At 70.0% G+C, this 54285-nt stretch carries 60 protein-coding genes, 1 tRNA gene, 1 rRNA gene and 1 pseudogene (1 of these 63 only partly in view); 32 read left to right on the top strand and 31 right to left on the bottom strand.

Annotated features, from left to right (window positions below; translation table 11 throughout):
* The 5 genes in view from D8896_RS18110 to D8896_RS18090 are tightly spaced (at most 29 nt apart) and all read right to left on the bottom strand, a layout consistent with a single transcriptional unit that may run on beyond the window.
* Window positions 1–1132: the 5' portion of a molybdopterin oxidoreductase family protein gene (locus tag D8896_RS18110; RefSeq protein WP_121823515.1), read on the bottom strand. 821 nt of this gene lie to the left of the window's left edge; the window shows 1132 of its 1953 coding nt (coding positions 1–1132); it begins with the start codon at window positions 1130–1132; the stop codon falls past the left edge of the window.
* A 12-nt stretch (window positions 1133–1144) separates the two neighbouring features.
* Window positions 1145–1879 carry a DUF1641 domain-containing protein gene (locus tag D8896_RS18105; RefSeq protein WP_121823514.1) on the bottom strand — a complete coding sequence of 245 codons (735 nt, stop codon included), beginning with the start codon at window positions 1877–1879 and terminating at the stop codon, window positions 1145–1147.
* Between the two features lie 2 nt (window positions 1880–1881).
* Window positions 1882–4119, bottom strand: a complete 2238-nt coding sequence (gene fdhF / locus D8896_RS18100) for a formate dehydrogenase subunit alpha (RefSeq protein WP_205596886.1) — start codon at window positions 4117–4119, stop codon at window positions 1882–1884.
* A gap of 29 nt (window positions 4120–4148) precedes the next feature.
* Complete coding sequence (locus tag D8896_RS18095) at window positions 4149–5153, bottom strand: 2Fe-2S iron-sulfur cluster-binding protein (protein ID WP_205596885.1); 1005 nt, start codon at window positions 5151–5153, stop codon at window positions 4149–4151.
* A complete protein-coding gene (locus D8896_RS18090; RefSeq protein WP_121823512.1) occupies window positions 5150–6646 on the bottom strand; it encodes an NADH-ubiquinone oxidoreductase-F iron-sulfur binding region domain-containing protein in 1497 nt (498 codons plus the stop codon). Before D8896_RS18090 ends, D8896_RS18095 begins: the two co-directional genes overlap by 4 nt.
* Window positions 6647–6976: 330 nt before the next feature.
* On the opposite strand from D8896_RS18090, the gene D8896_RS18085 reads away from it, so the two are divergent.
* The 5 genes from D8896_RS18085 to D8896_RS18065 are packed head-to-tail and all read left to right on the top strand — an operon-like array spanning window position 6977 to window position 12886.
* Complete coding sequence (locus D8896_RS18085; protein WP_121823511.1) at window positions 6977–8128, top strand: PstS family phosphate ABC transporter substrate-binding protein; 1152 nt, start codon at window positions 6977–6979, stop codon at window positions 8126–8128.
* A 56-nt stretch (window positions 8129–8184) separates the two neighbouring features.
* The gene (gene pstC / locus D8896_RS18080; protein ID WP_121823510.1) at window positions 8185–9282 is read left to right on the top strand and encodes a phosphate ABC transporter permease subunit PstC; all 1098 of its coding nucleotides are present in this window, start codon (window positions 8185–8187) and stop codon (window positions 9280–9282) included.
* On the top strand, window positions 9279–10910 hold the full coding sequence (gene pstA / locus D8896_RS18075; RefSeq protein WP_121823509.1) for a phosphate ABC transporter permease PstA: 1632 nt from the start codon (window positions 9279–9281) through the stop codon (window positions 10908–10910). Before pstC ends, pstA begins: the two co-directional genes overlap by 4 nt.
* A complete protein-coding gene (pstB, locus tag D8896_RS18070; RefSeq protein WP_121823508.1) occupies window positions 10907–11806 on the top strand; it encodes a phosphate ABC transporter ATP-binding protein PstB in 900 nt (299 codons plus the stop codon). The genes pstA and pstB overlap by 4 nt, the downstream gene beginning before the upstream one ends.
* A 54-nt stretch (window positions 11807–11860) precedes the next feature.
* Entirely contained in the window at window positions 11861–12886 is a 1026-nt protein-coding gene (locus tag D8896_RS18065) for a phosphate signaling complex PhoU family protein (RefSeq protein ID WP_121823507.1), read from the top strand.
* 10 nt (window positions 12887–12896) lie between these two features.
* On the opposite strand, the pseudogene D8896_RS18060 reads toward D8896_RS18065, so the two are convergent.
* Window positions 12897–14042, bottom strand: a pseudogene (locus tag D8896_RS18060) (ATP-binding cassette domain-containing protein); the annotation flags it as partial.
* Window positions 14043–14134: 92 nt separating this feature from the next.
* Window positions 14135–15241, bottom strand: coding sequence for a vitamin B12 ABC transporter permease BtuC (btuC, locus tag D8896_RS18055; protein ID WP_121823505.1), 1107 nt, complete (start codon window positions 15239–15241; stop codon window positions 14135–14137).
* A gap of 61 nt (window positions 15242–15302) precedes the next feature.
* Between btuC and D8896_RS18050 the strand changes: the two genes are divergently transcribed.
* From D8896_RS18050 to D8896_RS18035, 4 genes are all read left to right on the top strand, one after another.
* Complete coding sequence (locus tag D8896_RS18050; RefSeq protein ID WP_121823504.1) at window positions 15303–16487, top strand: PGF-CTERM-anchored ABC transporter substrate-binding protein; 1185 nt, start codon at window positions 15303–15305, stop codon at window positions 16485–16487.
* A 39-nt stretch (window positions 16488–16526) separates the two neighbouring features.
* The gene (gene srp19, locus D8896_RS18045) at window positions 16527–16808 is read left to right on the top strand and encodes a signal recognition particle subunit SRP19 (protein WP_121823503.1); all 282 of its coding nucleotides are present in this window, start codon (window positions 16527–16529) and stop codon (window positions 16806–16808) included.
* Window positions 16808–17035, top strand: coding sequence for an H/ACA ribonucleoprotein complex subunit GAR1 (locus tag D8896_RS18040; protein WP_121823552.1), 228 nt, complete (start codon window positions 16808–16810; stop codon window positions 17033–17035). Before srp19 ends, D8896_RS18040 begins: the two co-directional genes overlap by 1 nt.
* Before the next feature lie 96 nt (window positions 17036–17131).
* Window positions 17132–18190: a presenilin family intramembrane aspartyl protease PSH gene (locus tag D8896_RS18035; RefSeq protein ID WP_121823502.1), complete on the top strand. Its 1059-nt coding sequence runs from the start codon at window positions 17132–17134 to the stop codon at window positions 18188–18190.
* Window positions 18191–18205: 15 nt separating this feature from the next.
* On the opposite strand, the gene D8896_RS18030 is transcribed toward D8896_RS18035, so the two are convergent.
* The 3 genes from D8896_RS18030 to D8896_RS18020 all read right to left on the bottom strand — a co-directional run bounded on the left by D8896_RS18030 (window position 18206) and on the right by D8896_RS18020 (window position 20416).
* Window positions 18206–19051, bottom strand: coding sequence for a formate/nitrite transporter family protein (locus tag D8896_RS18030; RefSeq protein ID WP_121823501.1), 846 nt, complete (start codon window positions 19049–19051; stop codon window positions 18206–18208).
* A gap of 47 nt (window positions 19052–19098) precedes the next feature.
* A complete protein-coding gene (locus D8896_RS18025; protein WP_121823500.1) occupies window positions 19099–20097 on the bottom strand; it encodes an ornithine cyclodeaminase family protein in 999 nt (332 codons plus the stop codon).
* Between the two features lie 100 nt (window positions 20098–20197).
* Window positions 20198–20416 (bottom strand): hypothetical protein, encoded by a 219-nt coding sequence (locus tag D8896_RS18020; RefSeq protein ID WP_121823499.1) that lies wholly within the window; start codon window positions 20414–20416, stop codon window positions 20198–20200.
* A gap of 405 nt (window positions 20417–20821) precedes the next feature.
* Here D8896_RS18020 and D8896_RS18015 point away from each other — a divergent pair, with 405 nt between their 5' ends.
* The gene (locus tag D8896_RS18015) at window positions 20822–22036 is read left to right on the top strand and encodes an MFS transporter (RefSeq protein ID WP_121823498.1); all 1215 of its coding nucleotides are present in this window, start codon (window positions 20822–20824) and stop codon (window positions 22034–22036) included.
* A 12-nt stretch (window positions 22037–22048) separates the two neighbouring features.
* Here D8896_RS18015 and D8896_RS18010 read toward each other — a convergent pair whose 3' ends face one another.
* Together D8896_RS18010 and D8896_RS18005 are read right to left on the bottom strand one after the other, a co-directional pair.
* A complete protein-coding gene (locus D8896_RS18010) occupies window positions 22049–22459 on the bottom strand; it encodes a DUF3054 domain-containing protein (protein WP_121823497.1) in 411 nt (136 codons plus the stop codon).
* A 23-nt stretch (window positions 22460–22482) separates the two neighbouring features.
* The gene (locus D8896_RS18005) at window positions 22483–23058 is read right to left on the bottom strand and encodes a class I SAM-dependent methyltransferase (protein ID WP_240452087.1); all 576 of its coding nucleotides are present in this window, start codon (window positions 23056–23058) and stop codon (window positions 22483–22485) included.
* A gap of 73 nt (window positions 23059–23131) precedes the next feature.
* Between D8896_RS18005 and D8896_RS18000 the strand changes: the two genes are divergently transcribed.
* From D8896_RS18000 to D8896_RS17990, 3 genes are all read left to right on the top strand, one after another.
* Entirely contained in the window at window positions 23132–23695 is a 564-nt protein-coding gene (locus tag D8896_RS18000) for a hypothetical protein (protein WP_121823496.1), read from the top strand.
* Window positions 23696–23795: 100 nt separating this feature from the next.
* Window positions 23796–24776, top strand: a complete 981-nt coding sequence (gene corA / locus D8896_RS17995; protein WP_121823495.1) for a magnesium/cobalt transporter CorA — start codon at window positions 23796–23798, stop codon at window positions 24774–24776.
* A gap of 98 nt (window positions 24777–24874) precedes the next feature.
* Window positions 24875–25174: a HalOD1 output domain-containing protein gene (locus D8896_RS17990; protein WP_121823494.1), complete on the top strand. Its 300-nt coding sequence runs from the start codon at window positions 24875–24877 to the stop codon at window positions 25172–25174.
* Window positions 25175–25200: 26 nt separating this feature from the next.
* On the opposite strand, the gene D8896_RS17985 is transcribed toward D8896_RS17990, so the two are convergent.
* Entirely contained in the window at window positions 25201–25905 is a 705-nt protein-coding gene (locus D8896_RS17985; protein WP_121823493.1) for a helix-turn-helix domain-containing protein, read from the bottom strand.
* A gap of 49 nt (window positions 25906–25954) precedes the next feature.
* Window positions 25955–28261: a heavy metal translocating P-type ATPase gene (locus tag D8896_RS17980; protein WP_121823492.1), complete on the bottom strand. Its 2307-nt coding sequence runs from the start codon at window positions 28259–28261 to the stop codon at window positions 25955–25957.
* A gap of 177 nt (window positions 28262–28438) precedes the next feature.
* Here D8896_RS17980 and D8896_RS17975 point away from each other — a divergent pair, with 177 nt between their 5' ends.
* Entirely contained in the window at window positions 28439–29173 is a 735-nt protein-coding gene (locus tag D8896_RS17975) for a J domain-containing protein (RefSeq protein WP_121823491.1), read from the top strand.
* A 12-nt stretch (window positions 29174–29185) separates the two neighbouring features.
* Here D8896_RS17975 and D8896_RS17970 read toward each other — a convergent pair whose 3' ends face one another.
* Window positions 29186–29800, bottom strand: a complete 615-nt coding sequence (locus D8896_RS17970; protein ID WP_121823490.1) for a toll/interleukin-1 receptor domain-containing protein — start codon at window positions 29798–29800, stop codon at window positions 29186–29188.
* A 124-nt stretch (window positions 29801–29924) separates the two neighbouring features.
* Between D8896_RS17970 and D8896_RS17965 the strand changes: the two genes are divergently transcribed.
* Both D8896_RS17965 and D8896_RS17960 read left to right on the top strand, forming a co-directional pair.
* Window positions 29925–30224, top strand: a complete 300-nt coding sequence (locus D8896_RS17965) for a PadR family transcriptional regulator (protein ID WP_121823550.1) — start codon at window positions 29925–29927, stop codon at window positions 30222–30224.
* 51 nt (window positions 30225–30275) lie between these two features.
* On the top strand, window positions 30276–30668 hold the full coding sequence (locus tag D8896_RS17960; RefSeq protein ID WP_121823489.1) for a hypothetical protein: 393 nt from the start codon (window positions 30276–30278) through the stop codon (window positions 30666–30668).
* 21 nt (window positions 30669–30689) lie between these two features.
* On the opposite strand, the gene tpiA is transcribed toward D8896_RS17960, so the two are convergent.
* The 5 genes from tpiA to hisC form a co-directional block, all read right to left on the bottom strand.
* Window positions 30690–31334 carry a triose-phosphate isomerase gene (gene tpiA / locus D8896_RS17955; RefSeq protein ID WP_121823488.1) on the bottom strand — a complete coding sequence of 215 codons (645 nt, stop codon included), beginning with the start codon at window positions 31332–31334 and terminating at the stop codon, window positions 30690–30692.
* 67 nt (window positions 31335–31401) lie between these two features.
* Entirely contained in the window at window positions 31402–31941 is a 540-nt protein-coding gene (locus D8896_RS17950; RefSeq protein ID WP_121823487.1) for a multiprotein bridging factor aMBF1, read from the bottom strand.
* Window positions 31942–31984: 43 nt separating this feature from the next.
* Entirely contained in the window at window positions 31985–32593 is a 609-nt protein-coding gene (locus tag D8896_RS17945; protein ID WP_121823486.1) for a CDP-alcohol phosphatidyltransferase family protein, read from the bottom strand.
* Entirely contained in the window at window positions 32590–33096 is a 507-nt protein-coding gene (locus D8896_RS17940) for an adenylate kinase family protein (RefSeq protein WP_121823485.1), read from the bottom strand. Before D8896_RS17940 ends, D8896_RS17945 begins: the two co-directional genes overlap by 4 nt.
* Complete coding sequence (hisC, locus tag D8896_RS17935; protein WP_121823484.1) at window positions 33093–34214, bottom strand: histidinol-phosphate transaminase; 1122 nt, start codon at window positions 34212–34214, stop codon at window positions 33093–33095. The genes D8896_RS17940 and hisC overlap by 4 nt, the downstream gene beginning before the upstream one ends.
* Window positions 34215–34405: 191 nt before the next feature.
* On the opposite strand from hisC, the gene D8896_RS17930 reads away from it, so the two are divergent.
* Window positions 34406–35098, top strand: a complete 693-nt coding sequence (locus D8896_RS17930) for a hypothetical protein (RefSeq protein ID WP_162991645.1) — start codon at window positions 34406–34408, stop codon at window positions 35096–35098.
* Window positions 35099–35197: 99 nt separating this feature from the next.
* On the opposite strand, the gene D8896_RS19660 is transcribed toward D8896_RS17930, so the two are convergent.
* Window positions 35198–35350: a hypothetical protein gene (locus D8896_RS19660; protein WP_162991644.1), complete on the bottom strand. Its 153-nt coding sequence runs from the start codon at window positions 35348–35350 to the stop codon at window positions 35198–35200.
* Between the two features lie 32 nt (window positions 35351–35382).
* Complete coding sequence (locus D8896_RS17925; protein ID WP_121823482.1) at window positions 35383–36114, bottom strand: fumarylacetoacetate hydrolase family protein; 732 nt, start codon at window positions 36112–36114, stop codon at window positions 35383–35385.
* A 127-nt stretch (window positions 36115–36241) separates the two neighbouring features.
* Here D8896_RS17925 and D8896_RS17920 point away from each other — a divergent pair.
* The 4 genes from D8896_RS17920 (at window position 36242) to D8896_RS17905 (ending at window position 38383) form a co-directional block, all read left to right on the top strand.
* Window positions 36242–36316: transfer RNA gene (locus D8896_RS17920), tRNA-Glu, on the top strand.
* A 198-nt stretch (window positions 36317–36514) separates the two neighbouring features.
* Window positions 36515–37054, top strand: a complete 540-nt coding sequence (locus tag D8896_RS17915) for a hypothetical protein (RefSeq protein ID WP_121823481.1) — start codon at window positions 36515–36517, stop codon at window positions 37052–37054.
* A 72-nt stretch (window positions 37055–37126) separates the two neighbouring features.
* Window positions 37127–37900, top strand: a complete 774-nt coding sequence (locus tag D8896_RS17910) for a hypothetical protein (protein WP_121823480.1) — start codon at window positions 37127–37129, stop codon at window positions 37898–37900.
* Between the two features lie 24 nt (window positions 37901–37924).
* A complete protein-coding gene (locus tag D8896_RS17905; RefSeq protein ID WP_121823479.1) occupies window positions 37925–38383 on the top strand; it encodes a phosphopantetheine adenylyltransferase in 459 nt (152 codons plus the stop codon).
* A 21-nt stretch (window positions 38384–38404) separates the two neighbouring features.
* Here D8896_RS17905 and D8896_RS17900 read toward each other — a convergent pair whose 3' ends face one another.
* Window positions 38405–39358 carry a TIGR03557 family F420-dependent LLM class oxidoreductase gene (locus tag D8896_RS17900; protein WP_121823478.1) on the bottom strand — a complete coding sequence of 318 codons (954 nt, stop codon included), beginning with the start codon at window positions 39356–39358 and terminating at the stop codon, window positions 38405–38407.
* Between the two features lie 102 nt (window positions 39359–39460).
* Between D8896_RS17900 and D8896_RS17895 the strand changes: the two genes are divergently transcribed.
* From D8896_RS17895 to D8896_RS17875, 5 genes are all read left to right on the top strand, one after another.
* Window positions 39461–39736, top strand: coding sequence for a hypothetical protein (locus tag D8896_RS17895; RefSeq protein WP_121823477.1), 276 nt, complete (start codon window positions 39461–39463; stop codon window positions 39734–39736).
* A gap of 92 nt (window positions 39737–39828) precedes the next feature.
* Window positions 39829–41487 carry a potassium channel family protein gene (locus D8896_RS17890; RefSeq protein WP_121823476.1) on the top strand — a complete coding sequence of 553 codons (1659 nt, stop codon included), beginning with the start codon at window positions 39829–39831 and terminating at the stop codon, window positions 41485–41487.
* Between the two features lie 111 nt (window positions 41488–41598).
* Window positions 41599–42744, top strand: coding sequence for an ADP-forming succinate--CoA ligase subunit beta (gene sucC, locus D8896_RS17885; RefSeq protein WP_121823475.1), 1146 nt, complete (start codon window positions 41599–41601; stop codon window positions 42742–42744).
* Window positions 42741–43610: a succinate--CoA ligase subunit alpha gene (sucD, locus tag D8896_RS17880; protein WP_121823474.1), complete on the top strand. Its 870-nt coding sequence runs from the start codon at window positions 42741–42743 to the stop codon at window positions 43608–43610. The genes sucC and sucD overlap by 4 nt, the downstream gene beginning before the upstream one ends.
* A gap of 59 nt (window positions 43611–43669) precedes the next feature.
* Window positions 43670–43981 carry a nucleoside triphosphate pyrophosphohydrolase gene (locus tag D8896_RS17875; RefSeq protein ID WP_121823473.1) on the top strand — a complete coding sequence of 104 codons (312 nt, stop codon included), beginning with the start codon at window positions 43670–43672 and terminating at the stop codon, window positions 43979–43981.
* Window positions 43982–44012: 31 nt separating this feature from the next.
* Here D8896_RS17875 and D8896_RS17870 read toward each other — a convergent pair whose 3' ends face one another.
* From D8896_RS17870 to D8896_RS17860, 3 genes are all read right to left on the bottom strand, one after another.
* Window positions 44013–44852, bottom strand: a complete 840-nt coding sequence (locus D8896_RS17870; RefSeq protein WP_121823472.1) for an aldo/keto reductase — start codon at window positions 44850–44852, stop codon at window positions 44013–44015.
* Between the two features lie 28 nt (window positions 44853–44880).
* Window positions 44881–45336, bottom strand: a complete 456-nt coding sequence (locus tag D8896_RS17865) for a hypothetical protein (RefSeq protein ID WP_121823471.1) — start codon at window positions 45334–45336, stop codon at window positions 44881–44883.
* 78 nt (window positions 45337–45414) lie between these two features.
* Window positions 45415–45891 carry a hypothetical protein gene (locus tag D8896_RS17860; protein ID WP_121823470.1) on the bottom strand — a complete coding sequence of 159 codons (477 nt, stop codon included), beginning with the start codon at window positions 45889–45891 and terminating at the stop codon, window positions 45415–45417.
* Between the two features lie 117 nt (window positions 45892–46008).
* Between D8896_RS17860 and D8896_RS17855 the strand changes: the two genes are divergently transcribed.
* Window positions 46009–46986, top strand: coding sequence for a Gfo/Idh/MocA family protein (locus tag D8896_RS17855; RefSeq protein ID WP_121823469.1), 978 nt, complete (start codon window positions 46009–46011; stop codon window positions 46984–46986).
* A gap of 42 nt (window positions 46987–47028) precedes the next feature.
* On the opposite strand, the gene D8896_RS17850 is transcribed toward D8896_RS17855, so the two are convergent.
* Together D8896_RS17850 and D8896_RS17845 are read right to left on the bottom strand one after the other, a co-directional pair.
* On the bottom strand, window positions 47029–47319 hold the full coding sequence (locus D8896_RS17850) for a DUF7577 domain-containing protein (protein WP_121823468.1): 291 nt from the start codon (window positions 47317–47319) through the stop codon (window positions 47029–47031).
* Between the two features lie 50 nt (window positions 47320–47369).
* Window positions 47370–47861 (bottom strand): metal-dependent hydrolase, encoded by a 492-nt coding sequence (locus tag D8896_RS17845; protein WP_121823467.1) that lies wholly within the window; start codon window positions 47859–47861, stop codon window positions 47370–47372.
* Window positions 47862–47946: 85 nt separating this feature from the next.
* Here D8896_RS17845 and D8896_RS17840 point away from each other — a divergent pair, with 85 nt between their 5' ends.
* The 5 genes from D8896_RS17840 (at window position 47947) to D8896_RS17820 (ending at window position 51566) form a co-directional block, all read left to right on the top strand.
* Window positions 47947–48519, top strand: coding sequence for a peroxidase-related enzyme (locus tag D8896_RS17840; protein WP_121823466.1), 573 nt, complete (start codon window positions 47947–47949; stop codon window positions 48517–48519).
* A gap of 92 nt (window positions 48520–48611) precedes the next feature.
* Window positions 48612–49202, top strand: a complete 591-nt coding sequence (locus D8896_RS17835) for an AsnC family transcriptional regulator (RefSeq protein ID WP_121823465.1) — start codon at window positions 48612–48614, stop codon at window positions 49200–49202.
* Window positions 49203–49289: 87 nt separating this feature from the next.
* Window positions 49290–49487, top strand: a complete 198-nt coding sequence (locus D8896_RS17830) for a heavy-metal-associated domain-containing protein (protein WP_121823464.1) — start codon at window positions 49290–49292, stop codon at window positions 49485–49487.
* Window positions 49488–49560: 73 nt separating this feature from the next.
* Window positions 49561–50220 carry a uracil-DNA glycosylase family protein gene (locus D8896_RS17825; protein ID WP_121823463.1) on the top strand — a complete coding sequence of 220 codons (660 nt, stop codon included), beginning with the start codon at window positions 49561–49563 and terminating at the stop codon, window positions 50218–50220.
* A gap of 95 nt (window positions 50221–50315) precedes the next feature.
* The gene (locus D8896_RS17820) at window positions 50316–51566 is read left to right on the top strand and encodes a glycosyltransferase family 87 protein (RefSeq protein ID WP_121823462.1); all 1251 of its coding nucleotides are present in this window, start codon (window positions 50316–50318) and stop codon (window positions 51564–51566) included.
* On the opposite strand, the gene D8896_RS17815 is transcribed toward D8896_RS17820, so the two are convergent.
* The 3 genes from D8896_RS17815 to rrf form a co-directional block, all read right to left on the bottom strand.
* On the bottom strand, window positions 51538–52704 hold the full coding sequence (locus D8896_RS17815) for a J domain-containing protein (protein WP_121823461.1): 1167 nt from the start codon (window positions 52702–52704) through the stop codon (window positions 51538–51540). The two genes, D8896_RS17820 and D8896_RS17815, sit on opposite strands and share 29 nt — an antisense overlap.
* 62 nt (window positions 52705–52766) lie before the next feature.
* Window positions 52767–54059: a DNA polymerase IV gene (dinB, locus tag D8896_RS17810; RefSeq protein ID WP_121823460.1), complete on the bottom strand. Its 1293-nt coding sequence runs from the start codon at window positions 54057–54059 to the stop codon at window positions 52767–52769.
* Window positions 54060–54188: 129 nt separating this feature from the next.
* A 5S ribosomal RNA gene (gene rrf, locus D8896_RS17805) occupies window positions 54189–54285 on the bottom strand; the annotation flags it as partial.

Raw genomic sequence — 54285 nt, 5'->3', positions numbered from 1 at the left:
CGAGCAGTTCCGTCGCCGTCAGCCCGGGGTCCGCAGGCGGTTCGACGCCCCACGACTCAGCGACCCGGCCGCGGGCGTCGGGGTCGGTAACCGGCTGGTGTCCGGGGAGCCGGTCCGGGACGCACCCGGCGTCGGTTGCGCCCTGCTCGTTGACCAGCCCGCGGAGCACGTGGACCCCGGTCCCGCGGCGGCCGAGGTTACCCGTCGCCGTCAGCAGGTTGAGCAGCGACGCCGGCGCGTCGCCGTCGCCGCCCTCGACGCCGGTGCCGACCATCGCGGCCACCCGGTCGGCCGACGCAACCTCGGCCGCGACGCGGTCGAGCGTGTCGGCGTCGACTCCGGTGGCGGCCAGCGCCGCGTCGCGGTCGAACGACTGTAGCGCCGCCGTGAACGCCGTGTCGTTCCGAGTGCGTTCGGCGACGAACGCCCGGTCGACGCCGCCGGCGTCGACGACGGCCGCACACAGCAGGTCGAACACCGTCGCGTCGGTGCCGGGTTTCGGGGCGAGGTGGTGGTCGGCGAGCCGCGTCGTCCGGTTGCCGACCGGGTCGACGTGGACGAGCGTCGTCCCGTCGGCGACCGCCGGCCGGACGAAGGAGTTGAACGCCACCGGCTGGCGCTCGGCCGGGTTCGCGCCCGCGACGACGATGACGTCCGCGTCTCCCAGGTCGTCCAGCCCGTTCGTGGTCGCCGGATAGCCGAGGCGGTCGGACAGCGTGCGTGCGGTCGAGTCGTGGCAGAGCCGGGCGCGGTTGTCGACGTTGTTCGTGCCGAGCGTGCGTGCCAGCTTGCCGAGGAGGTAGTTCTCCTCGTTCGTACAGTGGGGCGCGCCGAGAAACGCCAGCGCGTCGGGGCCGTGCTCGTCGACGATGGCCTTGAACTCCGCGACGACGCGGTCGATAGCTGTGTCCCAGTCGACGGCGACGGCCTCGCCGTCCCGACGGATTCGGGGGCGCGTGAGCCGGTCGTCTCGGGGTTCGAAGGCGGCGATACCGTCCGGACAGAGGCGGCCCTCGGGGTTCGCCGGGCCGGTTCGTCCCTTCGCCCGACTGCCGTCGTCCGCACGTTCGAGGTGACAGCCGACGGCACAGCGCGGGCAGACCGTTCCGGGCGACGGCGTGGGGTCAGTCACGGCGGTGCCACGCTACTCACGCTCCCGCCGGCCCTGTGCTTTCAGGAGCGAGACGAGGTAGCCGAGGCCGGCCCGGGCGTCCTTCGTCCGGAGCTGCTTGAGGAAGCCGAAGATCCCGACCGGCTCGGACTCGCGCTCGGCCTCCCCGACGGCGGCGAGGACGTTGTTCAGCCCCGTGACGGTGTCGTCGTCGACGTCCAGCGCCGAGAACGCCTGTGCCAGGTTCACGAGGTCGTCGAGCTGGTCCTCGCGCTGCAGCTTCAGTACCACGTCGAGTGCGCCGACGAGGTCGTTGCCGTTCTCCTCAAGCGTGGTCGCCAGCTCCTCGACCTCCTCGGGCGACAGCGACTCCGAAAACGCAGTCGCAAGCCGGACGAGGTCGTCGAGGTGGCCCGCCCGCTGGAGTTCCAGCACCGTGTCGAGCGTCAGCGACAGGTCGTCGGCGTCCTCGCCGAGGTCCTCGGCCAGGTCGGCCGCTTCGTCGGTCGACAGGCCGTCCGCGGCCCGGACCAGGTTGGCGGTCGAGTCGGTGATGTGCTGGACCTCCTCGTCGTCGGCGCTCGCGATCACCAGTATCGCAGTCGTGAGGAGGTCGTCCAGCTCGTCCGTCGTCTCGACGACGCCTGCGAGTTCCTCACCGTGTTCGGCCAGCGCCGCGCGGAGCGCGGCCTCGCCCTCGGCGCTTCCCTTGTCCTCCCGGCCGCCCTTCGTCGCGGTCTCCGGATAGGAGTTGCTCGGGTTCGCCATGGTCAGTCGTCCCCCGTTCCCGCTCCGGCGTCGGTCGCACCGACCGGCTCGGACTCGCCCTCGGCGGGCGCGATCCGGACGGCCGACACCTTGAATTCGGGCGTCGCCGCGGCCGGGTCGAGATGCTCCTCGTCGGTCAGGCGGTTCACCGCGCTCTCCGCGAAGTGGATCGGGACGAACACGTTGTCCGGGCCGACGCGGTCGGTGACCTGCGCCGGGACGGTGATCTCGCCGCGGCGCGAGGCGATCCGCACCATGTCGCCGCTCTCGATCCCGTGGTTGACGGCGGTGTCCGGGTGGATCTCCACGAAGTCGCTCGGCGTGTACTGCATGATCCCCTCCTCGCGGTGGGTCATCGTTCCCGTGTGGTACTGGTACAGCACCCGCCCGGTCGTCAGGGTGAAGGGGTACTCCTCGTCGGGCGTCTCGGCCGGTTCGCTGTAGCCGACGCCCTGCAGGTGAGCCTTCCCGTCGTCGGTGTTGAACTCCTCCGTGTACAGCCGCTCGGTGCCGGGATGGTCCATGTCCCAGCAGGGCCACTGGAGGCCGCCCTCTTCCTCCACGCGCTCGTGGGAGACGCCGCCGTACAGCGGCGTCAGCGAGTTCACCTCGTCCATGATCTCGGCGGTGGAGTCGTAGTCCCAGCCCCGACCCATCCGGTTCGCGAGGTCCTGCAGGATCTTCCAGTCCGGGCGCGAGTCGCCCTTCGGCTCCATCACCTGGTTGACCTTCTGGACGGTGCGGTCGGTGTTGGTGAACGTCCCGGTCTTCTCGACGAACGAGCAGGCCGGGAGCACCACGTCGGCGTACTGTGCGGTCTCGTTGACGAAGAGGTCCTGCACGACGAGGAAGTCAAGGTCCTCCAGCACCGCCTCGGCGTGGTTGACGCCGGGTTCGGACAGCGCGGCGTTCTCGCCGATGATGTACATCCCCCGGAGGTCGTCGTCGTCCGCGGCGAGGAACATCTGGGTCGTGTAGTAGCCGTACTCCGACGAGATGTCGCAGTCCCACGCGTCCTCGAACTTCGCGCGGATCTCGTCGTCGGCGATGTCCTGATAGCCGGGGAAGTTGTCCGGGAGCGGCCCCATGTCGCCGCCGCCGCCCTGGACGTTGTTCTGCCCGCGGAACGGCGAGACGCCGGTCCCGGGCTTGCCGAGGTTGCCGGTGACCGCCGCGAGGTTCGCCATCGCCAGCACGTTCTCGGTGCCGTGGGAGTGCTCGGTGAGGCCGAGCGTCCACCCGAACACGCAGCGGTCGGCCTCGGCGATCGTCTCGGCGGCCGAGACGATCTCCTCGTGCGGGATGCCGGTGACCTCCTTGACGCGCTCGGGCGTGAACTCCTGGACCGACTCCTTCACGTCCTCGAAGCCGGTCGTGCGTTCCTCGACGAACGCCTCGTCGTGGAGGTCGTTGTTGACGATGTGCCGGGTGACGGCGTTGATCCAGACGGCGTCGTAGCCGGGGTTGACCTGGCTGTACTGGGTGGCGTACTCGGCGATCTGGACCTCCCGCGGGTCGAAGACGAGCAGGTCCGCGCCGTCCCGGACGTTCTGCTTGATCCGGGTCGCCAGCACCGGGTGGGCCTCCGTGGTGTTCGACCCCGTCAGGAGGATGCAGTCGGCGAGTTCGAGGTCCTCCGTGCTGATCGACGCCGCGCCGTAGCCGTACGTCTGGGCCAGCCCGGCGACCGTCGAGGAGTGACAGAGCCGGTTGCAGTTGTCGACGCTGTTGGTGCCGAGCACCTGCCGGGCGAACTTGCCCATCAGGTAGTTCTCCTCGTTTGTCGCCTTCGAGGAGGCGATCACGGACAGCGCGTCGCCCCCGTGTTCCTCCTTGATCCCGCCGAGGCCCTCGACGACGCGCGAAAGCGCCTCGTCCCACGTCGCCTCGCGGAACTCGCCCGCCTCGTCGCGGACGAGCGGCGACGTGAGCCGGTCGTCGGAGTTGACGAAGTCGTAGCCGAACTTCCCCTTCACGCACGTCGAGATGCCGTTGACCGGCGCGTCCTCCTCGTCGGTCGGCCGCGCGGCGAGTATCTCCTCGCCGTCGGAGTACAGGTCGAAGCGACAGCCGACCGCGCAGTAGCCACACGTCGTGTCCGCGACGTTCAGCTCCTCCAGGCGCTTGTCGCCGATGGACTGGGCGATCTCGAACAGTTTGCCCTCCGGCAACGTCTCGGCGGCGACGCCCTCGGCGACGTTCTCGACGTTCTCAAGGGCCTGCTCCTTCGCCCCCGCCATGTAGCCGGCGACGCCGTCCAGGTCGTCGCTCACGGCCACTCACCCCCGTCGTCGCTCCAGACGCCACCGGGGTTGGTCTCGTCGTCCGAGGCCGTTCGGCCGCCCGGAGTTTCGCCGTCGGTCGCCGCGACCGGTTCGCCCCCGTCAGGCTGTGCGTCCTCGGTCGTATCCCGGTTTTCGGGACGTTTCTTTGCGGTCATCGGACCTTTCGTCTCCCCGGAGTTCTCGTAGGTCTTGCCGACGCTGTTCTTCTGGGTGAACCCCGGCAGCGGGATGGTCGTCGCGTCCTCGATCCCCTTCTCGACCAGCGAGCCGGTCGGACAGACCGTGACGCAGTGGCCACAGGAGACGCAGGTGGAGTCCTCCATCGTCTCGGCGTCGTTCTGGAAACCGATGCGAGTGTCCTGACCGGACCCCTCCATCCGGAGGACGCCCTCGACCTGCACGTCGTTGCACGCCTCGACGCAGCGGTTACAGAGGATGCACTTGTTGCGGTCGATCTGAATGAACGACGAGGAGTCGTCGATCGGTTCGTACTCGTCGCGGTCGTCCAGCACGCCGTACCGCGGCTCCTCGACCTCCTGCTCGATGGCGGCGTCCTGCAGTTCGCAGCGGCCGTTCTTCCCGCAGGTCGTACACCGCAGGTTGTGGTCCGAGAGGACCAGGTCCAGGTTCACGTCGCGCGCCTCCGCCGCGGCGCTGGCGTCGGTGCTGATCGTCATCCCGTCCTCTGCCGGGAAGCTACAGGCCGGGACGACGCCGTGCTCGTCGGTCTCGACCATGCAGGTCCGGCACTCGCTCCGCGGGCCGATCTCCTGCCGGTCGTAGTTACACAGCGCGGGCACGTAGTCGTCAGTCTCGACGGCCTCGACGGCGTCGATCAGCGTGTCGCCCGCGTCGAGCGACACCTCGATCCCGTCGACCGTCACGACGGCCGCTTCGTCGCCCCCGATCTCCGGGTCGTCCGCTGTCCCCGGTGCGATCCCCTCCGTCAGCGGCGGTACGTCCGCCCCGTCAGTGTGTTCCGAACTCATGGTGTCACCTCCTCCGCCGCGTCGAGACAGCTCCCCGCCGGGCACTGCCCGCGGGCGTGTGCCTCGAACTCCGATTCGAACGCCTGCATCGCGGTGCGAGCCGGCCGGCCGGCGTCGACGCCGAACGTACAGATACTCGACGACTCCATCACGCCGACCAGCTCCGCGATCCCCTCCGGGTCGTAGCTCCGGTCGTACACGGCCCGGAGCTTGTTCGCCAGCTGGGCCGTCCCCTCGCGGCAGGGGACACAGCGCCCGCAGTTCTCGTCGGCCGCGAACTGCGCGCGCTTCCCGACGAACTCGACGAGGCAGCGGTCCTCGGCGAGCAGTTCGACGACCCCCTCCGTGCCGAGGCCCGCCTCGGCGAGGGCGTCGGGCGAGAGCGCCGCGTCGAGCGATCGCGTGATCCCGCCGAACCGCCCGCCGACGCAGGCGGCCTTGACCTCGCCGTCGACGTCGACGGCGTCGGCCGCGTCGCCGAGCGTCGCAGTCTCGGGCAGTTCGACCGTCGCGGGCGCGGCCACGTCGCCGCGTACCGTGACCGCACGCGTGCCCGCGGAGCCGCCCTCGCGGAGCGCGACCGCGAGGTGGGCCAGCGTCCGCGGCGTGTGGACCAGCGTCGGCCGGCCGTGCAGCCCCGTCTCGTCGGGTCCGGGGGGCCGGAGCCGGGCTTCGAGCCGGTGGTTCCCCTCGATCGCTTCGAGCGCCATCGTCGGCTCGGCCGCCCGGTACTCCGGCGGCCCGGCGACCACGTCGACCGCGGGCGACGGCTCCGGGTAGTTCGCGGCGGCCTCGCGGACGGTCTCGACCGCGCGCTCGTCCGCGCTCGATGCGTATACGACGACCTGATCGCTCCCGACGGCGTCGGCCGTTGCCCGCGCGCCGTCGAGCACCTCGAACGGCGCGCTGGCGAGCAGGAGCGCGTCGACCGGGTTGCCGTGGCCGTTGACGACCACGCTCGGGTCGCCGTCCGCCTCGCGGGCGGTCTCCCACGCCGCCGCGACCGGCGTGTCCTGACACCAGTCCCCCCAGCCCCTGCCGTGGAGGTCCGAGGCGGCGTCGCGAGCGGCTTCCGGGTCGGTCTCGGCGAACCCGCCGGCGGCCTCGTGGTCCGCGGGGTGCGTCGGCCGTCGCCACCCGCACGCGCCGAGCGTCCGCCGCTGGTCACCGTCCAGCCCCGGCAGGCCGAGCGACGGGAGCGTCGCCCGGTCGGCGTCGTGTTCGACGACCGCGTCGGCGTCGTCGGCGACGTCGGCCGAGTCGTCGGTGAGTCGGGTGACGACCGCCTCGACACGCTCGGGCGTGCAGTTCGTGTGGACGGCCGTCGCTCCGTCCCGTGTCGCCAGCACGAGCGGCTCGACCGCCGGGACGCCGGTCGACCCGACCGCCGCGACCGTTGTGTCCGTGTTCGGTACGGTCTCACGTAGCGCCTCCGTCGGACCGCTGTCGGCGATCCGAACGACCGGGGTCTCTCCCGTTATGGTGTGTGTCATCTACTACCGTGTCCGTGTTGGACAACCCATTCCACATAATAAATTCCGGTGGTCGCGGCAGACCCGTGGCGTCGAGCCGTAACCGATTCCGGTTAGAACGCGTGGGTCGGCTGTAATTTCAACCCGACCTCCGGTTCGACGAACCGAACGCAGGGTTCTGCCGGGCTCCGGTCCGTGTCGCGCGCGAACGGATGGCGGGCCGCGAATTATCATGAGGAATACGTATCGGTATATATCGTACGTACCGCGTACGATCGCTCTATACCGGCGGGTAGCGGGTCGTACACCTCATATAAGACTACTTTATCTACTGCAACCCCGTCCCAGTTGATGACGCCCGACTCAGCGCGTCCGGTCGACTCGGTATCACGGCGGAAACTCCTGCTGGCGTCCGGTTCGGCGGCGGCGGTCGGACTCGCCGGCTGTACGAGCAGCAGCGACGACGGGAACAGCACCGACGGCGACGGTGGCGGCGGTGGCGGGAACGGGAACAGCGGTGGCGGCGGGTCATCGAACGTCCAGCCGCTGACGGCCGACGGCTCCTCGACGGTGTACCCGATCACGAGCCGCGGCGGCTCGCTATGGAACGGGAACGCCCCGGCTGACGACGGCGAGTACTGGGGCAGTACCGAGGAGAACACGGTCCCCGGATGGGAGGAGATCCAGACCGACAAGAACATGGCCGACTACTGGGCGGGCCTGTATGGCTTCGAGCCCAGCGGCGAGGAAGGGACGCCGCCGTTCTTCGTCAGCGTCGGCCTCAACCACACCGGCGTCGGCCTGAACAAGCTGGAGAACGGCCAGGTCGACATCGGCGACGCGTCCGCGCCCGTCTCAGCCGAGTTCCCGGACCGCAGCGAGTCCGAACTGGAGCCGTTCACGGACCACGTCGTCGGCGTCGACGCCCAGCCGATCGTCGTCTCCCGCGAGATCTACGACGCCGGCGTCACCGAACTGACGCTGACGGAAGTGCAGGACATCTACCAGGGTCGGATCACCAACTGGTCCGAACTGGGCGGTCCGAACCGCGAGATCCAGGCGGTCGGCCGCGCCGAGGGCTCCGGAACGGACACCTCGTTCCGCGCGAACGTCCTCGGTGACCCCGACGCGAGCATGTCGGGCACCGACGTCCGCCGCGGGCAGAACCAGCAGGTCCAGACGCTGGTCGCAAACTCCAACAACGCGATCGCGTACATCGCGCTCGCCTTCCTCCAGCCCGACGGCGCGGTGCCGCCGGTCTCCCTGACGATCGAGGGCACGACGTACACCTACGGCGAGAACCTCGGAACGCTCGACTACCCGCTCTCGCGCGCGCTGCACTGCTACACGTGGGATGGAACCTCCGACAAGGAGGCCGCGTTCATCAACATGCTCCTCAGCAAGTACGGGCAGGCGATGTTCGTCGAGACGGCGGACTACCTCCCACTGGAGGAGGAGTTCCGGCAGGAGCAGATCGACAAGCTCCCTGACCCGTCGAACTGACCCGGGCGAATCGCCCGCCGACGCACCGTTTTTCGAACGGACTGAACCACTGACAGATGTCAAATACGACATTAGTATCCGACACGAACGAGGGCGTGAACGCCGGGGCCGGGCTGACGCTCGCGGCGGGAGTAGGGTGCCTCGTCGCGACCTTCGTCGGCTTCGTCACGGGTGCCGAGCTAACGGCCGTGCCGGCGATCGGGTTTCTGGCCGTGACCGCGTATGGGTGGTACGAACATCAGGCTGCAACGGCGCGGGGCCTGACGCTTCTGGCGACCGTCTCGACGGTACTGATACTCTCGCTTATCACGTTCTACCTCTTCGCCGAGGCGTTCCCGGTCTTCCGGGCGATGGGGATCCGGATCGTCGCCTTCGACGACCCGCTGACGCTGTTCGGCGTGACGCTGATCCCGCCCGTCGAGTCGTACTGGGACACGAGCGCACACGTCTACTCGCTGACGCCGATGATCTGGGGAACGCTGACCACGACGCTGATCGCGATGTGCGTGGCCGCCCCGCTCGGCATCGCCGGCGCGCTGTTCATCAGTGAGATCGCGCCGGACGCCGTCCGGGAGGTCGTCAAGCCCGCGATCGAGATCCTGGCGGGTATCCCCTCCATCGTCTACGGCTACCTCGGCTTCGTGACGCTGAACAGCTACATGATGCAGAACCTCGGGCTGCCGTCGTTCGGGAGCCTGTTCCTGGTCGGGCTGATGATCGGGCTGATGGCGCTGCCGACGGTCGTCTCCGTCGCCGAGGACGCGCTGTCGACCGTCCCCGACCCGATGAAGGACGGGTCGCTGGCGATGGGCGTCACCGACTGGCAGACGATGAAAAGCATCACCATCCCCGCCGGCTTCTCCGGCGTGTCGGCCGCGGTGCTGCTCGGGGTCGGCCGGGCCATCGGCGAGACGATGGCCGCGACGGTGATCATCGGCCACAATCAGGAACTGCCCGAACCGCTGTACAACGTCTTTGGCAACACGGAGACGCTGACGAGCCTCATCGCCAGCCAGTACGGCAACGCCGACGGCACGCACCTGCAGGCGCTGTTCGCTGCCGGGGTGGTGCTGTTCATCACCGTGCTCGTCATCAGCATCGCCTCCCAGCGGATCGAGGAGCGCATGGAGCGGAAGCTCCGGGGTGAACGATGAGCGACCGGCAGGCACACGCGACGCCGCTTGCCTCCTCCGGGACCACCACGCTGGAACGGATTTCGGGGGTGGTCGCCGGTCTCGGCGTCGTCTGCGTGGCGCTCACCGCGACCACCTGGCTGCGCGAGACGACCGAAGCGCAGTCGTTCGCCGGAGTCGCCTTCTTCGACTGGCTCGCCGTGCTGTCGGCGGCGGTCGGGCTGGGCGTCGTCGCGGTCGGCGTCGGCTCCTGGACCGGCGCGTTCGAGACGACACCCGACGAGCGCGCCGGGACGCTGACCGGCGTCGGCTTCGGCCTGATCGCCTTCGTCGCCGCCGGACTGGTCGTCTCGCAGACGCTCGGGTTCGGCGCGACGTGGCAGTGGGGCGGCGCAGCGCTGTTCGCCGCCCTCGTGGTCGGGGGCGCGGTCGTCGTCGCGCCCGAGGACCTCGGGACGGCGATACCGGTCGGCATCCTCGGCGTCGGCGTCGCCTGGGTCATCGCCAGCGGGACGATAGACGCGGCCTGGACGTGGTCGCCGGTCGGGTTCGACGTGACGTTCCCCGGCTACCTCGTCGCGCCGGGACTGGTCGGGATAACCGGCCTCGTCGGTGCCTGGGCGTCGGCCCGGGCGTACGACGGGTTCGGGAGCCGCGGCCGGCAGACCGGGGCGTTCGTGCTCATCGGGCTCTGTGCCGCGCTGATGCTCGCGATCCTCGGCATCCTCATCGCCTTCATCGTCCGGCAGGGGTTCGAGCCCGCGACCCGCGGGTTCGAGGTGGGCATCGGCCCGGCGACGATCCCGATCCTGAGCGACCTGTACCCCTTCGCCGACGAGGTGTTCATCCCCTTCATCGACGTGGACTGGCCGTTCGTCGAGAACGGCTACTCGTTCCGACCGGACGTGATAAACGGCGTGTTCCCGGCCGTGATGGGGACGTTCTACGTGGTCGCGGGCGCGGTGGTCCTCGGCGTACCGCTGGCCGTCGCCGCGGCCGTCTTCCTCACGGAGTACGCCGAGCAGGGCCGGTTCGTCCAGGTCGTCGAGGTGGCGACCAACGGGCTGTGGTCGACGCCGAGCGTCGTGTTCGGCCTGTTCGGCTACGCCTTCCTCGTCCCGCGACTCGGCAACCAGTTCTCGCTGCTGGCGGGGATGATCACGCTCGGGTTCATGCTCATCCCGCTGGTGCTCATCACCAGTCGAGAGGCGATCCTGGCGGTCCCCGACGAGTACCGCGACGCCAGCGCCGCGCTCGGCGTCAGCCAGTGGGAGACGATAAAGAGCGTCGTCCTGCCCGCGGCGATGCCGGGCGTGATGACCGGCGTCATCCTCGGCGTCGGCCGGATCGCCGGCGAGACGGCACCGATCCTGCTGGTGATGGCCGGCGGCCTGCGCGACCCGGCCCCGGACGTGCTCGGGTCGTTCCAGTTCTCGGCGTCGCCGCCGTTCGTCACCAATCCCGAACTGCTTCAGGCTGCGCCGAACCTCCCCTACCAGCTCTACGCCGCCATCACGGCGGGCGTGACCGGCGAGAACGCGCAGGCGTTCGGCTGGGCGACGGCCTTCGTCCTGCTGCTCGTCGTCCTGTCGTTCTACGCGGTCGGCATCGGCACGCGGATCTACTTCCGGAGGCAACTACAGCAATGAGTCAGAACGTATCACCCACGAAGCGGACGCAGGAGGACAGCACGACGACCGGCGAGACCGAGGAGGCGGTCCGCGAGGAGTGGCGCGAGTACGAGTTCGAGGGCGAGCCACAGCTCTCGGTCTCCGACCTCGACGTGTATTACGGCGACGATCACGCGCTCCAGAGCGTTTCGATGGACATCCCCGAGGAGAGCGTCACCGCGCTCATCGGGCCGTCCGGCTGCGGGAAGTCGACGTTCCTGCGGTGTCTCAACCGGATGAACGACCGGATCAAGACGGCGAGCGTCGACGGCTCGGTCGAGCTCGACGGCGAGGAGATCTACCAGTCGGGCATCAACCTCGTCGAGCTGCGCAAGCGCGTCGGCATGGTGTTTCAGGCGCCGAACCCGTTCCCGAAGTCGATCCGCGACAACGTCTCCTACGGCCCGCGCAAGCACGGCGAGATCGACCGCGGTCTCGTCGCGCGCCTGCTGGGCGAGGACGACAGGGAACTGGAAGAGCAGATCGTCGAGGACTCACTCCGCCGCGCCGCGCTGTGGGACGAGGTCAAGGACCGGCTCGACGACAACGCAGTCGGCCTCTCCGGCGGGCAGCAGCAGCGGCTCTGCATCGCCCGCTGTCTCGCGACCGACCCCGAGGTCATCCTGATGGACGAGCCGGCGTCGGCGCTTGACCCCATCGCGACCGCGAAGATCGAGGACCTCATCGAGGACCTGGCCGAGGAGTACACCGTCGTCGTCGTCACCCACAACATGCAGCAGGCGTCGCGCATCTCCGACCAGACCGCCGTGTTCCTCACCGGCGGCCAGCTGGTCGAGTACGGCGACACCGACCAGATATTCGAGGACCCGCGGAGCCAGCGCGTCGAGGACTACATCACCGGCAAGTTCGGGTGAGCCGATGACGCCACACAGCGCGCCGGCACCTCGCCGGCACGGGGTGGTCGCGCCGTGACCAGTTCCACCGACGAGTCGCCGGTCACGCGAAAGGTCCAGCTCGCCGGCAGTTCGACGTTCACCGTGTCGCTCCCGAAGGAGTGGGCGACGGCTCACGGGCTGGAGACGGGGCGGGAGGTGAACCTCTACCCGAGCGACGACGGGTCGCTCGTCGTCCGCGTCGGGCCGCGGGAGGAGGACGGCGGCGAGCGCGTCGTCCCCGGGGACGACCTGTCCCCGACGAACCTGACCCGGACGGTCCGGCAACTGTACGCCGCGGGCGAGGACCGCTTCCGGGTCGTCGCGGACGAGACCGACGAACTCGACGCCGACCAGTGCCGGGCGCTGACGGACGCCGGCACGGACCTGACCGGGCTGGAGGTCGACGACAGATCGACCGACGAGGTCGGGTTCCGGAACGTCCTCAACCCGTCGAAGGTGTCGCTCTCCCAGACCGTGCTGAACCTCCAGCACGTCGCCCTGTCGATGCACCGGGACGCGGTCCGGGCGGTGACCGACGCGGACGCCGACCTCGCCACCGCCGTCCTGGACGGCCCCGGCGTGGACCGGCAGTTCCTGCTCGTCGCCCGGCAGTTCGAGCGCGCGCTGGACGGGTTCGACCGCCCGGACGCCAGCGAGGGCCCCCGGCCGGTCGCGTTCGACCACTACGCCGCCGCGAACCACCTGCGGCGCGTGGCGGACAACGCCGAGCGGATCGCCAGGGTCGCGTTCGATCTGGACGACCCGATCGACGACGACACCGCGGCGACGCTCGACGACCGGGCGCGGACGGCCGAACGGCTCGTCGAGGACGCCGTCGGCATCGCAGTCGACGAGGACCCGTCGGCGGACCGGCAGCGGGCGTACGAGGTGCTCGCCGAACACGACCGGTTCGAGGGAGCCGTCGACCCGCTGGCCGACGCCGACAGGAGCGACAACCCGGCCGCGGTCGCACTCGTCTCCGAGACGCTCCTGCGGACGGCGGCGGCCGGGAGCGCGCTCGCGGAGCGGGCCGTCCGCGCGGCTGCCCGGAGCGACTGACCGACCCCTTTTAGTCCGCCAGTTCGGCGGGCACCGTCCCGCGTAGCTCCCGGGCAGCGGCGGCCACGTCGTCGGCGACGACCGTCGCGCGTCGCCGCAGGCGCTCATAGCGGTCGCGCGCGCTGCCGGCCGCGCGATTCCGTTCCTCGAACGGCCGGGTCTCCACGACCACGAGGCGGTCGGCGTCGGCGACGGCGTCGAGGACCGCACGGTTCCCGGACGTCACCACCAGGTCCGCGAGCACCGTCACGTCCGCCGCCGCGACGCGGTCGCGGACCGTCTCGACCGTTCCGTCGTCGACGGGGGCGTGTGGCGGCGTCGTCACCACGTCGACGCCCTGCGACCGGGCGGTCTCGGCGGCGGCGTCGCCCTCGGGGAGCGGCCCGACGGTCCGGTCGAACCCCGCCGCACCGAGCGCGTCCACGGCGCGCGCGCCGGCCTCGCCGCCGCCGACGACGTGGACCGTCGCGTCGGTGCTGGGGCGGTCAGGGAGCGCAGTAACGGAGAGGCTCCCCGTCGCGCCGTCCCGCGAGACGACGGCGTTCGCGTCGAACGCGTCGGCGAGGTTCGCCTCGGAGACGACCTCGGCCGGCGGGCCGGCCGCGAGGACGCCGCCGTCCGACAGCATGACGAGTTCGTCGCAGTAGCGCGCCGCGAGGTCGAGGTCGTGGATGGCGGCGACGGCGGTCTTCCCGTCCGCGACCAGGTCCGCGACCAGTTCCAGGGTCTCCACCTGGTGGTTCACGTCGAGGCTGGCGGTCGGTTCGTCGAGCAGGAGCGCCGGCGCGTCCTGAGCGAGCGCGCGGGCCAGCAGGACGCGCTGGCGCTCGCCGCCGCTGACCGCGCCGACCGACCGGTCCGCGAAGCGGGCGACGCCGGCCCGCTCCATCGCGTCGGCGACGGCCTCGCGGTCGCGTTCCGAGGGGCCGCCGAACCGCGATCGGTGGGGATGGCGGCCCATCCCCACGACGGTCTCCACGTCGAAGTCGAAGGCGAGGTGGGTTTCCTGCGGAACGACCGCGACCCGGCGGCTGGCGGCCTTCGACGGGAGGTCGCCGACAGCGTCGCCGCCGATCCGGACCTCGCCCGCGTCGGGGGCGAGCGCGCCGCTCATCGTCCGGAGGAGCGTGGTCTTGCCCGCGCCGTTCGGCCCGACGAGCCCGACGAAGGAGCCGCGGTCGACGGTCGCGTCGACGCCGGAGAGGACCTCCGCCCCGCCGAGCGAGACGGCGACCCCATCGACCTCGATCACAACGCGGTCACCTCCCGGCGGCGGAGCAGGAAGAGGAAGAAGGGCGCGCCCAGCGCCGCGGTGACGATGCCGACCGGCACCTCGGCCGGGCCGGAGCGGGCGAGGGTGTCGGTGGCGACGAGGAAGGACGCCCCGGCGAGCGCGCTCGTCGGGAGCAGGATGCGGTGGTCCGGGCCGACGACCAGCCGCATCATGTGGGGGACGATGAGCCCGACGAAGCCGACGACGCCGGCGACGGCGACCGACGCGGCGGTGACGACGCTCGCCAGCGCGAGCAGCAGGCGCTTCGTGCGCTCGACCTCGACGCCGAGGTGGGTGGCGTCGGTCTCCCCGAGCAGGAGGACGTTGAGGTCCCGCGCGAAGGCGAGCAGGACGAGGAAGCCGAGCAGGGCGACGGGCAGGGCGAACTCGACCTCGCCCCACGTCGACGCGCGCAGGTTGCCCATCAGCCAGTACACCGCCTCGCGGAGCTGTTCGCCGCTCATGACGAGCAGGTAGGAGATGACCGCGCCGAGGAACGTCTGGACCGCGACGCCGGCGAGCAGCAGCGTCGCCACCGGCGTGCGCCCGCCCTCGGTGGCGATGGCGTACACGAGGAAGGCGGTCGCCAGCGCGCCGGAGAACGCCGCGGTGCGGGGACCGACGGGGAGAACGCCGGGCACGGCGATGGCGGCGACCGCGCCGACGGCCGCGCCCGAGGAGACGCCGATGATCGACGGGTCGGCCATCGGGTTCCGGAAGAAGCCCTGCATCACCGTGCCGGCCGCGCCGAGCGCGAAGCCGACGACCGCGCCGAGGGCGATCCGCGGCAGCCGCAACTGGCCGACGATCCGCTGGGACGTCTCGGGCACCGCGAACGAGAACGGGTGGACGTAGCTCACGTCGAGTCCCGGCACCGGGACCGACACCGGCAGGACGGGGAGGGCGGCCCACGAGACTGTCACGCCGAGCGAGGCGGGCACGGCTATCGCATTCGCCGCCGCCTTCGCCACGACGACGTGGTCGAGCGGCACCGGCCCGATAGCGGCGCTCACCACCACGACAACCCCGAGTAGCGCGGTGAGGGCGGCGGTCCAGACGGCCGTCCGAGCGCCGGTTCGCATACTGCACAATCTGAGTTGGGTTAGGTAAATATTTATTGACTCCGTCGGGAAGGGTTGCACGATGGCACGAGACGGAGTTCGATCGATGGTCGCACTGCTAGTCGTCGCGGCAAGCGTCGTCGCCCTCGCCACGCCGGCGGCCGCCGGCGCGGCGGTTGCCGCGCCGACGGGGACCGACGCGCCCGCGAGCGTCGACGGTGCCGCGGCCGCACAGGAGGACTGTTCGTTCCCAGTCACGCTGACCGACGCGAAGGGACACGAGATCACGCTGGAGGAACGGCCCGAGTCGGTCGTGACGCTCCAGCCCAGCGCCGCCCAGACGATGTGGGAGATCGGCGCACAGGGGCAGGTGACCGGCCTGCCGATCAGCCAGTACACCGACTACCTCGAGGGCCGCGAGGGCAAGACCGACATCAGCCAGGACGACGGCGTCTCCGTCAGCATCGAGACGACCGTCGCCACGCAGGCGGACCTCGTCCTCGCGCCCAACAGCACGCGCGACTCGACGATCAGCCAGCTCCGCGAGGTCGGGATGCCGGTGTACGAGTTCCGCATGGCGGAGTCGATCGAGGACATCTACGAGAAGACCAACACCACCGGTCGCCTCACCGGTAACTGCGAGGGCGCGGCCGAGGCGGTGAGCGAGATGCGGACCGACATCGAAGTCGTGCAGGCGGCCGTCAGCGGCGAGGAGCGCGGCACGGTGTACTACCAGATGACCGGCGGCTTCACCGCTGGCGAGGGGACGTTCATCAACCGCATCATCGAACTCGGCGGCGGCGAGAACATCGCCGTCGGGGCCAACGTCACCGGCTACGACCAGCTCTCGAACGAGATCATCGTCGCGCAGGACCCCGAGTGGATACTCGTTCAGGAGCAGTACGGACTCCAGGGGACCGAGGCGCTGTCCGAGACGACCGCGGTGCAGGAAGACCAGATCATCGAGGTGAACGCCAACTACCTCAACCAGCCGGGACCGCGCGTCGTGATCCCGATCAGTCAGGTCGCGCAGTCGATCCACCCCGAGGCGTACGCCGAGGCGAACGCGAGCGTCCGCGGCGACGCCGGGATGGAGTCCGGCACGACGGCCGCCGACGGCGGGTCGGACGGCGAGTCGGATAGCGACTCCGGCGGCGACGGCGACGACACCACCGAAAGCTCGGACAGCGGCGGCCAGCCCGGCATGGGCATCGGGGCCGCCGTCGCCGCACTGGTAGCGACGCTCGCCCTGCTGGCCCGTCGCTGACTGGAAAGGTTGTTAACCGGGGCGGAACGACCGGGGAGTATGGTCGAAAACGTCATCTGGCCCGCGTATCTCGACGCGGACCTGAGCCGCAACGAGGGCCGCCGGGTCCCGGCGGACGTGGCCGTCCCCGAGCCGACGGTCGACGAGATAGCCGAGGCCGCCGGACAGGTCGGCTACGACGCCGTGATCGAGCGCGACGTTGCGTACCCCCGCGAGGGGTACGAGGAACGCGGCCGGATCCTCATCAAGAACGCCGACGACGACGCGAAAAACGACATCGTTCAGGCGGTCGCCGCGTACGTCGCCGCCCTCCGGGAGTGATGGAGCGCCTCGGCGAAGTCGTCCGGACGGCACAGGGCCTCCTTATCCTGCGGGTCCCGGACGACGAGACGCCCGATATCGGCACCGAGGCGGTCGACGAGTCCCTCGACAGGGTCGGCCGCGTCGTGGACGTGTTCGGCCCGGTCTCCCGGCCGTACGTCGCCGTCTCCCCGGACGACGACCGGCGGCTGGCGCTCATGCTCGGCGAGAAGCTGTACGCGCGGTAGCACCGTTCGGCGGTGCGTCGGCGGCCGCCGAGCGAGCGACGCCGCGGGCGGCCGGAACGCAACTGCAATACCGCGGGCGTCCCAACCGGCGCGCACATGGAACAGCGACATCGCGCGTACGCCGCGGTCGCCGCGACCGTCGGCATCTTCCTCCTCGTACAGGTCGGCGCGCTCGCGCTGGTCGAACCGTTCCAGTCGGCCGGCTACCAGGCGACCGAGGACCCCGGCGACACGACCAACAGCTTCGCCTACCTCGGGGCGATCCTCGTCGCGACCGTGGTGATGCTGGGGGCGATCAAGTTCGACGTCCGGTGGTTCATCCGCGGGCTGATAATCTTCACCAGCGGCCTGCTGTCGTGGTACGTGCTGAACGTCGTCGTGCCGCCGGTGGTCACCGTTCCGGCGGGCGGCGTCGCCGTCAACGTCCTCGCCGCGGCCGGCGCGCTGGCCATCGTCGCCGGCCTGCTCGTCCACCCGGAGTGGTACGTCATCGACACGGCCGGGATCATCATGGGCGCTGGCGCGGCGGGCATCTTCGGGATCAGCTTCGGCATCCTCCCCGCCATCGTGCTCCTGTCGGCGCTGGCCGTCTACGACGCGATCAGCGTCTACGGCACCGAGCACATGCTGACGCTGGCGGAGGGCGTGATGGACCTGAACGTCCCCATCATGTTCGTGATCCCGACGACGCTGCCGTACTCCTTCCTCGACGCGCAGGAGCGCGCCGAGGGGGGTGACGACGCGGCCGACGCCGCGCCGAACGGCGGCGAACCGGCTGACGGCGACCCCAGCGAGGCCGCCGACGACTCGACGACCGACGACGGTGACGAGGAACCCGCCGTCACCGACGAGGGACCGATGGAGCGCGACGCGCTGTTCATCGGCCTCGGCGACGCCGTGATGCCGACGATCATCGTCGCCAGCGCCGCCTTCTTCGTCGACGCCGGGGCCATCGCGGTGCCCGGGATCGCGCTCAACCTCGCGGCGCTGTCGGCGATGGTCGGGACGACCATCGGCCTGCTCGCGCTGATGACGATGGTGCTGAAAGGTCGCGCCCACGCCGGCCTGCCGCTGCTCAACGGCGGCGCGATCGGCGGCTACCTCCTCGGCGCGATGGCGAGCGGGCTGACGCTCGTGCAGGCGCTCGGGCTGTAAGCGGTCGCCCGCAGTTCAGCCCTCGCGGTCCGTCGCCTCGAACTCCACGTCCTGTTTCTCGCCCGCGAGCGCGACGTGGCCGTAGTTCAGGAGGCCGACGAACACCCCGCCGCCGACGACGTTCCCCAGCGTCGTCCAGACGATGAAGACCCCGTAATCGCCGACCGTGACTCCCTGCCCGAGCGCCAGGGCGGTGAGCAGTTCTGTCGTGCCGAGGATGCAGTGGTGGAACGGCCCGAACCCGATGACGGCCGTCCCGACGATCACGAACACGATGCGGCCGATCGTGTCGCGACTCGCGGCCGACAGCCACGTCACCAGCCCCATCAGCCAGCCTGCGATCACACCGCTCGCCAGGATCACCCACCACGGGAGCGGGACGAGCGAGGACGCGAGCGTCCCGAACGCCGCCGGGTCGACCACGCCAAGCCGCGGTCCGACGGCCGCGATCAGCCCGGCGAACAGCGCACAGCCAAAGAGGTTCGAGGCGTACGTCACGCCCCACACGCGTCCCAGTTCCCGGAGGGACGCGCGGCCGTCGAGAACCGGGAGGACGGCCATCGTCGAGTGGGCGGTGAACAGTTCGGTCTGCCCGACGACGACGAAGAGGAAGGCGATGGAGGAGACGCCGCCCAGGGTGACCTGCTGGACGAGCTTCGAGCCGAAGCCGCCGGAGAACGTCAGGGCCATCGCCATGAACAGCGCCCCGAAGCTCAGGTTGAGTCCCGCCGTCAGCCCGGAGAGGAACACCCCCTCGGGCGGGCGATTGATCTCCTTGAGCGCGTTCTCCATCTCGCGTTCCAGAATGCGCCGGTAGGAGAGGGTCGCGCCCGACGGCTCGGAGTCGGTGGCGGAACTCATCGCGCGCTGTCGGTTGCTTCATCCCGTCGGGTGTTATAGCTACCCCACTACCGCCCCGTCAGCGCCTCGCTCGCGGGCGCGAAATCGATCTCGGTCCCCAGGTCGCGCTCGGCGGCGCGCTCGTACAGCATGTGGGCGGCGGCGACCGTCTCGATCCCGGTGCCGCCGCTGTCGAACACGGTCACCTCGTCGGGCGACTCGCGGCCCGGAGCCTCGCCCGCGACCACCTCGCCCAGTTCGGCGTGGACGTGGTCCTCGGTCACGACGCCCTCCTCGACCGCGTGGATGAACGAGCCGGCGTCCTGCGTGGCGCGCTCGCGCAGGTCCGGGACGTAGGTGGCGCGCTCGATGGTCGTCGCGTCGAGTTCGCGCTTCTCGGGGTCGTACTGCCCCATCGCCGTGACGTGCGCGCCGTCGGCCAGCAGGTCGCCGTCGAACACCGGCTCGCTGGCGGTCGTTGCGGTGATCACGACGTCGGCCTCCTCGACGGCGGCGGAACTACTGGCGACGGCGGCGACGGAGGCGTCGAGCGACTCGTTCATCTCCGCGGCGAACGACTCGCGGTGCTCCTTCGTCGGCGAGTACACGTCGACCGTCTCCACGTCCCGCACCGTCACCGTCGCCCGAAGCTGGCCGCGGGCCTGCGCGCCGCTGCCGATCAGTGCGACGTGGTTCGCGTCCGCCCGGGCGAGCGCGTCGACGCCGACCGCTCCGGCCGCGCCGGTCTTGAACGGGTTCATGCTCGCCCCGTCGAGGACCGCCAGCGGCTCGCCGCTCTCGGCGTCGAACAGCGGCGTGACGAACCACGCGTCCTCAGCGCCGAACCCGGCCGCGTACATGTAGCCGCCCATCGCCCCGGTTTCGGGGAGCACTGCGGAGTAGCCGGTCAGCATCCCCGGCGGGTCGGCGTTCAGGTGCTTCGTCCGCGGTTCGGCGGGCGCGCCCTCGCCGCGCTGTCGGTACCCGTCGCGGACCGCGTCGACGTAGTCGCCGGGCGTCGCAAGGTCCGCCACGTCGTCGCTCGTCAGAAACCGTGTGCTCGTCATGCGAGCACCAACGGTCAGGGTCGGCAAAAACGTTGGCAGGAACGGGAGGAGAAGGAAGCGGGAGAGAGGAAAGAAGACCGAAGCGTCGAACGGACCGCGTTCAGTCGGCGTTGACCGGGCCGACGTTCGTGTTCGTCGACGGTGCCGGCTCGTCGGTCGGGCCGTTGACGAACATCGCGTGGCCCATGAGCGCGACGGGGACGCTGGCTGCGATCGGGACGGCGGTGGTCAGGTTCAGGCCGGCGACGGTGAGCGCGCCAGTGAAACCGAGCAGTGCGACCGGGATGAGGCCGAGAACGAGGTCGTAGTATCCAGTCATGATTTCTATTACATAGTATGAAGGATACGCATATAAGTGTTCCCCATAGGCATCGAGTATTTCATAGGTTAGAAATCCATGGTCAGTGAGTAGAATTTCTATAAGTTATGCAGTGGTTCTGGACCCCAGAACGGCCCATAGAACCCTCGATCGCATCGATTACGCACGGAATCGATTTTGACGGCTCGGCAGTTACCCGTCTTTGAACAACAAACCCCGGAACCGTTCGATCGTTCGGCATTATTTGGGCCATCGAGCGCCTATTAGTGCCTGCATAGCATACGACATACTGCGCACGACGGGGACGTGGGGAACCGTCCGGGCGCACAGAGGGCCCGCCGGGGCCTGGCTGTCATCCCACCTTTCGACAGTATCAAACCGGGGGGAGCCGTACGCTCGGGGAGCGTGAACGGCAACGACAGGGCGATCGTCGGACTCGTGATGGTCGGCCACGCGATGGTGCACACGTACGAACTCTCGATCCCGATCCTCGTGTCGGTGTGGCTCGTCGAGTTCCCCGTCACCGAGGCGGCGATCGGACTGGTCGTCACCGCGGGCTACGCGCTGTTCGGCATCGGGGCGCTTCCCGGCGGCGTGCTGGCGGACGCCGTCGGCTCCAGACGGGTGATCGCCGCCTGCCTGCTCGGGATGAGCGGCTCCTTTCTCGTCCTGAGCGTCGCCCCCTCCATCCCGGTGATCACGGTCGCACTCCTGCTGTGGGGGACCGCAGCGAGCGTCTACCATCCCTCCGGCCTCTCGCTCATCAGCACCGGCGTCGACGAGCGCGGCAGCGCCTTCGCGTACCACGGGATGGCGGGCAACGCCGGCATCGCGCTCGGGCCGCTCGCCACCACGCTGCTGCTAATTCCGTTCGACTGGCGAACCGTCGTCGGCCTGCTCGCGATCCCCGCGGCGCTCGGCGGCGTGTACGCGCTCCGCACGGAGTTCGAGGAGGACGCCGCGGTGGCAGCCGACGGCGACGGGCGTGCGGACCCGGTCTCATCGCTCTCGGAGTTCCTGGCTGGGAGCAGGTCGCTGTTCGCCGGCGCGTTCGTCGGCGTGTTCGCCGTCGTCGTCATGTCGGGGCTGTACTACCGCGGCGTCCTCACCTTCCTGCCGGAACTGCTCGCGGACTTCGACGCCTTCGCCCCCGTCTCGCTCGCCGGCACCGACCTCGAACCGGCGCGCTACGCGTACGTCGGCCTCCTGACCGTCGGGATGGCCGGCCAGTACGTCGGCGGGCGGCTCACCGACCGGATCCGGACGGAGGCCGGCATCGCCGCCGCGTTCGCCGCGCTGGCGGTGCTTGCGGTCCTCTTCGTTCCGGCGGCGGACGCCGGACTGCTGCCGCTGCTCGCGCTCGGCGCGGCGCTCGGCTTCACGCTCTTTGCGGTCCAGCCGCTGTATCAGGCGACCGTCGCGGAGTACACGCCCGCCGGCACCCGGGGACTCTCCTACGGGTTCACGTACCTCGGCACGTTCGGCGTCGGCGCGTTCGGCGGCGCGCTCGCCGGGGCGGTGCTGACGTACGGCACGCCGACCGCGCTGTTCCTGGCGCTCGCCGGCGTGGCGACGCTCGCGGCGGTGACAGGAGCAGCCCTGTACGCCCGGGCGTACTGACCGAACGACGCCCTACAGGAACCGGCTGGCGGCGACCCGCCACGTCACGAGAAACAGCAGGCCGATCCCGGTGATCACCAGCGGGAACGGCCACGTCGTGCCGCCGACGAAGTACGGCGACCCGCGGAGCAGGAGGCCGACGTTCGCTGCGCCGAGCCACGCCGCGGCCGTCAGCCGCGCCGACAGGACCGGCGTCGCCAGCGCCCCCTCGTCGTACAGGCCGACGAGCGGCGCGGCGACGACCCAGCCGACGAGGAACGGCGCGATCGTTTCGAGGACGTGGAGCGGCTGGGCGACGGGGTCGATGCCGTGGCTCAACTCGCCGACGATCAGGAGGGCGAACACGACCGCGACGTCGCCCGCGACGATAGCGCCGGAGGGGTCGTCCCCGGCCGTCCGGGTTCCGGCGTCGTGTGAGGCCATACCCGACACTGTGGACTCGTCGGTTATCGTTCCGACGGTTTCACGCCGGCCACGACGTAGGCAAAGCCCGGCTCCGGGACCAGCGTCGAGAACCCGGCCCGGCGCAGGTCGGCCGAGAGGTCGGTCGGCCCGTGGAACGTCGACTCGAAGCCGACGAGGCGCTCGCCGGCGACGAGCGCGCGGCCCCGAACCGTCCCGGGGTCGAAGTCCGCCACGGCGAGCACGCCGCCGGGCCGCAGGACGCGGGACGCCTCGCGCACCGCCGCCGCCGGATCGCCGACGTGGTGGAGCGCGTCGACGATAACGACGGCGTCGACGGCCGCGTCGTCGACCGGGAGCCGAGCAGCGTCGCCCTGCACGGCCGCGGTCCCGGCGGCGCTCGCGCGGTCGAGCATCCCGCGGGCGGCGTCCACGACTGTCCACTCGATCCCCGGTAGCCCCCGGGACGCGCGGCCCGTGCCGCCCGCAACGTCCAGTCCACGGCGGACGGGGCGCTCCGCGAGGTCGAGCGCGCTCCGCAGCGCGTCGGCGTCGACGCCGGGCATCGCCAGGTCGTACCACCGTGCGAAGCGGTGGAACGGTCGCACGTCGCTCGGCACGGTTCCAACGTCTTCGCCCGGACGGTTGCCTTTTGCGGGCAGCTTTATCCGCCGGCGACCCGTCGGCCGACGTATGTCTCAGGCCGACGACGGACCGCCGGACCGTCCCGGCATCGACGACGCGATGGACGAACTGGAGGAGCTAGAGGGGATCGTCGACTCCGAGGACGAGCGCGAGCAGGTTCGCGAGACGATGCGGACGCTCCGCAAGGCCGAGAACCCGCGCCTGTTCGGCCGGATCCGGTCGAGCTTCGACGTTCGCGACGCCGGCGAGGCGCTGGTCGGCAGCCTCATCTTCGGCGTCCCGATGCTGGTCGAGGGCGGCACCCAGGAAGTCGGGGACCACCTCGCGGCCAATCCGGCGTCGTTCGTCGTGACCGTCGGGATCGGGCTGGTCGTCACGGTCGGCATCCTCCACGCCGTCGGCTTCGCGGACGTGGAGAGCGACCTCCTGTTCGGGGTGGTGCCGCGGCGGCTCCTCGGCATTCTGGTCGTTTCCGGCGGGGCGGCCCTCCTGCTGATGACCGCCTGGGGGCGCGTCGACTGGGCCGAGCCGTGGGTCGCGACGTGCCAGACCACCGTGACGGGCGTCGTGATGGCCATCGGGGCCGCGCTCGGCGACATCCTCCCGGAGTGACGGCGGGGTCGCCGCAGGGGTTTTTGTGTCGCTCCGCCGATGACGGGGGTATGAACCGGACGCGACTCGCGGCGCGCGGGCGGTCGGGGGGCGGGACCGCGTGACCGTCGAGACGATCGTCTACGACGAGGACGGCGCGTCGCCGTACGACGATATCGCGGCGGCGCGGGACGCCGCCGGGACGACGTGGGTTCGCGTCGTCGGCCCCACCGAGTCCGAACTGACGGCGATCCGGGACACCTTCGGGATCCACCCGCTGGAGACGGAGGACGTGGAGAACGGCGTCCGCCCGAAGGTGGAACTGTTCGACGACCACGCGTTCGTGCTGGTCAAGGAGGCCGAACTCGCCCGCGGGGAGACGACGTTCGAGGGGGAACTGGTCGAGGACCCGCTCGGGGTGTTCTTCGGCGACGGCTGGGTCGTCACGCTGGCACCGAATCGGACCGACGCCGTGGGGCGCGCCTGGGAGGCCGTCGGGCGCGGCGACGCGCGGCTGGTCGCCCGCGGCGCGGACTTCGCCGCCTACCGGATCCTGGACGGGATCATCGACGACTACTTCGCCCTCCTCGACGGGATCGAGGACGACATCGAACTCGTCGAGGACGCGGTGATCGACGACCCCGACGTTGGGCTGCTGGAGCGGATCCAGAGCATCCGCCGGGAACTGCTCGCGGTGCGCCGCCTCGTGTGGCCGCTCCGGGAGGCCGCCGGGATCCTCGCCCGGGGCGACCCGGATCAGGTGAGCGAGGACGCCGAGAAGTACTTCCGCGACGTGTACGACCACGTCGTCCAGCTGGTCGACCTCGTGGAGACGTACCGCGACCTGGCCAGCGGCGCGCGGGACATCTACCTGAACTCGCTGTCCGTCTCGACCAACGAGGTGATGAAGAAGCTCACCGTCGTCGCCACCATCGTTCTCCCGCTGACGTTCGTCGCCGGCGTGTACGGGATGAACTTCTCGGGCAGCCCGTACAACATGCCCGAACTGGAGTGGGCGTACGGCTACCCGGCGGTGCTCGTCGGGATGCTCCTGATGGCCCTCGCGATGGCGGCGTACTTCCGGCGCGAGGGGTGGCTGTAGACCCGTCGGATTCCGGCGTCCGTTCTCCCGTGTGGCCCTTGAGATGTAGGGACCCGAACTAAGCCCGCCGGATCCGACAGTCGTACCGAGGGACTCGTATGGATAACTCAGTTCGGTACGACCCGGAAGCCGGGACGTACACCGCACGGTGTGCCGGGGAGGGTCCCCGGAAGCCGGTCCACAGCGTCGTCGAGACGGTCGCCGCGGCGACCGATAGCGACCCCGTCGCACTGGACCCGCTCTACGAGGCGGTCGACCCACGCACGCTGGACCGACTGGTCGGCCCGGACCACGGAGGGGACCGTAGCACGGGGGCCGGTATCACCTTCCGGTTCGAGGGATGTACGGTAACCGTCCAGGGGGACGGCCGGACGGTCGTGTCGCCGGACGGGGAGTGAACGCCCGGCATCCATGGCTGCCCCGGTCAGCCGCTCCCGGCGCGATCGAACAGCGCCGCGAGGATCTTCCGCTCCGCCGCGTGGATGTGTTCCGAGAACGTCGCCGAGGAGATGCCGAGGGAGTCGGCCACGTCCGCGCCCGTGCAGTCGCGCGGCCAGTCGTAGTAGCCCGCGTCGTAGGCGGCGCGGAGAACGTCGCGCTGCCTGTCGGTGAGACGGTCGGCAAGCACCTCGGGCAGCGCTGATCGGGAGAACAGCGGCGTGACGGCTTCCTTCTCGCGTTTCCTGACAATATCGGTGTCCGCGTTCTCGTCGAGGAACCGGTCGATCACGTCGGGCGGGTCGTACCGGGGCGGTATCTCCGCGACGATCCGGCCCTCGCCGTCCGCGGCGTACACCTCGCGCGGGAGGGCACCCAGCTTCGCCAGCGAGAAGGCCGGACAGTCCCCGGAGACGAGGAACTCGAAGAGGCCGCCGTCCTCGTACTCCCTGAGCAGTGAGACGCCGACCGTCTCCCGCTCCGCCGCCAGCTCCAGTATCCGCCCGGGGTCGACGTCGGTGACGTTGAAGAACTCGGCGTATCGACCGCCGTCGCGGGGGACCATCTCGGCGAGTTCGAAGACGCAGTCCTCGGTGTCGGACACGTACACGAACGGGTACTCCGGGTCTCGGACCGTGAACTCGACCTCGACGACGGGGGCGGTCCGCTCGTCGGCGACGGTTCCGGGCATGTGAAAAACTACCACTGCCGGAGGTGTTAGGCTTATCGGCGGACGGCGGCTACGGGCGAACCCGCGAGAGCCGCATCGCGTTGCCGGTGACGGCCGTCGTCATCCCCACGTCGCCCGCCAGCACCGCGACGACCAGCGAGACGTAGCCGAGCGGGATGCCGACGGCGAGCAGCGCCTTCACGCCGAGGCTGGCCCAGATGTTCTGCCGGATGACGCCGTTCGCGGTCCGGGAGAGGTCGACGAGGTAGGGGAGCTTCGAGAGGTCGTCGGCCATCAGCGCCACGTCGGCCGTCTCGATTGCGGTGTCGGTGCCGGCCGCGCCCATGGCGATCCCCACGTCCGCGGCGGCGAGCGCGGGCGCGTCGTTGATCCCGTCACCGACCATCGCGACGGTCCCGAACTCCTCGCGGAGGTCCTCGACCGCCGCGACCTTCTCCTCGGGGAGCAGGCCCGCCTCGTAGCGGTCGATCCCCACCTCGGCGGCGATGGCCTCGGCGGTACCCGCGTTGTCACCGGTGAGCATGACCGGCTCGACGCCAGCCTCACGGAGGGCCGCGACGGCGGCTTTCGCGTCCGGCCGGACCGTGTCGGCGACGGCGATGACGCCCTCCAGGGCGTCCTCGGTGCCGACGAGGATGACGGTCTTCCCCTCGCCCCGAAGCCGCGGGATCGTCTCCTCCAGCAGGTCGAGACAGCCCTGTCGCTCGCACTGCGCCCGGAGGTCGCCGTCGACAGCGCCGGCCGCCGGCGTCGCCCCTGCACCGCCCGCGGCGACCGCCCCGCCGTCCGTCCGGACGTGGACGTGGTCCAGGTCGAAGCCCATGTCCTCGAAGAACGCCGGTTTGCCGGCGTAGTGGGTCGTCCCGTCGAGGTCCGCGCGGACGCCCTTGCCCGTGATCGCCTCGAAGTCGGACACGTCGGCCGCCTCGGCCCCCTCGGTCTCGGCGTGGTCGACGATGGCGTCGCCGATGGGGTGTTCGCTCCGGGACTCGACGCCGCGGGCGCAGGCCAGCACGTCGGCGGCGTCGTTGTCGTTCAGCGGCACCACGTCGGTGACCGACAGCTCGCCGGTCGTGAGCGTCCCCGTCTTGTCGAGTGCGACAGCGTCGACCTCGCCCGTCGTCTCCAGGTGGTTCCCGCCTTTGATCAGGACGCCGTTGCGCGCGGCGCTGGTGATCCCGGAGACCACCGAGACGGGCGTCGAGATGACGAACGCGCAGGGGCAGGCGATCACCAGCAGCGCGATCCCCCGGACCGCCCACGTCACCCAGTCGCCGACCAGCAGCGGCGGCACGGTCGCCGTCAGTATCGCCGCGGCCGTCACGACCGGGGTGTAGTAGCCGGCGAAGCGGTCGACGAACTGCTCGCGGTCGGTGCGGTTCTCCCCCGCGCTCTCCACGAGGTCGATGATCCGCGCGAGCGTGCTGTCGTCGGCCACCGACGTCACCTCCACCTCCAGATACCCCTGCTGGTTGATCGTCCCGGCGTACACCTCGTCGCCCTCGCGCTTGTCCACGGGGACGCTCTCGCCGGTGATCGGGGCCTCGTTGACCGCGCTCTCGCCGTCCGTGACCGTGCCGTCCATCGGCACCTTTTCGCCCGGCTCCACGATGACGGTCTCGCCCACGTCGACGGCGTCGACCGGCACCTCGAGGTGGTCGCCGTCACGCAGGACGACGGCGGTGTCGGGGGCCAGCGAGAACAGCTCCTCCAGGGACTCGCGCGCCTGCGTCACGGAGTAGCGTTCGAGCACCTCCGCGAGGTTGAACAGCACCGCCAGCGACGCCGCCTCGACGAGGAAGTTCTCACCGGGGACGGCGACAGACAGCCCCGTGGCAGCCAGTATCGCCACGGTCATCAGGAAGTCGATGTCGAGGCTCAGGTTCCGCGCGGAGTAGTAGCCGTTGCGGACGATCACCTCGCCGCCCACGACGACGGCCCCGAGGAGGAGGGCGTCGGCCAGCCCCCACTCGGTGCCGAGCGCCGTCACCAGCGTCGGGTTCCCGTTCGGCACGACGAGTTCCGAGAGAAGCGCGAGCACGAGGAACCCCCCGGCGGCCCACGTCTTCAGCGCCCGCCCGCTCCGCCACACCGACCCGGGGTCGTCCTCGGCGTCGGCGGGACCGCCCGCGGCGACCTCGTAGCCCGCCGCCTCGACGGCGGCCGTCACGTCGGTCGCGTCCGCCTTCGCCGGGTCGAACGTCACGTCCACCTTGCCGGTCGTCGGCGTCGGATCGACGGACGCGACGCCGTCGACCTCACTGACGCTCCCCTCGACCTTCGACGCACAGGACGAGCAGTCCATCTCGGGGACCGAGAGCGTCACCGACTCCCGGTTCGTGTCGCCGTGACTCATTACCGGAGGCTACGCGACAGCCCGTTATTAATTCTGCTGCTACATCCGGCGCGGGAATTCGCATTTTGTAATAAATGAATTCGGTGAGTCTATTAACTCGAGGCGGGGAGGCGGTCTCGCTCCCGAACACGTACCACGTGCAAGGCATATATACGGCGAGGAATAATACGGCCGACGATGGCAGTAACCGACAGGCGGGGCTGTGACGGCTGCGGGCGGACCCTGCCGGTCGAGGACCTCCACTCTGTCACGATGCCGGACGGCCACACCGCCGTCTGCTGTCCCGAGTGCCGCGAGTACGCCGAGACCGCCGCCGAGAAGCAGGCCGGCCTTGACCAGCGGCGGCGGGCCTGCGACGGCTGTGGCACCGAACATCGGGTCGCGGACCTGACGAGCGTCACGCTGTCGGACGGCACGTCGGTGCTTTGCTGTGACGACTGCGAGCGCCACGTCCCCGGTCGGGACGACGACGGGACGGCCGACTCCCGGGATCGGTCGTCCGGGGCCGCCGGGAGGACGGATTCCGGTGGACCCACCGACAGCGGAACCGCCGACCGCGAGTCCGGCGACGGGTCGACGGGTGCCGACGAGACGGCCGTCACCACCAACCGGTGCGACGACTGCCGCGAGACGTTCACCGTCGAACTGTACCGGGTCGAGACGGTCGACGGCCGGACGCAGTCGTTCTGCCCGGAGTGCAAGGAGGAAGGGCTGGAGGAAGGGGTCGTCAAGGCCGTCCGCATGCGGCGGTCCGAGGCCTACGCCACGCTGGAGGTCGACGGGGAGGCCGATCAGGAGACGATCCGGGACGCGTACCTGGAGAAGGTCAAGGAGGCCCATCCCGACCGCACCGACGGCGACCGGTCGGAGTTCAAGGCGGTCAAACGCGCATACGACCGGCTCGCCGAGTGACCTCGCCCGCGGTTACTCGGACCCTGTCTCTTCGCGGCGGATGAGTCCGAGCGTCGCCGGCTCGAAGTGGTAGCGGGTCGCACACGCCTCGCAGTCGGCGTGGATCGTCCGGCCGTGGTCGTGCAGCCGCCAGAGGTCCGACTGGTCGCGGTCGATCTTCAGGGTCACGGGCTCCGAGCAGCCGTCCGTCGTACAGCGGAAGGGGAGGTACCACTTCGGCGTGTCGAGGCCGCCAAGCGGCGTCAGCTCCCGTCGGAGCGCCGAGAACACTTCGAACACCGTGCGGTGGATCGCTTCGTCGTGGAGTTCCACCGGCGGCCGGTCCTCCAGATAGCCGCCGATGAGCTCCGTCCGGGGGGCGACCGGCACCACCGGAACGTCGCGCGCCACTGCGTAGCCGACCTCGCGGTTCACCCACTGGTTCGTCGCGCCATCCTCGGTTAGCATCGCCACGGCCGCGTCGCTCTCGTCGATCCGGCCGCGCAGCCCGGTCCGGTCGCGGCCGTCGTCGACCTCCTCGCCGGCGATGTGGACGTGGAGCGGGAGGTTTCGGACCGAGCGAAACACCCCCTCGACGAGCCCCCTGTCCCCCGGCGCGTGCGAGACGAACACTCGCTCGTCGCTCATACGCTACCACTGCGCCGGTCGAGGCTTAAACCCTCCCCAACTGCCGTCCGTGCTCGGGTGTGGAATGCAGGCTACCCCCATACGTTTATGCCGAACGTGATATTACAGTACGGTGGGGGGAACGATGCACGATCTAACAGGGTTCCAGCGGGACCTGCTGACGGTCATCGCCGGTCTCGACGACCCGCACGGACTCGCTATCAAGGACGAACTCGAGAAGTACTACGAGACGGAGATACACCACGGTCGGCTGTACCCGAACCTCGACACCCTCGTCGACAAGGGACTCGTCGAGAAGGGGGAGCTCGACCGACGGACCAACTACTACGCGCTCACCCAGCGGGGGAAACGCGAGATCGAGGCCCGCCGCGAGTGGGAGGAGCAGTACCTCGAAACGGACTCGGAGTCGGCGGCGGTCTCATAGGCCACCCGCCGAAGCGAACGATACGAGTTCGTCGAGCGCACAGGGATCTCCATGAGCGACAGCGCCGCATTGTTCGCGGACGGAGCGGTCGAGAGCGCTGCGGCCGACGCGGGCATCGGCCCGGACCGCCTCCGGACGCTCCTCGAAACGCACCAGCAAGGCATGCGTGACCTGCCCGGGGTCGACGGACTCGTCTACGAGTGGCGGACGTCGCTGCGCGACGACCCGCTCGTCTTCGCCGACGAAGCAGCGTACTACCTCGCGCTGCCGCGACGAATCTGGCGGCAGTTCGCCGACCACCACGACATGACCGACGACGAGTTCGAGGGGGTGCTGTCGGTCCACAACGACGTCGCCCGCCGCGCCGTTGCGGACCGCGACGACGCCGACGGCGGTCCCGTCACTCTCGACGACGGCCACGCGATGGTGTTGCTGAAGGAGTAGCCGACGGCTCCGCAGTCGGCGCTACAGCGGGGCGACGAGGTCGGCAAGCGCGGCGGCCGGGTCGTCGGCCTTCGCGACGCCGCTTGCCAGCAGGACGCCGTCGGCACCCAGGTCGCGGGCGGCGACGAGGTCCTCGCCGGTGCTGATCCCCGCGCCGCAGTACACGTCGACGCTCTCGTCGACCGCGGCCGCCGCATCGACGGCGTCGCGCACGATGTCGGGGTCGGCCTTGCTGACCGGCGTGCCGGTGCCGATCAGCTCCGGCGGTTCGACCGCGACGCTGTCCGGGCCGAGCGCGGCCGCGGCGGCGATCTGCTCGGCGTTGTTCGCACAGACGCAGGTGTCGAAGCCGACGCGCCCGGCCGCGTCGAGCGAGCCGTCGATGTCGGCGAGTTTCAGCCGGTTCTCCGAGTGGTTGAGCAGCGTGCCGGTCGCGCCGGCGTCGGCGGCCGCCTCCGCGAGCGTGCTCCCGGTGTGGCTGCCGTGTTCGACGGGACTGACGTGCTGTGCCCACGTTTCGACGCCGGTATCGGCCACCGCCGGCAGGTGGGCGGCCTGCGGCGCGATGACGATCTCCGCGTCGGTGTCGTCGTTTACCTCCGCCGCGGCCTCCGCGACGGCGACGGGGTCACACGGGTACGCCTTCAGGTTGACGAGAACGAACATACCAGTACCCCGGCGGCCGCGGGACAAATAGGTTGCGAGAACGGCAGGCGTCGCGCGAGTCGGCCGGTCAGTCCTTCCGCTTTACCACGTCGCCGAGCGTGTACTCGCCGGTCGAGGAGCCGCCCTCCCATTCGGTGTCCTCGCCGCCGCCGCTCCCGCTCAGGTCGATGTCGAGGTGGCCTTCAAGCGCGGCCTGCACGTCGTCGCTGGGGAGCGTCTCGCCGCGTTCGAGCTTCCGGATGAGGCTGGCCTTCTCGTTTAGCTCGTTCGCGAGGTCGGCCTGGGAGAGCCCGCGGTCCTCGCGGGCGTTCCGGATCCGGTCGTCGTAGTCCTGTGCGAGTTCGTCCATGTCGTCGAACATGTCCGACCGGCTCCGGGAGCCGCCGCCCGTGGAACTCGTCGTCGAGGTCCCGCCCGAGGCGCTGGACGACGAACTCGACCCGTCCGACGACGTGGAGTACTTTGTCGAGGTGTCGCCGGACGTGGACTGGGTCTTGACCTCCGTCCCGAAGTCGGCGCAGTCGCTACACACGTCCAGCTCAGCGCCTTCGACCTTCACTTTCTTCGGCGACGAAGTCTCCGCGCCGCACATCTCACACTGAACCATGCGTGAGGGTATATCGCGCCGCTGTATAAATGATGCGCCGCGGTCAGTCGAGCCGCCCCCACGCCTCGTGGAACCGCTGGACGGCGGTGAGGTGACCGACGACGGCGAGGAACACGAGCAGCCAGCCGGCGAGCGAGAGCCCGTACGCCGTCGGGTCGACGACGGCCGCGACGTAGCCGACGCCCGCGATGATGACGAGCCGGTCAGCGCGACCGACCAGCCCGGCGTAGAGGCGGTCGAGCCCGACTGCCTGTGCCTGCGTGCCGAGATAGGAGGTCATCAGGACGCCCGTGACGGCGGCGAGACCGAGGTCGTAGCGCCCGACGCCGGCCGCGACGCCGGCGATGATGACGATGTCGGCGTAGCGGTCCAGGACGTGGTCGAGCAGGTCGCCCGCCTCGGAGTCGACTTCCTGCCGGCGGGCGAGCGCGCCGTCGATCACGTCGAACCAGCCGTTGAGGACGACCAGCGTCGACCCGGCGGCGTACCAGACCGGGTCGGTGCCGGCGAGGTAGTAGGCGACGCCGGCGGCGACGGCGACGAGGCCGGCGACCGCGCTGACGCCGTTCGGCGTGAGGCCGACGCGGTCGGCCGCGCGCACCCACGGGTCGAGCAGCCCGTCGACGTAGGGGCGCAACTGGTCCAGCGTCATAGGTAGTCGACGAAGGAGACGGTGCCGGCGCTCGGTTCGCGCTCGCCCGCGACGACGGCCTCGATGGCGGCGGCCACCGCGTCGGGGTCGCGGTCGGTCGCGTCTATCTCGTAGACGTTCGCCTCGCCGTGGGCGTCGACCGCCTCGGCGAGTATCACGTCGAGTGCCTCGCTCTCGGCGTTCTCCTCGGCCTTCGCCGGCGGTTCGCCGCGGTCGCGGAGGCGGCGCTCCAGTTCCTCGGGGTGACAGCGCAGCACGACCACGCGGTCAGCGTCGAGGTGGTGTGCGAGGTGGGAGTCGACCACCACGTCGTCGCGGTCCCCGAGCCAGTCGGCGACGGCGTCGATGTCGACGATCACGCTGTCGCGCTCCTCGTCCACGTCGTCGTACAGCCCTTCCTCCCGAACCACGTCGTTGAGGTGGACCACGTCGAGGGCCGTGTCCAGCCGGTCGGTCGCGGTCGTCTTGCCCGTGCCGGGCGTGCCGGTGACGGCGACTCTCATGCGAGCACCTCGTTCAGTTCCTCGACCGCCCGGCGGGTTTCCTCGCGCGTGCCGCAGGTGACCCGGACGTACTCGAGCAGGCCGTAGCTCGACGTGTCCCGGACGATGACGCCGCGGCGCTTCAGCGCCTCGTACGTCTCCGTCCCGTCGCCGACCCGGACCAGCACGAAGTTCCCCGAACTCGGGAGCGTCGGGGCATCCACGTTCTCGTGGATGTACTCCCGGGCCCATGCCGCGGTCTCGACCGAGTCCTGAACGTGCTCGCGGTCACCCATCGCGGCGATCCCGGCGCGGCAGGCGATCTCGCTGGCCGCGAACGGCGTGTTCACTCGCGCGTACGCGTCGCCCCAGTCCGCCGGGACGACCGCGTAGCCCAGCCGAACGCCCGCGAGCCCGTACGCCTTCGAGAACGTCCGGAGGACGGCCACGTCGTCCCGTGTCTCGCGGTCCTCGGTCGCCTCCGAGAGTCCGGCATCCTTGCTCGCCGCGCCGCCGACGATCGAGACGGCCGAGGGCTCGTCGGCGTACTCGCCGTACGCCTCGTCGACGACGACGAGCGTCTCCTCGTCTGTCTCGCGGGCGACGCGCTCTACCTCGTCGAGCGCCATCACGCGGCCGGTCGGGTTGTGGGGCGAGGTGACGTAGACGACGCGCTCGCCGTCGTAGTGGTCGAGCACCGTGTCGGCGTCCATCGCGAAGTCGTCCGCCGCGGGAAGCGGGTACTCCGCCACCTCGCCGTGGTGGTACCGGGCGCTCATCGCGTAGTAGGAGAAGCCGGGGTCGGGCACCAGTACGTCGTCGCCCGGCGACAGCGTCGCACGGGCGAGATAGTCGAGCGCGCCGTCGCCGCCGTTGCCGAGCCACACCTGCTCGTCGTCGACGCGCCACGCGTCCGCCACGGCGGCGGTCAGGTCCGTGTGAGCCGCCGTCGGATACGAGTTGGCCCGCCCCGCCGCCTCGCGGATCGCCTCCGATGCGGCGGGACTCGGTCCTAACGGGTTCTCGTTCGACGCCAACTTGACGAACTCGTCGGGGTCCCGCCCGAGCTCGCGGGCGACCTCCTCTATCCCGCGGCCCGCCTCGTAGGGGACGTGGGCCGACAGGTCTCGCGGTTGCATGGTCGGAGGAAGTGGGTGGCGGGGCTTAAGGCTACTCAAGCCGCGTCGTGCGGTCGCGGCGGCCGCGACGGACGCGCCATGGTGCCGGCAGTAAGCCGTTGCTACGCTGGCGGTACAAACAGCTTATTCGAGTCGCACAGCCGTAATGACGGTCATTACGAAACGATCCGGGGTCGGACAGATCGGTAACGATGACAGATACAGTGACGCGGCGGGCGCTCCTCCGACGGACCGCCGCCGCGACCGGCGGGCTGGCGGTCGGTGCAGCCGGGCTGTCGGGCACCGCAGCGGCGACGCTGGACTGCCCGCGGCCGGTCCGGTGGTGGGAAAACCACCCGGCGGCGTTCAACGACACCCGAACGAGCTTCCGGCTCGACCGGAGCGAAGCGCGGTACGACAGGGAGACGACGTACGCGCTGCTCCGGGAGTCGCCGGGGGCCGACAGGGCGCTCCAGCTAGCCCAGCAGGCGGTCGCCGCGCAGGCGAACGTCGCCGCCATCCGGGTCGGCGACGGCGGCGCGTGTCACGAGGCGGCGACCGCGATCAAACCGCGGATCGGCGACGCGCTCACGTGGCTGGCCCGGTCGGACGGAACGGCTGACGACCGATGGGCCTACGCCGCCGCTCCCGATGAGTACGGCCTCACCTGGTCGTGGGAGGACGCCCGCGGCGTCGACGGCGAACCGGTCCGGGACGACCTGCGGGCGTTCAACGAGGGTCGCACCTGTGCGGCCTGTGGCGGGGGTGACGGGACCGACGGCGAGCAAGCCGAGGACGCGGACGACCCAGCCGAGAATGCCGCGGACGTGCTCGACGGCGCCGATATCGACTCGCCGTTTCCACCGTGGCGACGGTTCATCGAGAACAACTTCGGACAGGGGTAGGCGGACCCCGGGCGGGAGTTGGCCTGTCGTCTCGATGTCCGGTGCTCCGTCGCTCGTGCCCTGCCGGCAAAAGGGCCTCTACCTGCCCGGGACGGCTGATCACAGCGCCGCGTCGACGTGGTCAACCGCCTTCAGCGCGAGCGCCGCGATGCTGAGCCTCGGGTTCAGCGCGCCGCCGGTGACGAACACGGAGTCGCCATCAGGATCGTAGTGACTGCTCTCACTGTTCACCGGGTATCGCCAGTACTGCACCGGCGATCACCGGTAGGCGAGAGCAAACACTATCAGTCCTGCACCGCGGTGTGGGCGAGCGTGCCGACGCCCTCGACCTCGACCTCGACGCGGTCGCCGTCGGTCAGCGGACCGACGCCGGCCGGCGTTCCGGTGGCGACCACGTCGCCGGGTTCCAGCGTCATGTACGTCGTGATCTCGGCGATCAGCTCCGGGACGGAGAAGATGAGGTGTTCCAGCGAGGAGTCCTGCCGCGTCTCGCCGTTGACGCGCAGTTCGATGCTTGCGTCCTCTGGCACCGACTCGGGCGGCGCGACGACAGGACCGAGCGGGGCGGCCCCGTCGAACGCCTTCCCGCGGACCCAGTTTTGCTCCCGCGACTGGTCGTCGCGGTTCGACACGTCGTTCATGCAGGTGTAGCCCGCCACCACGGCCATCGCCTCGCTTTCGGGGACGTTCCGGCACTGCTCGCCGATCACGACGGCGAGTTCGGCCTCGTGCTCGATCCGGTCTTTCCCCGCCGGGAGTCGGATCTCGTCCCCGTGGCCCGCGACGGCGTTCGGCGGCTTCAGGAACAGCAGCGGGCGGTCCGGTACCTCCTCGTCGCGCTCCTCGGCGTGTTTCGCGTAGTTGCGGCCGATACAGACGACCTTGGACGGCTCGGACGGCGGGAGCACGTCGACGGCGTCCGGGTCGTACGTTTCGCCGCCGAACTCGATCCCGTCGTCGGTCCACTCGCCCGTTCGAACCGCGCCGGCCGGGTCGCGAAAGCGTACACGTCGCATGTGCGTGGGGTCGCTCGTCCCCGGCTAAGCCTTTGTGAAAGCGGTAGCCGGCTACGGTACGGCGGCGGCCGTCGAGACTGATCCGATGGGCATTTAAGCAAAAACCCGGTACGCTTCGATGCAGTCAGCTCCGTTGGTGTAGTCCGGCCAATCATTTCGGCCTTTCGAGCCGATGACCTGGGTTCAAATCCCAGACGGAGCACTACAGCGAACGCAGTGAGCGAAGCGCGCAGGGGCGGGATTCGAACCACGGAAATCCGAGCCAAGCGAGAATTCGCATCGGGTTCAAACCCCGGACGGTGCACTCTTCTGGGCGAACATCGTGACGAGACCCACGACTACGCGGAGCGGTCGTACGATGCAGTTAAGAAAAGCGAAATAAAACCCCTACGGGAACACGATGCACCGACGACAGTTTATCGCGAGCGCGACGGGGACGGCTGTGGCGGCGAGTATCGCGGGCTGTTCGGGGAACGGTGACGACAGTTCGGATGGCGGGGGCAACCCGACCGACAGCAACGAGGACGACGGGGACGAAACTGACACCAGCACCGGGACGAGCGCCCCCGAGACCGACACTACCGGGACAGCGCAGCCCACCAGCGAGGGAAGCAGCGGCGGTGCGGCGAGTCCGCAGGCCGCCGTCGAGACGTACGTCGAGGCCGGGCAGGAGAACGACGCCGAAACCATGGCTGCGATCGTCCATCCGGACGGCTCCGCGACCACGTCGCCGGAGAGCGGTGGCGGTTCGGATACGGAGATAACTGTACTGTCCATGACCACGAGCAACGAGTCCGACACGCAGGCCTCAGTCACCGTGGAGTTCGAGGTGACGAGAACGCAGGACGGCGAGGAGCAGACGAGGACCGTCGAAACGGTGTATCAGGTCCGCACGTACCAGGGCGGCTGGTACGTCTACGCCATCAGCAGCGGTTCGTAGTCGACCAGCATATGTCAACCGGGCGTTTGAGCTACCCGAAAGGATTCATCCCGAAGGGTCGACCGGTCGGCTATGGAACTGAACCGCAGGCGAGCGCTGCTGGCGGGGGTCTCCGCCGCCGGAACGGCACTGACCGGCTGTCTGTCGGAAGGGAACCCACAGCCCGGGACGGCGCGGGAGGAGACGACCGACGACGACAGCGACAACGGCACGACTGACGACGACGGGACGGACGAAGGAAGCGGCGACGACAGCGACGGCAGCGCTCTACCCGACAGTCTTGAACGTGTGGACAAGCCGCCGTACGAGATAACCGAACCCGAGTGCGACCCGCCCGAGGACGGCCGCGACCCGCTCTGGCTGTGCGAGAACATGCCAGCCGAGCCGTCGCTGTCCTTCGAGCAGGCAAACGAGCGCGGCCCCGCCCTCGCGGACGAGGGGCTCCGGCTGGACGACGCCGACGAGGGCGACCAGTACTACGCGACGCTGTTGACCGACGAGTCGGACCTGGAACGGGTCCGCGACGACGCCGCAGGGTCGGAGTTCGTCGAGGGCACGGATTTCGACAGCGAGGCGGTGCTGGTCGTCCAGACCGGGTGGGGATCCGGGTCGATCACGCCCCACGTCAAACGCGTCGAGGAAACCGACGACGGGATCCGTGCTTTCGGCTGTCACACTCGCCCCTGCGTGTTCACGGCCGATCTCACGTCCCGGACGGTCGCTGTGCGCTTCGACCGCCCGGAAACCCTGGACGGGGCGACGGTGAGCCTGACCGTCGGGACGGAAAAGCGGGTCAACTTCGCGGCCGGCGAGGGCGTCATGACGCTCGACGACCAGTCCGACTAAGCGAGTCCGCGTCAAACGGCCAGTATGCGCGTCGTCGTCGCCGGCACGTTCGGCCCGGTCCACGACGGCCACCGCGCCCTGTTCGAGGCGGCGCTGGAGCGGGGCGATGAGGGGGTCGTCGTCGGCCTCACGAGCGACGAGTTGGCCCGGTCCTCGCGGGACCGCCCGGTGCCGCCGTTCGAACAGCGCCGCGAACGGGTGGCGACCGAGGTCGACCGCCTCGACGAACACGGCCGCGACATCGAGATCCGGCGGATCGAGGACGAGTACGGCTTCGCGGACGACGACCCGACGCTCGACGCCATCGTCGTCTCGCCCGAGACGGACGACCGGGTGGCCGAGATCAACCGGCGGCGGACGGACCGCGGGTTCGAGCCGCTGGAGCAGGTCGTGGTCCCGCATGTACTGGCCGACGACGGGGAACGGATCTCGTCGACACGGGTCGTCCGCGGGGAGATAGACGAACACGGGAACGCCCTGTGAGGCCGGTGTCGGCGAGGACGGTCAGAACGACGGCATCACTTCCTCGGCGTAGAACTCCAGCAGCCCCTCCACGTCCGGCGCGACCTGATGGAGGGTGACGTGGTCGTAGCCCGCGTCCACGAACTGCTCGACGGTCTCGATATGCGCGTCCGGGTCCGGGTCCGTGACGGTGCTCCCCTCGGCGATGTCCCCAGGGGCGACCATCTCGCAGGCCTGGTCGAAGTGGACCGGCGTGGGAAGCAGGGAGCTTAGCTCGCCGGCGAGCGCGGTGTTCGGCCAGCGTTCGTACGCGGCGTCGACGGCCTCGTCCTCGGTTTCGGCGTAGGAGAGCGTCAGCTGTGCGTACTTCGGCCCCTCGCCCCCGGCGTCCGCGAAGGCGTCGGCGACGGTCGCCTGCGGGCCGACCGAGACGAGCCCGTCGCCGATCGCAGCGGCCGTCCGGGCGGCGCGTTCGCCGTACGCCGAGACGTGGATCGCCGGCTCCGACTCCGGGAGCGTGAACAGGCGCGCGTTCTGCACGTCGAAGTGGGTCCCGTGGTGGCTCACCTGCTCGCCGGACCAGAGCTTCCGGATCACCGCGACGGCCTCCTCCAGCATCTCCAGACGGACTGGCTGTTCGGGCCAGTGCTCCCCGGTGACGTGCTCGTTCAGCGCCTCGCCGGTGCCGACGCCCAGCGAGAACGTTCCCGGATGCATCGTCGCCGCCGTCGCTGCGGCCTGTGCGACGATCGCCGGGTGGATCCGCATGATCGGGCACGTGACGCCGGTGTCGATCGGGATCCCATCGACCGCGCGGGCGACGCCGCCGAGCGTCGTCCAGACGAACGGACTCTCGCCCTGGGCGGGGATCCACGGGTGGTAGTGGTCCGAGACGGTCAGGTAGTCGAACCCCAGCTCCTCGGCGCGGACGGCGTGGTCGACGAGTTCGTTCGGACCGTGCAGTTCGCTCGACAGCGCGAAGCCGAACTCGGGCATGGTCGCCCTCCCACGACGACGCGGTTAAGCATCGGTGTGGTGCCGACGACCTGTCACCGGCGGGGCGAAAGGGTCACGACGCCGGGCCGCCTGGAGCCGCGCATGGACGACGCCGAGCGCGACCGACGCCTCGCGGCCCTCCACGACGCGCTGGCTGCGACCGCCGAACTGCCCGTCGAGCGCAATGCGGCGCGGTGGATCGGGGAGGCGGAGGCCGTCGCGGCTGACCTCGCCGAGAGTGATCTGCCGGTGTCGACCGTCGAGGAGCGCGTCGGTCACGTCCGGGACCTGCTCGCCGAAGTCGACGGGAGCGGCCACCCCGAGGCCGACGATCGGATCCAGCGGGCTCGGGAACTGGCCGACCGCATCCTGGCGTAGGCGCGTCACACTGCTCCGGCCCCGGAGCCGCGCCGACGGGATGGCGTGACAGAGTTTATACCCGGAGCGCAGTCATATCGACTGACACCAGAATGCGCGAACTCCGGGACATCAGGGGGCTTCGGCCACGGGACCTCTCACAGCGCCAGCGGCTGCTGCTCAAGTTCGTCGTCGGGCTCGGCACCGTCGTTCTCCTGTTCACGTTCGTCTACAACTGGGGGATGTTGGCGCTCGAACGTCGCCCGCAGTCGGTCTTCCGGTCGTTCCAGACGGTCGTCGAGACGATGACGACGACCGGATACGGCGCGGACGCGCCGTGGGACACGCCGGCGATGAACGTGCTGATGGTGACGATCCAGCTCACCGGCGTCATCATCGGCTTCGTCACCCTGCGCGTGCTGGTCATTCCGCTGTTCGAACGGACGCCGCTGAACCTCGACGACCGGCTCACGACGAAAGACGAGCACGTCGTCGTCGCGGAGTACCAGCGCAACGCCGAACTCCTGCTGGAGGAACTCGAAGCGCTCGACGTGGACTACGTCCTCATCGAGTCCGACCGGGAGGATGCAAAGCGGCTCTCCGATGACGGGTACCAGGCGATACACGGCGACCCCGAGACCCGGGCGGACCTCGACCGCGCCACCGTCGAGCGGGCGAACCTCCTCATCACCGACGCCGGCGAGGGCACCGCAAGCATCGTGCTGACGGCGCTGGAGGCAAACGATGAGCTTCGGGTGATCAGCTTCCTCCCCTCGACGCGGCGGAAGGCGGCGCTCACCGAGGTCGGCGTGGACCGGGGGATCGCGCCGAACGCCCTCATCGGCCAGCGACTCGCCGAGAAGGCGACGACGCCGGTCGCGCGAAACGGGGTGAACGACGACGACGCCGTGGCGATCCGGGAGATACTCGTCCGCCGGAACAGCCCGCTCCACGGCGTGGAGGTGCGGAACTCGCCGCTGGCGGGGCACCCGAACCTGACGCTCGTCGCGGGGTGGTTCGACGGGGAGTTCCGCCTGCCGCCCTCGCCCGACGAGCGGCTCACGCCGAACGCGGTGCTGGTCGTCGCGGGGCCCGTCGACGAGATCGACGACGTGGTGAACGACCTGGGCGGCGTGCGCGTCTCGCGGGTCGCCGACCACTCCCGGGTCGTCGTCGCGGGCTGTGGGGAGGGCGGGGAAGCGGCTGTCGACGCGCTCCCGGCGGACGTGTCGGCGACGACCGTCGACGAGTCGGCGGCGACGAACCCGGACGTGGTGGGCGACGTGACGGAACCCGAGACGCTCCGGGAAGCCGGCATCGAGGACGCGACGGCGCTGGTCGTCACCGTCGACGACGACGCGACGGCGCTGCTGACCGTCGCGATGGCCCGCTCGCTGTCCGACGACGTGGAGATACTGGCCCGGGTGACCGACGACGAGAAGGCGTCGGCGGCGTTCCGGGCGGGCGCGGACTACGTGCTGTCGATCCAGCGCGTCTGCGCCCGGCTCGTGGCCTCGGAGGTCCACGGCGAGCGCGTCGTCGACCCGGCGAGCCAGATCCGCGTCGTCCGGGCCGACGGGGACCCGTTCGCCGGCGAGTCGATCCGGGCTGTCAGGCAGAACGCGGAACGGGGCTGGACCGTCGCCGGCGTCCTGCGTGACGGGGTCGTCCACACCGGCGAGCGGGAGACGGTCCGGGCCGACGACGAGGTGTTCGTCGCGGGCAGTGACGCGGGGATCGCGGAGTTCGAGCGGACCGTCGACGCGGCGTGAGCGTGTCAGTCTCGGGCCGCGTCAGGACGACCGTCGGCCGCGGCTGCGGCCGCGCCTGTGACTTTCGACACAACTAACTCGCCGTCCTCGGAAGTACCGACCGAGCCAATAATGAAACTGCACGAGTACCAGGCGAAGGGAGTCTTCGCCGACGCCGGGATCCCGACGCCCGCCTCCGAACTGGCGGACAGCGTCGACGGGGTCCTGGCAGCGGCGGGGGAGATCGGCTACCCGGTGGCCGTCAAGGCGCAGGTACAGGTCGGCGGACGCGGCAAAGCAGGCGGGATCAAGCTGGTCGAGAGCGACGAGGAGGCCCGCGAGGCCGCCGAGTCGATCCTCGGAATGGACCTCAAAGGGATCCACGTCGACCAGGTGCTCGTCGAGGAAGCCGTCGACTTCGTCAACGAGCTGTACGTCGGCGTCACGATGGACCGCGGCGAGGGCAAGCCCGTGGCCATGGTGTCGACCCGCGGCGGCGTCAACATCGAGGAGGTCGCCGAGGAGGACCCCGACGCCATCGTGCGCGAGCACGTCGACCCCGCGTTCGGGATGCACCCCTACCAGGCCCGGAAGGCCGTCTACGAGGCCGGCGTCGACCGCGCCGTCGCCAACGACGTGGCGAGCGTCCTCCGGACGCTGTACCAGCTGTGGGACGACAAGGACGGCGCTGACGCCGAGATCAACCCGCTGATGGTCACGAGCGACGACGAGGTCATCGCGGCCGACGCGGTCATGAACATCGACGAGGACGCCCTGTTCCGTCAGCCCGAGATCGCGGAGATGGAGGACGAGTCCGCGAGCGGCGACGAACTGGAGGAGAAGGCCGACGAGTACGGCTTCGACTACGTCCGGCTCGACGGCAACGTCGGCATCATCGGCAACGGCGCGGGCCTCGTGATGACGACGCTCGACCTCGTGGACTACTACGGCGGCGCGCCCGCCAACTTCCTCGACGTGGGCGGCGGCGCGAAGGCCGAGCGCATCGCGAACGCGCTGGACATGGTGTTCTCCGACGACAACGTCGACAGCGTCGTGTTCAACATCTTCGGCGGCATCACCCGCGGCGACGAGGTCGCACGCGGCATCAACGAGGCCCTGGAGCAGTTCGACGAGATCCCGAAGCCCGTCGTCGTGCGCCTCGCGGGCACCAACTGGGAGGAGGGACTCGAGATCCTGAACGAGGATCTGGTCACCGTCGAACAGACGCTGGAGGACGCGGTCCAGCGTGCGGTCGACTACGCGGAGGTGGAAGCATGAGTGTTCTAGTCGACGACGACACCCGAGTCATCGTGCAGGGTATCACCGGCGGGGAGGGCAACTTCCACGCCGAGCAGATGATCGAGTACGGCACCAACGTCGTGGCCGGCGCGGTGCCGGGCAAGGGCGGTCAGGAGGTCCACGGCGTCCCCGTCTACGACACCGTCGAGGGCGCGGCCCGCGAGGAGGACGCCGACGCATCGGTGATCTTCGTCCCGCCGGCCTTCGCCGGCGACGCCGTCTTCGAGGCGCTCGACGCGCCGATCGACCTCGCGGTCGCCATCACGGAGGGCATCCCGACGCAGGACATGGCCCGCGTGAACAAGCGTCTGCAGGAGGTCGACACCCGCCTCATCGGGCCGAACTGCCCCGGCATCATCACGCCCGGCGAGGCGAAACTGGGCATCCTGCCCGGCAACATCTTCTCCTCGGGCAACGTCGGACTCGTCTCCCGGTCGGGCACGCTGACCTACCAGGTCGTCGACAACCTCACCGACCGCGGGCTCGGCCAGACGACCGCCATCGGCATCGGCGGCGACCCGATCATCGGCACGGACTTCGTCGACGCCCTCGAGCTGTTCGAGGCCGACGAGGACACCGAGGCCGTCGTCATGTGCGGCGAGATCGGCGGCGAGGACGAGGAGCAGGCCGCCAAGTACATCGCCGAGTACATGGACACGCCGGTCGCCGGCTTCATCGCCGGCCGCACCGCGCCGCCGGGCAAGCGCATGGGCCACGCGGGGGCCATCGTCTCCGGCAGCGGCACCGGCACCGCCGAGTCGAAGATCAACGCCCTGAACGACGCGGGCGTCCCCGTCGGCGACACCCCCGAGGAGGTCGCCGACGCCGTCGAGGACCTGCTGTAGGCCGTCACCGACCGCGTCACTCACCGCTTTTTTGCCGCGCCTCCCTGCAAGCCACGGGCATGACACGCGAGTACGACAAGCTCGTCCGGGACCGGATCCCCGCGGTGATCGAGGAAACCGGCGAGCGCCCCGTTACCCACGTCGCGGACGACGCGGAGTACGCGCGCCGCCTCCGCGAGAAACTCGACGAGGAGGTCCGGGAGTATCGCGAGGACAGCGACCCCGGGGAACTGGCGGACGTGCTCGAAGTAGTCCACGCCCTCCGGGAACTGGAAGGGCTGACGGCGGACGAACTCGACGCGATCCGCGCGGAGAAAGCCGAGCGGCGTGGGCGGTTCGAGGACCGGATCGTGCTGGAGCGCGTGGAGTAGCGCGGCCGGCACCGACGCCTCGCCGACGGCGCTACTCCGAGATGCCGTACACGTCGCCGGTCCAGTCCCGCGAGGGGTAGTCGTACACCGGCTCGTCGCGGTCGGCCGCGTCGAGGCGCTGCCGGTCCGCGTCGTCGAGTTCCCAGTCGAACAGTTCGAGGTTCTCGCGGACGTGCTCGGGGGAGGAGGACTTCGGCAGCGGCACCACGTCGTTCTCGACGGCCCACCGGAGGACCACCTGCGCGGGCGATTTGTCGTAGGTTTCGGCGAGGTCCTGCACGACCTCGCTCCCGAAGATATCCGTGCGGGCGAGCGGCGCGGCGGCCTCGATAACGGTGTCCGTCTCGCGGCAGTACTCCACGAGATCCGGCCGCTGGAACCACGGGTGGAACTCGATCTGGTTGACGGCGATCGGCACGTCCGAGACGTGCTGTGCACAGGAGAGCTGGTAGGCGCTGAAGTTCGAGACGCCGACGTTTCGCACCTTCCCCTCGTCGTGGAGCGTCGCCATCGCGTCCAGCGTCTCGCGGAGCGAGATCGCCGGGTTCGGCCAGTGGATCAGATAGAGGTCGAGGTAGTCGGTACCGAGCCGCTCCAGCGACGCCTCGCAGGACTGGAGCACGGACTCGTAGCCGAGGTTCTTCGGGAGCACCTTCGAGGTGAGGAACACGTCCTCGCGGTCGTAGTCGGCGATGGCGTCGCCGACCGCGTCCTCGTTTCTGTACCCCTCGGCGGTGTCGACGTGTGCGTAGCCGGCGTCCAGCCCGGCGCGGACGGCCTCGCGGACGGTGTCGCCGGAGATGTTCCACGTGCCGACGCCGACCGCGGGCAGTTCGTCGCCACTGGGGAGCGTCCTTGTCGGGACAGTCATACCGGGTGGAAGGCGGCAGCCGACGCCGTTAACTGTAGCGGATCCCCCGGGAGCCTGCCGTCTTCGTCGCCGCGGCGGCGACCGCCCCGCCCGCCGCGTAGGCGAGCGCGGCGGCGGCCCCGACGCCCGCGAGGACGTAGTACCCGTACGCGGCGACCACGTCCGGCGGCGTGCTCGTGGCGACGGCGTAGTGGAGCCACCAGTACAGCGTCTCCCGCGGCGCGGCGCTCTCGTGGATGGCGTACGCGAGCGTCCCGCCGAACAGCAGGCCGGCAACGCCGCCGCTCAGGAAGCCATGGCGGACGCGCCGCCGTCGGCTACCGCCGGCGAACGTGCCGGCGACGTAGCCACCGGCTGCGCCGGCCAGCAGGAGCACGACGGCTGCCGGGACCTGAACCGACCCCGGCACGCGTACGGAGACGGCGAGCAACAGACACGCAAGCGGGGGCACCAGTCCGAGAAGCAGCGCCTCGCGGTCGACCATGTCGGCGCTACGGTCGCGCGGGAGTAGGGACTTTCGGGACTCGGGCGGGTCGGCTCCCCCCACCGAGCAGTCGAGTGGTCAGCGCCCGCCGAACAGCGACCGCACCTTGCCGAGAAGTCCGCCCGACTCGTCGGCCCCCTCCGTCTCGGAGTCGGGTGACCCCTTCGCGTCGCCGGTGGCTGTCTCGTCGTCGACCGCCGTCGCGGTCCGGGCCGACTCGTCGCCGTCCCCGTCGCCGGTGTTCACCCAGTGGAACTCGTCGCCCTCCTCGCGGTCGGGGATCAGGAGGTTCTCGACCTCCTTCCCGGCCGCGATGGCCTGGCCGCCGTCGGTGAACCGCTCGTGGCTGTGGCCCTCGGCCCCGTCGACGATCGCCTCGGCCGAGTCCCCGAACTCGGCGTCCGGGCCGTCGGTTCCGTTCTCCGCCTGTAGTTCAGCGAACAGTTCGCCCGCCGTCGTGTCCTGCACCTCGTCCCGGTCGTCACGGAACACGCCGCCGTCGCTTATCGTCGTTACCCCCGTTCCCCGGTCGACCGTTCCCCCGTCTGTCGTCATGAGCTGATTGGTCTTACTTACCACCCGTCTCGGCTTAAATCTTGGTGAGGGACCGTTGCCGTGGCTGACAGGTCGATTTGTCACGGCTTTTTACCGGGCGCTGCCGAACCGTGGATCATGAACTTCGGCGTTCTCAGCACGGCACACATCGCTCGCACCGCGTTCATCCCCGCGCTCGACGACACCGACCACGACGTGGTCGCGGTCGCGTCACGGGACGGGGACCGGGCGGCCGACGCCGCGGCGGACCACGGGATCCCGCGGTCGTACGCGAGCTACGAGGCCCTGCTGGAAGACAAGGATGTGGACGCGGTGTACAACCCGCTCCCGAACGCGCTGCACGCGGAGTGGACGAAGCGGGCGGCCGACGCGGGCCTGCACGTCCTCTGCGAGAAACCCCTCGGCGTCGACGCCGCGGAGGCCCGCGCGATGGGCGAGTACTGCGACGACCGCGGCGTGACGCTGATGGAGGCGTTCATGTACCGGTACAACCCCCGAACCGAGCGCGCGATCGAAATCGTCGAGACGGAGCTAGGGGAGGTTCGGTCGGTCCAGTCCCGGTTCTCGTTCCGCATGGGCGATACGCCCGACGACATCCGCCTTTCGCCGGACTTGGCGGGCGGGAGTCTGATGGACGTGGGCTGTTACGCGATCCACGCCACCCGACAGTTCCTCGGGGAACCAGACCGCGTGCTCGGAACGACGAACGACGCGCGCGGCGTGGGCGTCGAGACCGAGGCCGCGGCGACCCTGGCGTACGACGACGGGGCGACCGCGCAGGTCTCCTCCGGGTTCGAGACGCCCGAATCACAGTACTACCGCGTCGAGACGACCGACGGCTGGCTGGAGGTCCCCGACGCGTTCAACACCTCCGGCGTGTCGACGCCCACGCTCTCCTACGAGGTCGACGGCCGGACCGTCACCGAGACGTTCGACCCGGTCGACCAGTACGCGCTGGAGGCCGACCACTTCGCGGACTGCGTCGCCGAGGGGCGGACGCCCCTGACCGACGCCGCGGACGCCGCGGCGACGCTCGCCGTCATCGACGCGATCAGGGAGAGCGCGGCGACCGATGCGCCCGTGGCGCTCGACTGAAGCCCCCGGCGACGAACGAGCCGACCGCGTCAGTCGCGAGCCTCAGCGGCCGGCGAGGGGTTCAGCGCACTCGCGACAGAACGTGTAGTCGGCACCGTTGAGTTCCCCGCAGGTGCGGCAGGCGACGGCGTCCGACGCTTCGGACTCCCCGTGGTCCGAGCCGTTCGAACGGTCGTCAGCCCCTCCCCGGAACACCGCCCCCGACGAGGTGTCCGTGAGTCCCGCACCGCCGTCCTCCCGACGGCGCTCCAGCAGGAGGATGGGGAGTACGACGAGCAGCGGGACGAGGACGACGACCCCCGCGTACAGGACCGCGGTGACGATCGCGCTCATGGTAAACAGTAACACACGACGGTACTTAGTCGGTACGGCCCCGGCCCGCGTCAGACCACGCGAGCGAGACCGACCAGCGTCACCGCCGTGGCCAGCACGCCCAGCGCGAACAGCCCGTAGTTCGCGAGCGGGTTCTTCGCGTGCGTCAGGTTCAGCGTGTAGCGCCGGTCCGACACCGGCCACAGCGGCCGGATCCCCATCGGCGTCAGCACGTCGCCGAGCAGGTGTGTCGCCACCGAGAGACACCCGATCGCGAAGCCGAACGCCGCGGGGTCGACGCCGAGCGCGCCGTCGACGGCCGGCGCGACGACCGATCCGACGACGCCGAACCCCGCACCGACCAGCAGCGCGAACGGCACCGAGTGGGTCGGGCCGCGGTGCTCGACCAGTGGGAGACGGTGGTCGCAGTCGGGGAGCGTCGCCGTGGCGACCATCACCGCGCCGCCGACGTACGCCGCGAAGCCGTGCCCGGCGAGGACGAGCGCCGCCCCTATCGGCGCGTAGACGAGCAGGGCGATCCCGCAGTGGCCGAGCTGGTACACGGCCCCAGTTCGAGGCGGACGCTCCCAACCCTTTCGGTCCCCGCGGAGCACAACCGTCATAATCGATAGCCGTGAACGGCCAGCCATGGCAGACGATGTGGAAGCCATGACGCGGTTCCCCGTACCGGACGTCGAGGACCTGCCCGAGGACCTGCAGGAGCGCATCGAGGCGGAGACGGAACGCACCGGATTCACGCCGAACGTGTTCCTGGCGTACGCCTACCGACCGTCACAGTTCCGGGCGTTCTTCCAGTACTACGACGCGCTGGTCGAGGAGAGCGACCTGACCCGCGAGGAGATAGAGATGATCATCGTCGCCGTCAGCGGCGCGAACGACTGCTACTACTGCAACGTCGCACACGGCGCGCTGGTTCGGATCTACGCCGAGGACCCGCTGCTCGCGGACCAGCTCGTCTCGAACTACCGGAACGCCGACGTGAGCGACCGCCACCGTCGGATGCTCGACCTGGCGGTGAAGCTCACCGAGAACCAGGCCGCGGTCGACGAGGACGACTTCGAGCGGCTGGAGGCGGCCGGCTTCAGCCGGCAGGAGATATGGGACATCGGGGCCGTCGCCGCGTTCTTCAACCTCTCGAACCGGATGGCACAGCTCGCGGATATGCGGCCGAACGAGGAGTTCCACACGATGGGCCGATAGCCGCCGCGCCGGCGAGTGACGACCTCAAAGATATGTTAAATTAATTGTGTCGTGTCGAAAAGCGTTTACTGGCACCGGTGCAACGCCACGCCATGCGCGAACTCGACGACACTGACCTCGACATTCTTCGGCTCCTCGCGGCCGACGCCCGCCGACCGTACAGCGAGATCGCCGACCAGGTCGGCGTCTCGCCGCCGACGGTGTCGGACCGCGTCGACCGACTCGAATCGCTCGGCGTCATCGAGCGGTTCACGCTCGACATCGACCGGTCGAAACTGCACGACGGCGTCGCCGTACTCGTCGACGTCGAACTCCGGCCGGGGAACGTCGCCGACGTGAAGCGCCGCCTCGCCGAGGCCGACCCGATCGAACACGTGTTCGCCACTGCGGACGCGGGCGTCGTGGTGAAAGCGACGATACGACCCGACGAGGTAGGGGCGCTGCTCGCCGACGTCGTCGACACCGACCGCGTGCGCGGCTACGACGTTCGCCTGCTCGCGGATTCGGAGTGGAGCCCCGAGGTCGACGCCGCCGAGTTCGCGCCGGACTGCGACGAGTGTGGCACCACCGTGACGACGGAGGGCGAGTCGGTCCGGATCGACGACCGGGTCCACCACTTCTGCAGTTCGTCCTGTCGGCACAACTTCGAGGAGCGATACCGGTCGATGACGGAGTCCGCCTGACCGGGTGGTCCCGGCCGACCGTCCGCTGTTCCGTCGGTTCGAGCCCTGACCGTAACTATTCTATAGGAACGTGCCGATCGATCCGGTATGGCGACGGAACTCACGGTCGATGGAATGACTTGCCAGGGCTGCGAATCGGTCGTCGAGACGGCGCTGGAGATGGCCGACGGCGTCGACGACGCCGAGGCCGACCGGTACGAAAGCGTCGCCGAAGTCGAGGGCGACGCCGACGTGGAGACGCTGGCCGAAAAAGTCGAGATGGCCGGCTACGAGCCGTCGACGTAGCGCGGCGCGTACACGCTCCGCAAACGTCGTCGAAACCGCGGCCGTTTTAGGCGTCTCCGTGCTACCGGTCGCCGTGCAGAACGTCACGGACCGGACGCGGAACCCGTTCGGCATGTCGCCGCCGTGCGAGGCGGCCTGCTCGGCCGAGTACGACGTCGTCCACGGCTACGGCGACGCCAACGCCGACTTCCACGTCGTCGGCGACCACCCCGGCGTCCACGGCGGTCGCTCGACCGGCGTCCCCTTCACCGGCACCGAGGGGGCCGGCCCCCTTCAGTCGGTGCTCCACGACGCCGGGTTTCTCGACGCGCCCTACGCCGACGAACCGACGGCCGAGAACCTGTTTCTGAGCTACCTCCACACCTGCTGTCCCCCCGAGGGCGAGACGCCCGACGCCGAGTCGTACGCCCGCCTCGAACCCTTCTTCGACGCCGAGTTCCGCGCGATCAACGCCCACGTCATCCTCCCCGTCGGGGAGCGGGCGACCGCCCACGTCCTCGCGGAGTTCACCGCGAAGGCCGACCGGGTCGGGACGGAGATGCCGGCGATCCACGCCTCCGAGGTCCGCGGCCGAGGGTATCTCGTCGTCCCCGTCCGCGACCCCGGCGAGTGGGATGACACGGACGCCGACCGACTGCTCGCACGGCTGGAGGCGATCCTCGGCTCTGACTACCGCCAGGAGAGCGACCTCGGCCGGTTCCTGCCCGGCGACGAACCGTACCGTGTCCGGTGAGCCAGGCGGTCCGACTCCCGGATCCCGATCGAACGCCCCCGGCGGCCCCCGACGATTCCACAAAACACGTATAGGTGCCGACGGAGCCACCTGGTATGAACCGGTTTCGCGGCTACCCGCTCGGGGCGTGGTTCGTCCTCGTCACGGGCGTCCTCCTTGGCGTCCGCACGGCCGCGCTGATGCGGCTCGGGCGCGCCGACATGTTCGCGCTCAACTTCAAGGTGTACTACTACGCCGCCGAGACCGCGCTGGCCGGCGGCGACTTCTACGCGGCGACGCCGCCGGACTGGCCCGCATACCGATACCTCTACCCGCCGCTGTCCGTCCTCGCGTTCTACCCTGCGGCGATCCCGGGGGGCTGGCTGCCGGGGTTCGTCGTCCACACGGCCGGCGCGGTCGTGATCGGCGCGGCCGGCGGCGTCCTGCTCTGCCGGTACGTCGAGCGCTCCGGGCGGTCGCTCTCCCGCATCGACTACGCGCTCGTCGCCGCCTTCCTCGTCGCCTCCATCCACTCCGTCCCGTCGGTGTTCTACGGCAACGTCAACGTCCAGCTGGCGGCCCTCACCGTCGTCGGGTTCGTCGCGCTGGACCGCGGCCGCGAGGAGCTGTCGGGGGTCGCGTTCGCGCTGGTCGCGTTCATCAAGGTGTTTCCGGCGCTGTTCGGCGTCTGGTTCCTCCGCCGCCGGGCGTGGCGCGCCGTCGGCGCTGCGGTCGGGACGGGCGTCGGCCTGCTCGCGCTCGGCGTCCCCGTCTTCGGCGTCGAAACCACCCGGACGTACTTCCGCGAGGCGCTGTTCCCGCGGAACCGCGCTGATATGTTCCAGGGGGGTCTCGACCCCAACAGCGCGTACATCACGCTCCGTCGCCCGCTCTCGGTCGCGTTCCCCGAGATGGACCCCACCCTGCTCGTCGCGCTCCCCTTCCTCCTGCTCGCCCCGGTCGTCCTCTACCTCTACACCGACCTCGACGACCGGGTCGACCGGCTGGTCGCCATCCACGGCACCGTGACGGCGACCCTGCTCGCGCTCCCCTCCTACTTCATCTACTACGTCTACCTCGTCTTCCCGCTCGTCGCGCTGCTGTATCTCATGGACGACCGGCCGGTCCGGACGGCGTTCGTCGCCGGCGCGTTCGTGGCGAACATCTCGTACACGCTCAACAACGCCGAGAACGTCGTCCGACTGCTCCCCGACGCGGTCCAGCCCGCCCTGTTCTCGGTCGTCCGACCGGTGTTTACCTTCATGTCGCCGATCGAGTACGGGATGGTGCTGATGCTCGCGGCCTGTGTGGCGTACCGCTACAGAAACGGGGTGTCGGTCAGAACAGTCGCTTCAGCCGCGGCGTGACGAAGGCGTTGAACGGGAGGGCGACCACCGCAAGCAGCGGAAACAGGCCGAAGGCGGCGACTGTCAGGGCCGGCCACTCGACGCCGCCGGCGTTCGCGGCGAGCCCGACCAGCGGCATCAGCACGGCGACGACGTACAGATACGTCGGCTGCCAGGCGAACGACCGCCGGGTCGTCCGGACCACGACGAAGAAGATCGCCGGCAGCGCCACGGTGCCGATCGCGACGAGGACGCCCGCGCCGGGCCGGCCGCCGGTGACCGCCGTCGTCCGGACGAAGTCGAACACCGTCCCTAGCCCGTAGTCGGCCGTCAGCGCCGCCTCGCGGAGCGCCGCCGTGTCCGTCCCGGCCGCACTCACTGCCGACGCGAACTCCCGAAGTCCCGCGGCGTTCCCCCGGGCGTACAGCCCGACGCCAGCGAGGTATATCAGCGACGTCAGGAACACGACCGGCCAGCCGTAGTTGATCGACCGGAGTCGCTCGACCAGCCCCGGAGTCGAGGCCGACGTGTCCGTCGACGTGGTGGTCGACGCGTCGCCGGTGCTCGCATCGCTCCCGGCCGTCGTTCCACCGCTCGTGGTTTTCGCACCCGTCGTCTCCGTACTCGTCGTCCCCGTGTGCGTCCCCTCGACCGTCGACCCGCCCGTCGACGTTCGGGTGCCCGTGTTCGTCCGCGTCGACGTGTTCGACCCGGTGCTCGCGCTCGCCGCCGAGCCGGCTCCGTCGGTCGCGCTCCCGGTCGAACTCGTCGTTCCGGCGCTGCTCGCCGACGTCGTCCCCGTGGATGTCGCTCCCGAACCCCCAACCGACGAGCCGGTCGTCGTCGACCCGCCCGTCGTCGAGTCGGTTATCGTGCTCCCCTCGTCCGCGTCGGCCGGCTTCCACTGCTCCGGGTCGGGGAGTCCCTCCAGCCGCTTCGCCACGTAGTCCTTGTGTCCAAGCCGGTCGTACGCCTTCCGCTCGACCGGGTCTTTCAGCGTGTCGTACCCTTTCTTGAGGGCAGTGAACTGGGCGGGCGCTCGGGGGTCGTCGTTCAGGTCCGGGTGCACCTCCTGGACCTTCTGCCTGAACGCGTCCTTGATCTCGTCCTGGGAGGCGTCGTCGGGGACCCCGAGGAGATCGTAGAAATCGTGCGTCATACAGAGTGTTCGGTTCCGGAAACGTACCGGGGGCTTATATTTTCAATGCAAAAATCCAGGCGCTATCGGAAATCACACAGCGTCGTCTGTCCCGACAGCATGTCGGCGTCGGTCCGCCCCTCCCCGGAATTCGTGCCTGCCGGATCCGCCGGTTCGGACGGATCGGCCCGTTTCGCCGCCTCCGCGTCCGTCTCCGACCCCCACCCGTCAAGACTCGTCTGGTCGCCCGCGGCGAAACTGAGATTCGAGACGCGCACGCCGACCTTCCGGACTGGCTCGTCGGCGAACTCCCCGAGCAAGTCGAGCGCTACCTCCTCGACGAGGGCCGGTTCGTCGACCGGCCCCGGCAGCGACTTCGCCCGCGTGTTCACGTCGTACGGCGGCGTCACCGCCTTGATCCCGATGGTCTGGTACAGCGCGCCCTCCCGTCGTGCGCGGTCAGCGACAGCGCCGGCCAGCGTCCGGACCTGCTCCCGCTTCGGCTCGGCTTCGGCCACCGCCTCCGCGAAGGCCGACTCGCGGGAGAGGCTCTTCGGCCGCCCGGTCGGCGTCACTTCCCGGTCGTCCTCCCCGCGCGCACGCTCGTACAGTTCCCGACCACGGCTGTCGAACGCGGCTTCGAGGTCCCGCGGATCCGCGTCGGCCACGTCGCCCGCGGTCTCCAGTCCCATGCTGCGCAGTTCCCGCGCCGTCACCGGACCGACGCCGTGGATCTCCTCCACGTCGAGCGGTGCGAGGAAGCCGCGGACCTCGTCCGGTTCGACCACGACGAGGCCGTCCGGCTTGTCGCGGTCGCTGGCGACCTTGGCGGTGCTCATGTTCGGCGCGACGCCGATGCTGGCGACGACGCCGACCTCCCGCTCGATGCGGTGCTTGACGTGTCGCGCGAAGCCGTCGGCGACGTCCCAGGCGGTTCGGTCGGTCACGTCCAGGTACGCCTCGTCGATGCTCACCTCGCGCACTACGTCCGCGCAGTCGTGCAGGATATCCTTGACCTCGCCGCTGACCGACTCGTAGAAGTCCATATCGACCGGCCGGTAGTACCCCGCCTCTGTCGGATCGGTGTCCGGGTCCTCTCGTGCGTCGACCTTCCGCGGGAGCCGCTCCAGCGCCGTCGAGATCGCCTGCGCGCTTTCGACGCCGTACTCCCGGGCCTCGTAGCTCGCCGTCGCCACCGCACCGACCTCGTCGCCCGGTTCGTACCCCATTCCGACGACGAGGGGCTCCCCGCGTAGCTCCGGCTCCCGGAGTCGCTCGCAGGCCGCGTAGAAGCAGTCCATATCGACGTGGAGGACGATCCGGTCGCCGCCCTCCGCCTCGGGAGCGCCCGGAAGTCGCGGCCCATCGTCCGCCATTATCGGTGGTTCGGAGCCGAGCGGTATTAATGACGCGCCACGAGACGCTGTCGGCACTACGCAATAAATGAAGAAAGCCCACGGAGCGCAGTGCTCCGTGGGCTGAAAGTATGAGTATGAGTATGAGTGGGCAGGCGGCGATCCGGTGGTCCCAGAGGCTCGCGCACTCCAGTACTTGCCGGAACGCTGGCGGGCTTAACGTCCGTGTTCGGGATGGGTACGGGTG

The sequence above is a fragment of the Halostella salina genome (genome assembly GCF_003675855.1).
Taxonomy (GTDB): Archaea; Halobacteriota; Halobacteria; order Halobacteriales; family Natronoarchaeaceae; genus Halostella; species Halostella salina.
The sequence above is the reverse complement of the archived record's forward strand: the minus strand, read 5'-3'. Positions and strand labels throughout refer to the sequence as shown.

Coding starts and splice junctions, on each gene's coding strand:
- D8896_RS17895 (WP_121823477.1), top strand. CDS start 39,461: ATGGACGACGCCGAGCGCGACCGACGCCTCGCGGCCCTCCACGACGCG.
- D8896_RS17990 (WP_121823494.1), top strand. CDS start 24,875: ATGGATAACTCAGTTCGGTACGACCCGGAAGCCGGGACGTACACCGCA.
- hisC (WP_121823484.1), bottom strand. CDS start 34,214: ATGCAACCGCGAGACCTGTCGGCCCACGTCCCCTACGAGGCGGGCCGC.
- D8896_RS17840 (WP_121823466.1), top strand. CDS start 47,947: ATGGCAGACGATGTGGAAGCCATGACGCGGTTCCCCGTACCGGACGTC.
- D8896_RS18040 (WP_121823552.1), top strand. CDS start 16,808: ATGGAGCGCCTCGGCGAAGTCGTCCGGACGGCACAGGGCCTCCTTATC.
- D8896_RS18090 (WP_121823512.1), bottom strand. CDS start 6,646: ATGACACACACCATAACGGGAGAGACCCCGGTCGTTCGGATCGCCGAC.
- D8896_RS17925 (WP_121823482.1), bottom strand. CDS start 36,114: ATGCGACGTGTACGCTTTCGCGACCCGGCCGGCGCGGTTCGAACGGGC.
- D8896_RS18025 (WP_121823500.1), bottom strand. CDS start 20,097: ATGACGAGCACACGGTTTCTGACGAGCGACGACGTGGCGGACCTTGCG.
- pstB (WP_121823508.1), top strand. CDS start 10,907: ATGAGTCAGAACGTATCACCCACGAAGCGGACGCAGGAGGACAGCACG.
- D8896_RS17900 (WP_121823478.1), bottom strand. CDS start 39,358: ATGCCCGAGTTCGGCTTCGCGCTGTCGAGCGAACTGCACGGTCCGAAC.
- D8896_RS17870 (WP_121823472.1), bottom strand. CDS start 44,852: ATGACTGTCCCGACAAGGACGCTCCCCAGTGGCGACGAACTGCCCGCG.
- D8896_RS18000 (WP_121823496.1), top strand. CDS start 23,132: ATGTCTCAGGCCGACGACGGACCGCCGGACCGTCCCGGCATCGACGAC.
- D8896_RS17850 (WP_121823468.1), bottom strand. CDS start 47,319: ATGAGCGCGATCGTCACCGCGGTCCTGTACGCGGGGGTCGTCGTCCTC.
- D8896_RS17980 (WP_121823492.1), bottom strand. CDS start 28,261: ATGAGTCACGGCGACACGAACCGGGAGTCGGTGACGCTCTCGGTCCCC.
- D8896_RS17950 (WP_121823487.1), bottom strand. CDS start 31,941: ATGGTTCAGTGTGAGATGTGCGGCGCGGAGACTTCGTCGCCGAAGAAA.
- pstA (WP_121823509.1), top strand. CDS start 9,279: ATGAGCGACCGGCAGGCACACGCGACGCCGCTTGCCTCCTCCGGGACC.
- pstC (WP_121823510.1), top strand. CDS start 8,185: ATGTCAAATACGACATTAGTATCCGACACGAACGAGGGCGTGAACGCC.
- D8896_RS17905 (WP_121823479.1), top strand. CDS start 37,925: ATGCGCGTCGTCGTCGCCGGCACGTTCGGCCCGGTCCACGACGGCCAC.
- D8896_RS17985 (WP_121823493.1), bottom strand. CDS start 25,905: ATGCCCGGAACCGTCGCCGACGAGCGGACCGCCCCCGTCGTCGAGGTC.
- btuC (WP_121823505.1), bottom strand. CDS start 15,241: ATGCGAACCGGCGCTCGGACGGCCGTCTGGACCGCCGCCCTCACCGCG.
- D8896_RS17855 (WP_121823469.1), top strand. CDS start 46,009: ATGAACTTCGGCGTTCTCAGCACGGCACACATCGCTCGCACCGCGTTC.
- D8896_RS17960 (WP_121823489.1), top strand. CDS start 30,276: ATGAGCGACAGCGCCGCATTGTTCGCGGACGGAGCGGTCGAGAGCGCT.
- D8896_RS17970 (WP_121823490.1), bottom strand. CDS start 29,800: ATGAGCGACGAGCGAGTGTTCGTCTCGCACGCGCCGGGGGACAGGGGG.
- D8896_RS18085 (WP_121823511.1), top strand. CDS start 6,977: ATGACGCCCGACTCAGCGCGTCCGGTCGACTCGGTATCACGGCGGAAA.
- fdhF (WP_205596886.1), bottom strand. CDS start 4,119: ATGGCGGGGGCGAAGGAGCAGGCCCTTGAGAACGTCGAGAACGTCGCC.
- D8896_RS17945 (WP_121823486.1), bottom strand. CDS start 32,593: ATGACGCTGGACCAGTTGCGCCCCTACGTCGACGGGCTGCTCGACCCG.
- sucD (WP_121823474.1), top strand. CDS start 42,741: ATGAGTGTTCTAGTCGACGACGACACCCGAGTCATCGTGCAGGGTATC.
- D8896_RS17815 (WP_121823461.1), bottom strand. CDS start 52,704: ATGACGCACGATTTCTACGATCTCCTCGGGGTCCCCGACGACGCCTCC.
- D8896_RS18030 (WP_121823501.1), bottom strand. CDS start 19,051: ATGAGTTCCGCCACCGACTCCGAGCCGTCGGGCGCGACCCTCTCCTAC.
- D8896_RS18020 (WP_121823499.1), bottom strand. CDS start 20,416: ATGACTGGATACTACGACCTCGTTCTCGGCCTCATCCCGGTCGCACTG.
- D8896_RS17830 (WP_121823464.1), top strand. CDS start 49,290: ATGGCGACGGAACTCACGGTCGATGGAATGACTTGCCAGGGCTGCGAA.
- dinB (WP_121823460.1), bottom strand. CDS start 54,059: ATGGCGGACGATGGGCCGCGACTTCCGGGCGCTCCCGAGGCGGAGGGC.
- D8896_RS18105 (WP_121823514.1), bottom strand. CDS start 1,879: ATGGCGAACCCGAGCAACTCCTATCCGGAGACCGCGACGAAGGGCGGC.
- D8896_RS17975 (WP_121823491.1), top strand. CDS start 28,439: ATGGCAGTAACCGACAGGCGGGGCTGTGACGGCTGCGGGCGGACCCTG.
- D8896_RS17965 (WP_121823550.1), top strand. CDS start 29,925: ATGCACGATCTAACAGGGTTCCAGCGGGACCTGCTGACGGTCATCGCC.
- D8896_RS18010 (WP_121823497.1), bottom strand. CDS start 22,459: ATGGCCTCACACGACGCCGGAACCCGGACGGCCGGGGACGACCCCTCC.
- D8896_RS17835 (WP_121823465.1), top strand. CDS start 48,612: ATGCGCGAACTCGACGACACTGACCTCGACATTCTTCGGCTCCTCGCG.
- D8896_RS17910 (WP_121823480.1), top strand. CDS start 37,127: ATGGAACTGAACCGCAGGCGAGCGCTGCTGGCGGGGGTCTCCGCCGCC.
- D8896_RS17890 (WP_121823476.1), top strand. CDS start 39,829: ATGCGCGAACTCCGGGACATCAGGGGGCTTCGGCCACGGGACCTCTCA.
- D8896_RS17875 (WP_121823473.1), top strand. CDS start 43,670: ATGACACGCGAGTACGACAAGCTCGTCCGGGACCGGATCCCCGCGGTG.
- D8896_RS18050 (WP_121823504.1), top strand. CDS start 15,303: ATGGCACGAGACGGAGTTCGATCGATGGTCGCACTGCTAGTCGTCGCG.
- D8896_RS17860 (WP_121823470.1), bottom strand. CDS start 45,891: ATGACGACAGACGGGGGAACGGTCGACCGGGGAACGGGGGTAACGACG.
- tpiA (WP_121823488.1), bottom strand. CDS start 31,334: ATGTTCGTTCTCGTCAACCTGAAGGCGTACCCGTGTGACCCCGTCGCC.
- sucC (WP_121823475.1), top strand. CDS start 41,599: ATGAAACTGCACGAGTACCAGGCGAAGGGAGTCTTCGCCGACGCCGGG.
- D8896_RS18035 (WP_121823502.1), top strand. CDS start 17,132: ATGGAACAGCGACATCGCGCGTACGCCGCGGTCGCCGCGACCGTCGGC.
- D8896_RS17940 (WP_121823485.1), bottom strand. CDS start 33,096: ATGAGAGTCGCCGTCACCGGCACGCCCGGCACGGGCAAGACGACCGCG.
- srp19 (WP_121823503.1), top strand. CDS start 16,527: ATGGTCGAAAACGTCATCTGGCCCGCGTATCTCGACGCGGACCTGAGC.
- D8896_RS17820 (WP_121823462.1), top strand. CDS start 50,316: ATGAACCGGTTTCGCGGCTACCCGCTCGGGGCGTGGTTCGTCCTCGTC.
- D8896_RS17865 (WP_121823471.1), bottom strand. CDS start 45,336: ATGGTCGACCGCGAGGCGCTGCTTCTCGGACTGGTGCCCCCGCTTGCG.
- D8896_RS17915 (WP_121823481.1), top strand. CDS start 36,515: ATGCACCGACGACAGTTTATCGCGAGCGCGACGGGGACGGCTGTGGCG.
- D8896_RS17930 (WP_162991645.1), top strand. CDS start 34,406: ATGACAGATACAGTGACGCGGCGGGCGCTCCTCCGACGGACCGCCGCC.
- D8896_RS18095 (WP_205596885.1), bottom strand. CDS start 5,153: ATGAGTTCGGAACACACTGACGGGGCGGACGTACCGCCGCTGACGGAG.